We start from the raw sequence: 57,671 nt of genomic DNA, 5'->3' as shown, positions 1-57,671 counted from the left end.
CAATCATGTTGGTCGGAGCAATTTGTTTTGCTTACAGACTTTATGGAATCGTCCAAACCGATGCAAGATCAAGAGGATTCAAGCATCCGAAGACATGGGGACTATGTTCGATTTCATCGAATAATGGCAGTGTTCTGCTGTTGTATCTGATTAAACGGAGAAAATATCTGATTAGCGAACTTTCAAAAAGAATTGAAAAGAGCAAAAAAGCCATCAGCGCTGCGATTATATTTGTTGAAACGGGAGCAATTTTGATTGTTGTGTCAATTATTTTAAAATATGAAAGCTATTTTTTGAAACGCTATCATACTTTTTTGATTATAATGATTTCAAAAATAAATATTTATTTTTGTTTAAAGACTTAATATTCCTGTTTTTTTAGCCGAACTATAACAACAGTTGATAGATTATAATCGGAAAGGATTTAAGAATAATGGTGAGAAAACGTCAAAAATCAATCGGCAATTATATAATTTGCATACTTCTTTCAGTGGGGGTTCTTCCCTTGATTGTGATGGTTTTATCAATATACAATACGACGTCCAATCTTTTGATGGCAAGAAACGACTCTGCTAAGGTAAGCGCGACCAATGTTGTTCAGAAGGAAATTTCGGATTTTCGCAAGCAAGGCGAATGTGTTTTAAAGAACGTTGCGGGGTATCCTGAAATTTCCGGGGGAAAATATGATGAAAAAATTATCAAGACGCAGCTTGATCGTGCAAAGGATTCTTGTCAGTACATCCAAGGCATGGTCGTCGGCTACTCTGACAACAAGTATGTCAGCACGTGGTCTGAGCCGGCAGACTACAAGGTGACGTCACGTCCCTGGTATATCAAGGCTGTTGCAAATGAGGGCCAGATCTGCTGGACCAATCCGTATAAGAGTGCGTCAACGGGCAAGTATTTGGTGAGCGCATCGTATGCTATGAGATCACGTCAGGGAAAGCTGATCGTTGTCAGCGTTAATCTTAGTTATTCAAGCATTGAAAAGGTTATCAAGCAGCTTAAAATAGGTAATACCGGTCAGGTCACTCTTGTCTCAAATACGGGAATCGTTCTTGCATCAGAAGGCACTGGAAACAGCGGCTATAAAGATTCTGAAGATCTTACTTCAAGCACCGTCTTTAATAAAATCAAAAATGCAAACGCGCGCAAGGGAACGATTCATCTCAAGGGAACGTCTAAGGTAACTGACGTTTACTATGACAAAGGCGCGGTCGGAAGCGACTTATGGGTATTTTCGTCGGTTGGTAAGAACGATCTTTACAGGGAACGGATGACAATGATCAAGAATGCCATGATTGTGTCAGTCGTCGTTGTAATTTTGATTCTTTTCTTTACCGTTTTGACGGTAAAAGGATTGAAGGAAATCGCAAATATTTTAATGGAACATCTTGAACAAGCCGGAAAAGGTCATTTTAAGAAGATCCCTGAAAAATTTGAAAAAGCTTCATCTCTAGGGGCTCGTTATGGTCAAAGAATTGTTGCACCTAAGAAGGATGGCAACGAATTCAGTCGTATCGCCAACGGATTCAATGAAATGGTTGAACAAATCGGCGGATTGCTTGAAAGCGTCAAGTCTCAATCGGACAACGTTGCTGAAAAATCGGATTCTCTGTTGGAACTTTCCAAGCAGACGGGCAAGGCAACGGAAGAAGTTGCCCAAACGATTACGGGCATTGCTGAAGTTACGAGCTCGCAGGCTCAGGAAACGCAGGAAAGCGTAACTAAGCTTGAAGAACTTTCCAAGGTTATCGATGAGTTGAACGAAAGCGTTCAGGCCATGAATGCTGAATCCGACGAATCTGCCAAAATCAATCAGGACAACATGAACACGATGGACAGCGTCAACAGCAACTGGGTGGCTGAACTTGATGATATGAAAGCTTTATCTCAAAGCGTCCAGAATATGAATGCGGATATTCAGGACATTACCAAGATCATCAACGTCATCAACGAAATTTCGCGTCAGACGAACCTGCTGGCATTGAATGCCTCGATTGAAGCCGCCAGCGCAGGCGAAGCCGGTAAAGGCTTCTCAGTCGTTGCGGCAGAAATTCGCAAGCTTGCCGAACAAAGCGCGGCCTCGACGAAGGAAATCGAAGACATCATCGACAACATCAAGAATCAGTCAACTGAAATGGTCGACAAGACGAACAGTTCCGTTGAAGGCGGTCAAAAGCAGTCCAAGCTGATTCAAGAAGCCATCAAATCGACGATGGAAGTCTTCAAGCGCAATCAGGAAATGGCACAAAAAGTCGCGGGTGTTTCCAAAGCTTCAGAAAAGATTGAAGAAGTTCAAAGCAAAGTGCTCGAAGGACTTGAAAGCATCTCTGCTTCAACGCAGGAAAACGCAGCTGGAACGGAAGAGGTTTCCGCAAATTCCGAAGAAGTTTTGGCAACGATGGACGAATTCACGCAGCACGTTTCAGATTTGCGTGATATTTCCGGCCAATTGAAGAAAGAAACTGATAATCTCACTGTTGAAGGATAAATAAAATAATTGCTGTTTAAAAACGCCCGTCCGTTTTGGAACGGGCGTTTTTTGTTTCATTCAGGTGAAAAAATTTCTTGATTTAAGCCTATTTAACAAATTGATAGGGCATAATTTAGTTATCGGCTAAGGAAAAAGGACAGGCTAAGAAGTTCAAAAAATTTTTGAGCAGGCGTTCTCTGAAAGAAGAGGGCGCTTTTTGAATAAAAGCGGGTAATCAAGGCTGAGCCTAAGTTACAATAGATAGTTACTTTAACCATAAGGAAACAACTGAAAATGATGCGTGAGTCAATTTTAGAAATAATACATTCTTACTTTAACTAATAAACAAATCCAATTCATATCAACAGGAGGGATTAGCTTCTAAAAAAAAGCCAGACCCCTCGATCTGACTTTAAGAATATTTATTTAGAAAACTTCGTCGGCTTCTTCTCATAAGTAAATCCTTCTCCGAGAACTTCATTAACGTCAATGATTGAGATAAAAGCACTGCTGTCGATGGTTTCGATAATTCTTTTGGCAATCGTCAACTCGGTTGAGCTGATGACGCTGTAAATTGCCTTTTTGTCCTGTCCCGAATATCCGCCTTCAGCCTTGATGAAGCTGACTCCGCGATCAAGCTGACGCATGAGTTCGTTTGCGATTGCATCGCTTTTCGGAGAGATGATGATCAAACCGCGGGCAGAGTAGGAACCTTCCTGAATGAAATCAACAATCTTTGAAAAGACGTATGAAGCAAGCAGCGTATACATCATTTGTCTGAGATTGAGATAGGAAAGAGACAGAGTTAAAACCAAAACGTCAAGCGAAAGCAAAGTTTTTCCCATCGAAATTCCTTTTTGTTTTTCGAGAATTCTTGCAACGACGTCGGTTCCACCGGTGGTTCCGCCAAATCGGTAGATCAAACCGGACCCAAGTCCCCCGAAGAAACCAGCTAAAATTCCCGCAAGAAACATGTCATGCTGGACGCTGAGATTGAACGGCAAGGAAACACGTTGCCACAGCCAGATGAAAAAGGACAGGCTGAGCGTTCCGTAAACAGTATACAGTAAAGATTTTTTGCCAAGATAACGATAGCCGATCAAAATCAAAGGCACGTTGATCAAAACCGTTGTATATGCCGGGTCAATATGCAGCCAGTAGCGAATGATCAGCGTCACACCGGTAACTCCGCCTTCTGCCAAATTATTGGCAATATTGACGTTTACCAGTCCGTATCCGTAAAATGCGCACCCCAATGCAATCATCAGGAAATCCAGGACATGAATTTTGTCTTTATTCACGACCACACCTCCATATTATGATGAACTTAACATCTTTCATCATATCACGTTAGAGAAAAATTTGTTAAATATGAGCAAAAACTTATTATTTTAACCCGAAATTTTGTTTCAAGCTCAGCTTAATTGCGTTTTTTCGCTTTTTTCGACGACGAGCTTCAGGGCATATGCCAGAATCGCAGAAATTATTCTGGCAAAAACGCTGCTCCACCAAACCATGATCTGTCCACCGAACAGAGGGGGCAAAATCAGCATCAGTATCAGCATCAAAACAGGTTCGATGAACGTCAGAACATATGAAAAGGCGGTTTTTTCGGTCGCATAAAAACTTGCAGTGGCAATGCGGCTGATTGAAACAAACGGAACAGAAACTAAGAAGATCGGAATTATCTTTTCAATCTCTGCATTTACCGAAGCGGACGTTCCGAACAATGCACCGATGGCTCCCTTGGCATAAAACGTCGCAAAACATCCGAGCAAAGCGAGAATCAGTGAGAAGACATAGGCCATATCGCGCGTGATCTTCAGCTTATGCAGATTTTTAGCGCCATAATATCGACTCATCAGCGGCTGACTGCCATCTCCGACACCTTGTAAAATCAGATAGATGACGCAGATGACGTAAGAAATGCAGGCATACGTTGCAACGGCTCTGTCTCCTCCGTATTTGATCGAAAACCAATTAATGATGACAAGAGAAATATTGGGAGCAAGCGACATTCCGAATGGAGCAATCCCGACTCTAATCACGGGTCCGCTGATTTTCTTGATGATACTTAGTGGGATTTTCAGGCTGATGCTGCTTTTCTTAAGCAAATAGATCATTGCAAGCAAGAACGTCAATCCCTCTCCGAGAATCGTGGCCAAACCTGCTCCCGTCATCCCCAGATTTAAAACCCAAACCAACAGATAGTCGAGAATGATGTTCGTGACGAATCCGCTGATCATGGCCACCATGGAGAAAAAAGCTCCGCCATAGTTTCTGATCATCGGGACCAGACCAGTACTGCCAATTTGCAAAAAGGCTCCAAGCGCAATCACGCGAATATAAATTGTTCCCATTTCAAGCAAGGTTCCCTTCGCGCCGAGCAGGCTGACGAAGAATTCAGGGAAAAGTCCCGCTGAAAGGGTGATGATGATGCTTGAAACAATCAAAAGCCAAAGTGTTCCGTTGACAAAATTCATTGCCTTTTTCGGCTTGTTTTGGGCCGAACTGATCGAATATTGAACGGCTCCTCCCATTCCGATGCCGGTTCCGACGGCTAAAATAACGGCCGTGATCGGGTAGGCAACGTTGATGGCGGAAAGTCCGATGTCGCCCATCGTGTTTCCGACGAAAAAGCCATCAACGATCGCATAGACTCCTGAAAGAGCAAATGAGAGCACGGACGGGATGACGTAATTCATAAAAGTTCTCAAGTCAGACATGTTTTATACCTCGTTTAAGTTTCGTTCGAATAAGACATTGAACAGATCAAGCGTTTCAACGGCTGAAGAAATGCGGTCAGATCCGATCTGATGACAAATTTGCTTTTCCGTATCAAGAAGAGGTCCGATTTTTTCCATCGCATAGGCTTGGCCTGCGTCCGTCAAGGAAATGATGCGGGAGCGCTTGTCCGTTTTCGATGGCGTCATTTCAATCAGACCGTGTTTTTCCAAATCATGGACGACAGTGTTGACGGTTTGTTTGACGATGCCGCAATGTTCGGCGATTTCTTTTTGGGAACTGCATTTAAAAGCATAAAGGCCATAAAGCACCATCATTTCGGGATACCCCATTCCGTTTTTAGCGGCCCATCTGGAATAAAGCATGTTGCATTTGAACCAGGTCAGATCGATGCTCATGTTAAGAGAATAATCCAGCATAAAAATTCCTCCATAATTTGAATTGATATATCAGTATACTATATTAGTATGTTGTCGGACTAAAATCAAGTTCTTTTGAAACGAGATAAAGTTTGATTGCGAATAAGCAAAAAAATGTGTAAAATTGTAGTGATATAGGCGATTCCTTGAAAGGAATTCAAAGAATACTGTTTAAGAAGGAATGATATAAATGGTTAAAGTATTAGTAGCCGGTTTTAAGGGACGCATGGGGAACACGACCGTTCAAATGGTCCTCGAACATGAAGATTTTGAGTTGGTCGGCGTGTTTGATCCTTGCGCCAAGGAAAAGAACCTTAATGAAAATGCAGAGTATAAGGATACGGACGTTCCCGTCTATGTTTCGCGCGAAGAAATCAAGACGGACGCCGAAGTCTGGATCGACTTTACTGCACCAAGCGCTGTTTTTGAAAATGCGAAGTTTGCTTTGGAAAATCACATCAGTCCGGTAATCGGGACAACGGGAATGAGCGATGATCAGGTTGCCGAACTTCAGGCTCTTGCCAAAAAAGAACATGTCGGCGGACTCATTGCGCCAAACTTTGGTATTTCGGCCGTTTTGCTGATGCAGTTCGCCAAAAAGGCAGCTGAATATTTGCCGGACGTCGAAATCATCGAAATGCATCACGACAACAAGCTGGACGCTCCATCCGGCACGGCCATCAATACCGCCAAAATGATTGCTGAAGTTCGCAAGGCACATAAACAGGGCAATCCGGATGAAAAAGAAACCCTGGCAGGAGCACGCGGCGCGGATTACGAAGGCATGCGCATTCATGCCGTTCGTTTGCCGGGATACGTTGCTCACGAGCAGGTTTTATTCGGAGGAAAGGGCGAGGCTTTGACGATTCGTCAGGATTCGTTTGATCGAATTTCATTCATGTCGGGCGTTGCCGTAGCAACTGAAAAGATTCGCAACTATGATGAATTGATGATTGGATTGGAAAATCTCTTATGATCGTAAAAGAACTTCCGCAAGAATTTCTTGATGCCAAACCGATTATTGAAACAATCAAGCAGGCCGGCTTTGAAGCTTATTTTGTCGGCGGAAGCGTCCGTGACACGCTGCTTGGGCTTCCGATTCATGACGTTGATATCGCCACGAGCGCATACCCGCGGGAAATCAAAAAAATTTTCAAAAAGACCGTTGATACCGGCATTCAACACGGAACGGTGATGGTTTTGGATCATGGCGAGGGCTATGAGATTACGACCTTCAGAACCGAATCGACCTATCAGGATTTTAGACGTCCTGATCACGTGACGTTCGTTCGTTCGCTTGAAGAAGATTTAAAGAGGCGTGATTTGACGATCAATGCGTTCGCAATGGATGAAACGGGCAGAGTCGTTGACATGTTTGACGGCTTGAGCGATTTGCAAAACAAGCGTTTGAAAGCTGTCGGTGATGCGCATGAGCGATTCCACGAAGATGCTTTGAGAATGATGCGTACGATTCGTTTTGCGAGTCAGCTCGATTTCAAAATTGAAGAAAAGACATTTCAGGCTCTTGGAGAAAATTCGGCTTTGCTGGAAAAAATCGCCGTTGAGCGAATTCACGTCGAATGGATCAAGCTGATGATGGGAAAAAATCCTGGCTGCGGATTGAGCGCATTCTATGAAACGAAATTGTATCAGCATTGTCCGATGTTTTCAAAATACGGCGAAACGTTCAATGAACTTTCAAAAAGAAAGCTGGAAATTCAAGATGAAATCGAAGCCTGGACGCTTCTTTCATATTGTTTGAAGATGGATGGAAAAGATTTGGCAAAGCTTTTGCGAGCATGGAAGTCGTCAAACGAAACAATTGCCCAAACTGAAAAAGCGGTTGCCGCGTTGGAAAGCATTGCGGATCGTCGCGTTACGCGTTTTACGTTGTATAACGCTGGAGAAACGGGTTTAAAGACCGCTTTGGCAGTTGCAAAGCAAATGGAAATCACCGTTGATGAAGACAAATTGATTCATGATTACCGTACTCTTCCGATCAAGTCAAAAAAAGATCTTAAAGCAAACGGCGGGGATCTGATTAAAGAAGCAGGCATCAAGCCGGGACCGAAGATGGGAGAAATACTTGATTACCTTGAGGAAGAGGTTTTGTTTGGACGAGTGGAAAATGAAAAAACTTCCTTGCTTGAGCTGGCAAAACAAAGAATGAAATAAGCACAGCACGTCTTTGGACGTGCCTTTTTTTTACGGAACGGATATTTTTTGGCAAATGATCTGTAAGCAAATTTACATATAAAATAGATATGATATAATTTTAATTAATTACGTTCTCAAAAAAGACGAAGAAAGTGAAATTATGCAAACATTAAGGATTGAACATTTAACCAAGACCTACGGTGAAAAAACGTTGTTTGAGGATGCTGATTTCATCATCAACGAACATGATCGCATCGGTCTGATCGGAACGAACGGTTCAGGCAAAACAACTTTGCTCAATGCGATCAGCGGAATCGATCCGGCTGATTCGGGGGAATTAATCGCTCCAAACGATTATCGCATCGGGTATTTGAAGCAGATGCCTGAACTTGACGATTCAAAAACGATTATCGAGGCCGTTTTTGAAGGGGCGGGACCGATTTTTCAAACCGTCAGAAATTACGAAGAGGCGTTGGAAGCATACGGGTCTGATCCTGAAAACGAAAAGCTCGCCAAGCGATATTCGGATGCTGAAGACAAGATGAATCAAGAAGATGCATGGACTGCAGAAAGCGACGTCAAGACGATTTTGACGCAGCTTCACATCAGCGACTGGAACCAACAGGTCGGGACGCTCTCAGGCGGACAGCTGAAACGTGTCGGACTGGCTCAGGTTTTGATTCAGGCACCAGACCTCTTGATTTTGGATGAACCGACGAATCATCTTGACTTTGACTCGATCGAGTGGCTTCAAAGCTACCTTGCGTCATATAAGGGGGCGCTGTTGGTCATTACGCATGATCGATACTTCTTGGATCAGATTGCTTCGCGAATCATTGAGCTTTCGTTTGGAAAACTGTATTTTTACACCGGAAACTATCAAGATTTCGTTGCACAAAAAGCAGAACGCGTCGAACGCGAACTGGTTGCCGAACACAAGCAGCAGCAGCTTTACAAAAAAGAGCTTGCCTGGATGCGTACCGGAGCCAAGGCCAGAACTACCAAGCAACAGGCTCGCATCAATCATTTCAACGAGTTAAAGGATGGCCTGAACAAAGTGCAGGTTGACGGAAAAGTCGACATCAATCTTGGGCAGGCTCGACTCGGAAAAAAAGTGCTCGAGGTCAAAAAAGGCTCGCTGACGCTTCAAAATCACAAGATTATCAATGATTTTGATCTGTTGGTCAAAGCTGGCGACAGAATCGGAATCACCGGCGTCAACGGTGCCGGCAAATCCAGTTTTTTGAACGTGCTTGCAGGCGATTTGCCGCTTGATTCAGGCGAGCTGATCGTCGGTGAGACCGTTAAGTTGGCCTACTATCGGCAACAAACGGAAAAAATTCCGGAAGACAAGCGGATCATCAATTATTTGGACGAAGTCGGACAAAGCGTCGTCAACAAAAACGGAGAACGCGTCAGCACGACGCAGCTGCTCGAACAGTTTCTTTTTCCGCGTTTCATGCACGGAACCTTGATCAGAAAATTGTCGGGCGGTGAAAAGAGAAGACTTTATCTGTTGAAATTGCTGATGTCTTCACCAAACGTGCTGCTGCTTGACGAGCCGACCAATGATCTTGACATCGGAACTTTGACGATTCTTGAGGATTATCTCGAATCGTTCGCAGGGACGGTCATCACTGTTTCTCATGATCGTTATTTCTTGGACAAGGTTGCGTCAGATCTTTTGATTTTCAAAGGTCAAGCACGGATAGAGCGTTATACGGGAATGTTCACCGATTATCTGAGTCAAGAAACTCATGCTAAAAAAGAAAGTGTCACACCGAAAAAAAGCAGCGCAAATTCTTCAACGGAAGACAAGAAAGTCTCAAAAGAAAAAACCAAGCTGACTTATGCGGAACAAATGGAATTTGACAAATTGGAAAAAGAAATTGACGACCTTGATGAACGCAAAGCAGAGCTTCAGGAAGAAATGAACAACGTTCCGGGATCAGATTACGGCAAACTTGGCGATTTGCAGCGTCAGATTGACGAGATTGATCAGCGAAGCGAAGAAGCAATGGAACGTTGGGAGTATTTAGGACAGTACGTATAGGGAGGATTATGATGGCAGAACTAGAAGAACCGTATTTGCAACTGATCCGCGATATTTTGGATCATGGACATAAAAAAGATGATAGGACGAAGACAGGAACTATAAGCCTGTTCGGATACCAGATGCGCTTTGATCTCGGCAAAGGATTCCCGCTTTTGACGACCAAAAAGGTTCCGTTGGGACTGATTAAAAGCGAGCTTTTATGGTTTTTAAACGGCGATACGAACATTCAGTATCTTCTTAAGCACAAAAACCACATTTGGGACGAATGGGCATTCAAAAAATGGGTTGAATCAGACGAGTACGAAGGACCGGATATGACGGATTTTGGCTTGCGCTGCCAAAAAGACCCTGAATTTGACAAAGTCTATCGGGAACAGATGAAACTTTTTTGCGACAGAATGGTCAATGATGACGAATTTGCCAAAAAATACGGTGATTTGGGCAACGTTTACGGTGCACAATGGCGTCACTGGAAGACGAGCAATGGCGAGACGATCGATCAGATCAAGAACGTGATTGAAGAAATCAAGACCAATCCTGATTCAAGGCGTCTGATCGTCACCGCATGGAATCCGGAAGACGTGCCGACAAGCGCTCTGCCTCCTTGCCATTCATTGTTCCAATTTTACGTAAACGACGGAAAACTCAGCTGTCAGCTTTACCAACGAAGCGGGGACGTTTTTTTGGGCGTGCCGTTCAATATTGCAAGCTACTCGCTGCTGACGCATCTGATTGCGCGCGAATGCGGCCTTGAAGTCGGAGAATTCGTGCATACTTTGGGTGATGCTCATATTTATTCGAATCATATCGAACAGGTTAAAGAACAACTCAAAAGGACTCCGAAGAAAGCACCGACGTTATGGCTCAACCCTGAAAAGAAGCATTTGGAAGACTTTGACGTTGATGACATCAAAGTCATCGACTATGATCCGGCACCGGCAATCAAGGCACCGGTTGCTGTTTGACAGGGGGAACTGAAATGCTAGCATATATATGGGCTGAAGATTCAGCGCATCATATCGGCATCAACGGTAGACTGCCGTGGCACTTGCCGAATGATTTGGCCTATTTTAAGCGACAGACATCGGGACATCCGATGATTATGGGCAAAAAAACGTTTGACAGTTTTCCGAAGCTTCTTCCTGGTCGTTTGCACGTCATTTTGACCCACAGCATTGAATTTGAAAAAGAATATGCAGACAATGATCAGGTCGTCGTAGTTCATAACGAAAATGATTTAAGAAAGTGGCTCTTGCGGAACACGATTCTGAAATAACGTTCGTTATCGGTGGCGCATCTTTATTTAAAATGTTCAAGGATGACGTCGATCTGCTTTATGTCACGAAGATTAAAGAAAAGTTTGACGCGGACACGACAATGCCGGACCTTGACATGGACCGTTTTGCTTTAAAATACGAAGAAAAAGGAACGACGGACGAAAAGAATCAATATCAGCACACGTTTTTCGTTTATGAAAGAAAATAACCCCCAAAAAAGCGCAACCCGCATGAGTCTGGTTGCGCTTTTTTAATTATGATTTTGCATGACGATTACACCAATTGAACGGTCTTGCCTGATAACGAAAGGCATAACGTTGCCAGCGCGCTGAGCGTGATTCCCGTCGGAACCAAAATATTTGAAATCAAGAACAGTTTCTCGCGGCTGAGCATGAACATCCCCATTAAAGTCAAGACGGATGCGATTACGGAAATAAAATTCATTTTCGAAAAAACCAGGATGAAACTGGCGATGTAGATAACCGCAAAGACAGGATAGACAAAATTCCAATATTTAAAATATCTGATACTGGTGTAGATGATCATCAAAATTGCGACTCCGCACAGCAATCCGAACGAAACCCAGCCGCTTGCCGAAAATTTCAAGCCGAAACAATACGGGAAAAGCGAGCTGATTACAGCAATGATGGCGAAATCAAGCGAAATTTTGCCCATCGTCGTGCTGGCACGGGTATTGACCATGCTGACTGAAATAATTTGCAAAATTATATAAATCATGCATGATCCGAACATGATTGAAGCAGCTGTCGTCATGCTGATGTCCTTAGCCAAAATAGCTTTGACGATATTGACGATGCCGATGCCACCGTAAACGGCAAAGCAAAGCCCCGTCCAAACCCCGACGAAAATAATGTGTTCTGTTGGTACTTTACGTTTCAAAGAAATGCCCCCTCAAAAAGACTTTAACATATAATTGAAGAATTTAACAACAAAAACTGGCATCGTTTTTGATTTTCAGCGGCAAGATGTTATACAATATTCTTATATGTAATTTAGACGGGGTGACTTATTAAGTGAAGAAAGCAAAGAGTTTATTAATCTTTTTGGGCGTGGTTTTGTTGGTTTCCGTCGGTGCTTTTTCGTTATTGAAATGCACGGTTTCAACTCAAAACGAAGTGGATTTGGAAAAATCGGATACCGCCAAGGCAGCAAGTTCCAGAAAAGTTCCGAAACAAGACATTTCGTTGGTGGGATTGGGCGATTCCTTGACTCATGGGGTTGGCGATCCTGAAAATAAGGGCGGGTACGTCCACATGATCAAGCAAAAGCTGAACAAGGAGCACAACGTTTCGGTCACGACCAATAACTTTGGCAAAACGGGCGACAGAAGCGATCAGATTGAAAAGCGTGTCGAAACCAGCAAAAAGATTCAAGACGCCTTGGAAGATGCAGACGTGATTACGATGACGGTCGGCGGAAACGATCTGATGCAGGTCATGCAAAACAACTTTATGGCACTTGCTGCAAACAAGCTTGACAAGGTGATGCCAAAAGAAGAAGAGAAGTATGATGCAAAACTTTCATCCTTGTTTACGGCAGTCAGAAAATACAACAGCAAGGCACCGATTTTTTTAATCAGCGTGTACAATCCGTTTTACGTATATTTTCCAAACTTGACCCCAATGCAGGAATATACTAAAGAATGGAATAAAATTGCTGAATCTCATGCTGAAAAGGATGATAAAATGGAGTTCGTCGATGTTTGCGATCAGTTGTCCGAAGGCCAATATTATGGTCATTCAAAGAAGAAACTGAAACAGGAGGCAAATTCTGATCTGGCTGAACTTTCAAATCAAAAACTTGAAACCGCATTGAACGACAAATCAGAAAAGAATGACTATCTGTCTGATGCTGACCATTTTCATCCCAATAAAAAAGGCTACAGATATATGACATCGAGGCTTTACGAAGTGATGGAAAAACATGAAGATCTGTGGCTTAAGAAAGGAAATGAATGATTTTGACGGAACACAAAAGAAAAACCGTTAAGCTGACGAAGCCTGCCAATCCGTGGAAATGGGCGTTTGCCATTTTGCTGGGATTGGTAATTGCATTTTTTATGTTTATCTTTGTCAAAGTTACGACTCCAAGCGTTGATCAGAACAGAATCGTTGAAAAAACGGAAGCCTCGGCCGACAAGTATGCTGATTTGTCGGTCAGCATGAACAAGGACCAGCTTGAAGCGGCAATCAATTATTATTTGAAACAAAATCAAACCAAAGATTCGATCAGGTATCGTTTTTTACTCGACAAGTCCGCGATTTTAATGGGAACGACCAAAATTTTGGGAGCCAATGTTTCTTTTACGCTTTATACGAAACCTGTGCTTGACTCTGACGGAAACATCGTTTTGAATGCTAAATCGGTTGCAATCGGTTCTTTGAACGCACCGCCAAGCTTTGTTTTGGGATACGTCAAAAACAACTACGATCTTGGACGTTGGGCCAAAATTGATTCAAAAAGATCAAAAATCATGCTTGACTTGAATCAATTGACGAAAAAGCAAGGCATCAAAGTTCGCGGACAAAGTTTGAATCTTCAAACCGACGATATCAGATTCAACGTGTCGATTCCGCTTGACAAGTAGGTGGCATGATGGTTAAAGGTACGATGACTTTTTATGCATTTTTAATGACGCTGCGCAATCCGGATGAAAACACTGAGATGGCAACTTTTGCGAATGCGGCATTTTATGATTTGGCTTTCCCGAAGCAATCCATCGACCATGATGAAATCTCTGACTACTTGGAACTTGAAGCAGGCTACGTGTCTTCAATGACGGTTTTTGATGATGCGTGGCAGCTGTATTTGGACAAAAACGCATAAGCAGATGGAAGGAAAAAATAGTGACAAAAAAAGCAAGCAGTTCTTTTAAAGAAAAGCTTTTCAAAAAACGGTTAGGCTTTATTGGAATTTTTGTATCAATCGTTGTCTCTCTTCTCGTGGGAGGCGGTTCCGTTTATTATTTTATGAACAAACAGGTCAAAGAACTTGAAACCGCCAACCAGTCGTTAGGCAAAATCAGTTCGGTCTACAGTACGCTTTATTATAATTATTATAAGCAGATTTCGCAAAAGAAGCTGACGGACGGAGCAATTAACGGCATGATCAGCGCATTGGACGATCCTTTTTCAGAATACATGTCCGAAACAGAAAGCTCTAATTTAAACGATACGATGTCAGGAAGTTTCGGAGGCATCGGGACTCAGGTCGAAAAAAGCAGCAATGCGATCAAAGTCATTGCACCGATTGCAGGTACTCCGGCTTCAAAGGCCGGAATCAAGGCCAATGATCTGATCGTTAAAATCAACGGACACCAAACATCCGACATGACGCTAAACAAGGCCGTCCAAATCATGCGCGGCAAGATTGGAACCAAGGTCACGATTACGATCAAACGAAACGGGCAGACTTTCGATAAGACTCTGGTCAGGGCAAAAATCCCAGTCAAAACCGTCACGGAAACGTTGGATTCTAAAAACAAGTCAATCGGCGTGATTGCAGTGACGACTTTCTCGCAAAACACGGCAAGGGAAATGAAACAATCAATCGTCTCGCTTCGAAAGCAAGGGGCAAAGTCTTTTGTCATCGACATGCGCAACAATCCAGGCGGCTTAATGGATCAGGCATTGAAAATGTCGTCAATGTTCGTTAAAGACGGCAAAGTTATTTTGCAGGTAGCATCACGGTCAGGCAAGCCGACGATTTATCGTGCCGGCAAGCAGTTTGACAACGGCTTTAAGGTTCACGAAAAGACGGTCGTTTTAATCAACGGCGGTTCGGCAAGCGCTGCTGAAATCTTCTCTTCAGCCTTGCGTCAGTCAGCGGGCGTCAAACTCATCGGGACGAAATCGTACGGGAAAGGCACGGTTCAAAATACGTTGCCATTTAAGGACAAAACGGAACTTAAGCTGACGATTGCAAAATGGCTGACTCCGAACGGAACTTGGATTCATCACAAGGGACTGCAACCGGATATTAAGGCAGACTATCCAAGCATAGCTTATGTTCTAGTGCCTAACGTCAATAAAGAGCTGAAATTGGACGACAGCGGCAGTTCGGTTGAGTCGTTGCAAAAGATGCTGAATTTCCTAGGATATGATGCCGGTAAAGAAAACGGCTATTTCTCAGAGAAAACTCAAAAAGCAGTCGAGGCCTATCAAAAAGAAAATAAGTTGACCGTTAACGGCAAGGCTGATACGAAGACTTTGACGACTCTTGAAACGCAGATTTCTCAAAAAATAAATCAAAACGATCCTGTGCTTGAAAAAGCAGAAGACGAATTGAAATAATTAAAGGCGAACCTGCCGATATCGGCAGGTTCGCTCTTTTTTTTTAAGCAAATCCTTGTTATGATTAAATAGTGTGAACAAATTTATGAGGAGGCGAATTCCATGAAAAAGATGCTGAACAGGTTCAACTGGAAATACTGGGTTCCGTTGGTCGGAATGGCGAGCTTGTCGGCATTGTTTTTTAGGACTTTCGTTCTCACTCCGGTTGAAGTTGTCGGCAACTCGATGGAACCTGCTTTGCATGACGGAAATGAGGTGCTGGTTAGAAAATACGGCAAGGTCAAGCGTTTTGAAATCGTGATTTTTACGCTTCCCAACGGAAAAACATGCGTCAAACGCGTCATTGGACTTCCTGGAGACATGATTTCCTATAAAAACGACACCTTATACGTGAACGGAAAAGCAGTTGACGAATCGTTTCTTGATGACGTCAAGAGACAATACAATACCTATACATCCGATTTTTCTTTGAACGAGCTTATCGGCAAGAAAAGGGTTCCTAAAAATCAATATTTCGTGTTGGGAGACAACCGCAGAATCAGCAAGGATTCTCGAACAATCGGAACCATTAAAAGCGAATGGATATCAGGCCGCGTTCTGTTGAATTATTGGCCGATTACTTCATTCAAATTATTCAATTAAAGCGGAGGAAAAAATGACTGTTATTCAGTGGTATCCTGGGCATATGGCAAAAGCTTTGCGCCAGGTCAAGGAAAATTTAAATGCAGTAGATATCGTTTTGGAACTGGTTGACGCCAGATTGCCGGAATCTTCAAGAAATCCTCAATTGGAAGAATTGCTGCAAAACAAAAAAAGCATTATCGTTTTGACAAAGATGGATCTTGCAGATCCCAAACTGACGAGAGAATGGATCGCGTATTACGAGCAAAACGGACATCCGGCAATTGCCGTCAACAGCAACCAGGGCACGCTTCCCGCAATCGAAAAGAAAATCAAGGAAGTCTTAAAAGAAAAAATTGCGGCAAAAGAAGCACGCGGGATCAAGAATTCGCGCATCAAGGCGATGTGCATCGGAATTCCGAACGTCGGAAAATCAACCCTTCTCAATCGATTGGTAAAGAAAAACGTCGCAATCGTCGGCAACAAGCCCGGGGTCACCAAGGCGCAGCAATGGCTGAAAGCCGGTTCAAGCCTGTTGCTGCTTGATACTCCGGGAATTTTGTGGCCAAAATTTGAAGATCCGATCGTTGGCAAAAAGCTTGCCTTGACTGGTGCTGTCAAAGATACGCTTTATGCCAAAGACGACGTTGCATTATACGAATTGGAATATTTCGTCGACAACCATCCTCAAGCATTGACGGAGCGCTATAAACTGGATGAATCGGATCTGGATCAGCCGACCGTCGAACTATTGCTTTCAATTACCAGGAAAATGGGCTTCAAAGAAGATTATGATCGTGCAAGCGAGCGTTTGATCTTTGAATGCCGCAAGGGAAAACTCGGACGTTTCACGTTGGATGCCGTTCCCAAAGATCCTGCCAAAGTTTAGGGGTTGAGGCATGGAAAAAAAGATGACGATCGCACAGGCGAAAAGGCTTCTTGAAGAAGACCCGACACCGGAATTATTGGAGACGTTCAGAAAAGACGGGCGCAAAGGAATTCAAAAGCTTCTTTTGTCGTATGACAAAAGAATTCAAAAGAAATTACAAAAGCAGGCCGAGTTTGAAAACAGACTCAAACTTGAGCGTGCTTATTGGAATTTTGGCATTGAAAACGTCGGAGGAATCGATGAAGTCGGTCGCGGACCATTGGCAGGGCCCGTTATCGCTTGTTGCGTAATTTTGCCGCACGATTTTGATTTGATTGACGTCAACGATTCCAAACAGCTGACTGCGGAAAAAAGGGAAAAGCTTTACGGATTGATTTTGGAACGCGCAATTGATGTCGGAATCGGCTGTGTTGACAATCGGATGATCGACAGAATCAACATTTATGAAGCAGCACGAGTTGCGATGAAACAAGCCGTCGAGTCATTGCGCATCAAACCCGAGCAGCTTCTAATCGATGCAATGCAGATTGAAACCGACATCCCTCAAAAAAAACTTATCAAAGGAGATGCCAAATCTGCCTCTATTTCAGCCGCAAGCATTGTTGCCAAGGTAAATCGAGATCATTTGATGCAGTTTTATGACAGAATTTATCCAGGATATGGTTTTTCCAAAAATGACGGATACGGAACCAAGGAACATTTGGCAGGATTAGAAAAGCTGGGACCGTGTCCGATTCACAGAATGACTTTTGAACCGATCAAATCAAAATATTTTAAATAGCTCGGCTGCTTTTTTGCGCCTTTATTAGTATATAAAGAGTAAAAAAGGCAGGTTTGCGTTATGAATAAAAGAGAATTTTTAATCAAGCTGAGCGTCATGGGAGTTCCTTATTCAATCCAGCTTTCAATCGCTGAATTTATCGAACGAAACGACAGAATTCCAAACTTTTCCGAAACGGACAGATTCATTGAAGGAAAATCGTTTGAACTTGAAAGAATTTTTCAAAAAGCATTCAGTCCCGAGGTTGAACGAGCATATCGAAAAAACGTTGAATATGCGGGAGTCGCAACGATCATCGATCGTAATTATCCTAAAGCCTTAAAGGAAATCTATCATCCCCCGGTCGTGCTTTACTTTCAGGGAGATTTCGAATTGACGAACGAGCCGGCTTTAGGAGTAGTAGGGTCAAGGGTTCATTCACCGTATGCAGAAGACAGTTTGAAGCTGCTTTTGCCGGACGTCATCAATCAGGGAATCGTCATCGTCAGCGGGCTTGCAAAGGGCACTGACAGCATCGTGCACCAAATGACGATGAACTATTGTGGCAAAACGATTGCCGTCATCGGAACGGGACTCGACGTTGTTTATCCAAGGGGCAACGTGATGCTTCAAAACGAAGTGGCTGCCAAGGGGCTTTTGCTGACGGAATATCCGCTTGGATCGCAGCCCCTGAAATTTCATTTTCCGCAACGGAATCGCATCATTGCCGGGCTTGTTCAAACTATTTTGGTCGTTGAGGCAAGACACAGGAGCGGAACGCTCATTACCGCAAACGTTGCTTTGCAAGAAAATCGCAACGTTTTGGCAATTCCCGGAAAAATTACCGAATCTTTGTCACAAGGAACGAACGAATTGATTGCGGCCGGTGCAAAACCTGCATTGTGTTCGGAAGATATTATTGAAGAATTTTCAAATTTCTTGACAAATCACATTAAATTACCTTAACATTGGTATCGAAATTTTATTTAAGATGTTAAATAAAATGCTTGAACGGATATCAGCGTAATAGAAAAGCAAAAGGAGTTGGGTTCATGCCAACTAAGGATGGTAGCACTAAAGCAAAACCAAAAAAGAAAACAACCAGAAGGACTCCCAAAAAGAGCCTTGTAATCGTGGAATCGCCTTCAAAGGCTAAAACGATCGAGAAGTATCTCGGCAATCGTTATAAAGTAATGGCGAGTTTAGGGCACATTCGCGATCTTCCCAAAAGCAAGATGGGAATTGACGTTGAAAACAATTACGAGCCTCACTATATTTCAATTCGGGGCAAAGGCGACGTGATCAAAGAATTGCGCAAAGAGGCCAAGAAAGCCGATCACGTCTATCTTGCAGCCGATCCGGACCGCGAAGGAGAAGCAATTGCATGGCATCTTTCCTATTTGTTGGGACTGGATCCAAAGGACAAGAATCGCGTCGTATTTAATGAAATTACGAAAGATGCGGTTAAAAATGCCTTCAAGACTCCGCGTGCAATCGATATGAATCTGGTTGATGCTCAACAGGCTCGGCGGGCGCTCGATCGTTTGGTGGGTTATTCGATTTCTCCGCTTCTATGGTCAAAAATCAAAAAGGGTCTTTCTGCGGGACGCGTGCAGTCAATCGCTTTGAACTTGATTATTAAGCGCGAAAAAGAAATCAGAAATTTCAAGCCTGAAGAATATTGGACGATTGATGCCGAATTCAAAAAAGGCCGCTCAAAATTTGAGGGTTCTTTTTACGGCATTGACGGCAAAAAGACTGCTTTGCAGAATAACGATGCCGTCAAATCCGTCATGGAACGCATCGATACGAAAAAGCCGTTCACGGTGGACAACGTTGAAAAGAAAGAACGCAAGCGACAACCTCCGCTTCCGTTTACGACATCAACGATGCAGCAGGTCGCAAACAACAATTTGAAATTCAGAACTCAAAAGACGATGATGGTTGCTCAGCAGCTTTATGAAGGCATCAACATCGGTCGTAGCGGCACCGTTGGCTTGATTACCTACATGCGTACTGATTCGACGCGTATTTCTGAAGTTGCCAAGCATGAAGCATCAGAGTTTATTCATTCTGAGTACGGTGAAAATTATGCCGCAATCAAACCTCGTCAAGGCAAGCTTGCTGAAGGAGCTCAGGATGCGCACGAAGCAATCAGACCGTCTTCAGTTTTGAGAACGCCAAAATCGCTTGAAAAATACCTTGACAAGGATCAAATGAAACTTTATTCGCTGATCTGGTCACGCTTTGTTGCCAGTCAGATGACGCCTGCCGTTATTGATACGATGCGCGTTGATCTTGAGCAAAATGGTGTTTCATATCGTTCAACCGGTTCAAAGCTTAAATTTGACGGATTTACGAAGGTTTATGCTGATTCAAAGCATAAGGACAATATGTTGCCGGATTTGGAAAACGGTGATGAGGTCATCATGAGCAGGAATCAGCCAAATCAGCATTTCACTTTACCACCGGCACGCTTTACGGAAGCAGCTTTGATCAAAACGCTCGAAGAAAACGGCGTTGGTCGTCCTTCAACGTATGCACCGACTTTGAATACGATTCAGAAGCGCTACTACGTCAAATTGGCTGCGAGAAAATTTGAACCAACTGAGCTGGGGGAAATTGTCGACAATATGATCGGCAAATGTTTCCCTGATATCCTCAACGTCAAATTTACTGCTAAGTTGGAAGATCAGCTGGATGAAATTGAAGAAGGAAAACAGGAATGGGTTAAAGTTGTTGATGAATTCTACAAGCCTTTTTCAACTGAAGTCAAGACTGCTGAAGAAAAAATGGCGAAAGTCAAAATAAAAGATGAGCCTGCAGGCTTTGACTGCGAAATTTGCGGGGCTCCGATGGTCGTCAAAATGGGAAGATTCGGCAAGTTTTACGCCTGCAGTCGCTTTCCTGACTGTCGCAACACCAAGGCCATCGTTAAACAAATCGGCGTTAAATGTCCGCAATGCAAGCGCGGTGAAATTATTGAGCGCAAATCAAAGAAGAACAGGCTTTTCTATGGCTGCAACAGGTATCCTGAATGTGACTTCATTTCATGGGATAAGCCGATTGCAAGAGATTGTCCTAAATGCGGGCATTTCTTGATTGAAAAGAAAACAAAACAAGGGATGCAGGTCAAGTGTCCAAATAACGATTATGAAGAAGCTATTCAAAAATAGCCAAATGGAGGATTTTAATGGAAAAATGCGTTAACGTGGTCGGAGCAGGACTTGCCGGAAGCGAGGCAGCTTGGCAGCTGGCTAAAAGGGGCATCAAAGTAAGACTTTACGAGATGCGACCGAAAAAGAACACACCGGCTCATCATACGGGAAATTTTGCAGAACTTGTCTGTACAAATTCTTTGCGGGCCAACCAATTGACTAACGGAGCAGGACTTTTGAAAGAAGAAATGCGACAGCTTGATTCTTTGATAATGAAAGCCGCTGATGAAAACAGCGTTCCTGCCGGTGGGGCTTTGGCAGTTGATCGTGATGCTTTTTCCGGCGAAATCACAAAAACGCTGCATGAAAATGAAAATATTACGGTCATCGAAGAAGAACTCAAGGAATTGCCGCAGGGGTTGACGGTCATTGCGACAGGTCCGTTGACTTCAGACTCGCTTGCAGATTCAATCAAAGAGTTCATGGGTGATGAAGGACTTTATTTCTATGATGCGGCCGCACCGATCGTTGAAAAGGCTTCGCTTGACATGGACAAGGTTTATCTCAAATCACGTTATGATCGCGGGGATGCTGCTTACCTCAACTGTCCGATGACGGAAGAAGAATTCGAAAATTTCTACAATGAACTGATTAATGCTGAAACTGCCGAACTGCATGCCTTTGAAAACGAAAGATTCTTTGAAGGATGCATGCCGATTGAACAGATGGCGTCACGCGGCAAGAAAACGATGCTGTTTGGCCCGCTGAAACCTGTCGGATTAGAAGATCCCAGAACCGGCAAAGAGCCTTATGCGGTAGTTCAATTGCGCCAAGATAATGCCGTTGGTGATTTGTATAACATTGTCGGTTTTCAGACTCATCTCAAATGGGGAGAACAAAAGCGCGTCTTTTCAATGATTCCCGGTTTGGAAAATGCACAGTTCGTTCGCTACGGCGTCATGCACAGAAACACTTATCTTCGTTCGCCTGAATTCTTAAAAGACACCTACCAGACGAAGAAACGCTCAGATTTGCTTTTTGCAGGTCAGATGACTGGCGTCGAAGGTTATGTCGAAAGCGCTGCAAGCGGGCTTTATGCCGGGATCAATGCCGCTCGGTTGATTGAAGACAAAGATCCGTTGGTTTTCCCAGTTGAGACGATGATGGGGGCAATGGCTCATTATATTACGCATGCAAGTGCCAAAAACTTCCAACCGATCAATGCCAACTTTGGAATCGTGCCGCGTCTTTCGCAAAAAATTCGCGACAAGCGCGAAAGAAATCTGGCGTTATCCAAACGAGCTTTGGATATTCTTGACAAGTACAAATTGGAAAACGAATTATAAAACAAAAAGGGGACTTGCCAAATAGGCAACTCTCCTTTTTGTTTTTTAAAATTCAGCTTTAACTGCATTTTTGACCAGGAAACTGATGTCTAACGGTTCGACTTCATTGGTCAGCTCTCCCATTGACAGGAAATCAGCACCGCATCCTTTGAAACTTGCAATAGTCGAAAAGCTGATTCCGCCGGAAGCTTCGATTTTAACGTGGGCAGGAACTATTTCTTTCCATTTTCGTATTGTTTGCGGCAACTGGTTGTCAAACATGATCACGTCAACATTGGCATCGATTGCTTCTTTTAATTCGTCAATCGTTTCAATTTCGACTTCGATCGGAGTCAACGGACCAATATGTTTTCTGATGTTTTTTCAACGCAATTTTTGATACTGCCGGCAAGCGCAATATGATTGTCCTTTAACATGAGCGCACCGGTCAGATCAAAGCGATGGTTGTGACCCCCGCCAATCATTACGGCGTACTTGTCAAACATTCTCAGGCCGAGAGTCGTTTTTCTGGTATCACAAAGCTTGATTGAATCATCGTCTAAAAGATCGATAGCCTTTTGGGTTTTCGTGGCGATTCCGCTCATATGCTGCATCATATTCAATGAAACGCGTTCACCGGCTAAAAGAGTTTTGGCGTTTCCGACAGCTTTTCCCATCACCGTGCCTTTTTTTATGAAATCACCATCCTTGACGCAAGGGCTGTAAACGGCATCACCGCCAAGAAGTTCGTAGACCATTCCCGGAATTTCTTGGCCGCACGCGATTCCGTCTTCTTTGGCAATGAACGATCCGGCCGTTTCACCGTCTGGAAGGTAAGCGGTGCTTAGATCGCCAAAACCTAAGTCTTCTTTCAGAAATTCAGCTAATTTTTCTTTTGCAAGCAGTTTATTCAGCATGATTTTGTCCGTCCTTTGAAAGGTTTTCGTCAGGCAATGCCAAAACGGCAATCGCACCGACGATCAATGAAACCATGAAGAGAATAAAAATCGAATTGATTGAAATTCCCTTGTCCATCAAGAATCCGACCAAAAGCGGTCCGACAACGGCACCGAAACGTCCCATGCCTTCCGCAAGTCCGGTCATCGTGCCGCGCGTTTTCACGTGGTAAAGGCTTGGAGTCAAAGCGATGATTGCACCGTAAGCACCAAGGTTGAAGAATGACAGAACGCAGCCGGCGATGATCGTTGCGGAAACGGACACTGCATTTCCAAACATCACGGCCCCCAAAGCGGTCCCAAGCATATAAACTGAAAAGATATAACGCAATCGGACGTGTTTTGTCAGCCATGCCGCGCCAAAATAGCCGGGAAGCTGCGCAACAACCATCAATGTCGTGTATCCGAAGCTTGAAACAAAGCTGTTTCCTTTTGAAACAAGAATGCTTGGCAGCCACATGAACATGCCATAGTAGGAAAACATGACCATGAACCATGCCGTCCAAAGCAATGGCGTACGCCACGTAAAGGCCTGTTTCAAGGAATTGAAATCAAATTTTTCCTTCGTATTTTGCTTAACGTCATCGCTGTCCGAGACGTGTTTTCTGATTGCGACTACGAAAAATCCAGAGCAGGCAGTCACGATCAAAAGCCCGCGCCAGCCTAAAAGTCCGCTCAAAGCATATGACAAAAAGGCTGCGACAAGCCAGCCGACGGCCCAGAAACTGTCTGCCAAAATCAGCATCATTGAGCGTTTTTTGCCGCTGTACAGTTCCGCTATATAGGTTGCGGCTACCGGAAGTTCGCCACCAAGTCCGGCACCGACGATAAAGCGAACGATCAAAAAGGGCAAGAACCCTTGGGTGAAGGCCAAAACGACGTTTCCGAGCGAAAAAAGCAGCAAAGAAGCAATCAGCGTTTTTTGCCGACCAACCTTATCAGCCAAGTGACCGAATAAAAAGCCGCCAGCAATCATTCCGATTGAACTGACAGAACTCACCAGTCCCGTTTGGGATTGCGTAAGCAGCCATTCCTTTCTGATCAGCGGCATGACGAACGAAAGCAGGCCGACGTCCAAGGCATCAAAGGCCCAGGCCGTTCCGATGATCAGGAAAGTTGAAAAGGGATTGAGATTGCTTTTGTTTTGTGTATAATCCATGATAATTAATTCACCTCATAAGCTTTTGTACTCCGTTTAAGTATCAAATACTTTAATATGTCTGAAAATAAATGTATTTTAGACTTTTATCTGCGCAAATAAAAAAGTCGTTAATACTTAAAAACAATGATAGAACAAAATATTTGAATTTTCAAGCGAAAATTCAAATTTGCTTAAGACTTGGCACAAAGCATCGCTTGACCTTGACTTAATATGCTTTGTGAAGGAAAATGAAATGAGGGGGTGTCAGCCTTGGAAAAAGAATGGCTTGAACAATTTAAGCAATATCTCAAAGTTGAGCGACAGTACTCCGAGGCAACGATTACCTCGTATTTTGAGGATTTAAACGAGTTTTGCCGTTTCCTTGATGAAAGCGGCGGTTTGAAATCGTTCAAGGACATCAATAATATCGATGTCCATGCGTATATGAGCTGGCTTTATGACAGAGAACTCAAGACGACGACCGTTTCGCGCAAGATTTCAAGTTTGCGGGCCTTTTACCGTTTTCTTGTCAGAAACGATAAAGCCGATCAGGATCCTTTTGCATACGTTTCTTTGAGACGACATCCGAGACGACTGCCGCATTTTTTTTACGAAAAAGAAATGAATGCGCTGTTTCAAGCCGTTTGCGGGGACGATCCTTTGACCGTTCGCGACAATGCATTGCTTGAGAACTTGTATTCAACGGGAATGCGCGTCAGCGAATGCGTCGGTTTGAAGATGCAGGATATTGATTTTCCGATGCGTTCGATTCTGGTTCACGGGAAAGGCAAAAAGGATCGCTACGTTAAGTTTGGAAGCTATCTCGATAATGCGTTGAAGGCTTACTTTGAAAAAATGCGCACGCCGGTCATGGAAAAATATCAAAAGGAACATGACTTTGTTTTCGTAAACCATTACGGCGATCAGCTGACGCCTGCCGGGGTCAGCTACATTTTGAACAAAATTGTTGAAAAAAGCAGTTTGACAACGACGATTCATCCGCATGAGCTCAGGCATACGTTTGCGACGCACATGCTTGCGAACGGGGCTGATCTTCGTTCGGTTCAGGAGCTTTTGGGACACAGCAGCATTTCAACGACTCAAATATACACGCACGTTACGCCTGAACATCTTAAGCGGGACTACCGAAAATTTTTTCCGCGTGCATAAAATTACATTTTTGTTGGAGGAATTAGAATGGCAATTTCATTTCATGCTACAACGATTTGTGCGGTTCGCCACAATGGCAAGACGGCCATGGCAGGCGACGGACAAGTTACGATGGGCGAAAAAGTTATCATGAAAGGGACGGCCCACAAGGTTCGCAAGATTTATGACGGCAAAGTCGTCGTCGGCTTTGCCGGATCCGTGGCTGATGCTTTCAATTTGGAAGACCGTTTTGAGAAAAAACTCAATCAATACAGCGGCAATCTGCAAAGGGCAGCGGTTGAACTGGCGCAAGAATGGCGCAGCGATCAAGCATTGCAGAAACTGGAGGCATTGCTGATCGTGATGGATGCCAAGAATCTGCTGCTTGTTTCCGGATCGGGCGAAGTAATCGAACCCGACGACGACGTTTTGGCAATCGGGTCGGGCGGAAACTACGCTTTGGCCGCTGCAAAAGCCATGACGAAATATGCTGATGGCATGTCTGCAGCCGAAATTGCCAAGGCCGCAATCGGAATTGCCGGCGACATTGATATTTTCACGAATCACAATATTATTTGCGAAGAACTTTAAGGAGGGACTGGATTTGACAGGACATGAAAAAACTCCAAAAGAAATCGTAGCCGAACTCGACAAGTACGTCGTTGGACAAGCAAAAGCCAAAAAGGCCGTTGCAATCGCTTTACGCAACCGCTACCGCAGGATGCAGCTTTCTGAGGACATGCAGGAAGAAATCACGCCAAAAAATATGATGATGATCGGACCCACAGGCGTCGGAAAGACTGAAATAGCCAGACGTCTGGCCAAAATCGTCGATGCACCGTTTATCAAGGTCGAAGCTACAAAATTCACGGAAGTCGGCTACGTTGGTCGCGACGTCGAATCGATGGTTCGTGATCTGGTTGAAGTTTCTTACAAGATGGAAGAAGACGAAATGTTCAAAAACGTTCGTGCAGAAGCCGTCGCAAAAGCTGACAAACGGTTGGTGAAACTGCTCGTTCCTGCTCAGAAGAAACAGGAAAAAATGTCGCAGCAGCAAGCATTTTCAAAGATGATGAGCGATCTTCAAAGCGGAAATTACGCAAACCTTTTCAATCAGCAGGAAGAACCTGAAGACGTAACCGATGAGATTGCAGACAAGCGCATGTCGGTTGCCGAAAAACTTCGTCAAGGATATCTTGAAAATGAAGAAATCACGCTCCAGATGGATGAGCCAAGCTCTCCGTCCGGAGCATCCGACGGAATGCTCGGCCAAATGGGCGTCGACCTTTCAGACGCGCTTGCCCAGATTACGCCGAAAAAAAAGATCACCAGAACGGTAACCGTTAAAGAAGCACGCGAAATTTTGGTTCGCGAAGAATCATCCAAGCTCGTCAACTCATGGGACATTGCCGATGCCGCCATCAAGCGCGCCGAAAATACCGGCATTATCTTTATCGATGAAATCGACAAGATTACTTCCAAATCAAAGCAAAACTCCGGCGAGGTTTCGCGCGAAGGAGTTCAGCGAGACATCTTGCCGATTGTCGAAGGGTCTTCAATCAAAACAAAATACGGCATGATCAAAACAGATCATATTTTATTCATTGCTTCCGGTGCGTTTGCAGAATCAAAGCCAAGCGATCTGATTGCGGAACTTCAAGGAAGATTCCCGATCAGAGTCGAGCTTGACGATTTGCAAAAAGAAGATTTCGTCAGAATCTTGACGGAACCGAGAAACGCGCTCGTCAAGCAGTATATTGCTTTGATCGGCACGGACAACGTTTCCGTAACGTTTACGAAAGAGGCAATCGAGAAAATTGCTGAGATTGCATTCAAAGTAAATCACGAAACCGAAAATATCGGTGCCAGACGTCTTCACACGATTCTTGAAAAACTGCTTGAAGATTTGCTGTTTGAAGGACCAGACATGCATATGGGCGAAATCACGATTACTGAAGCCTATGTTGAAGACAAGGTCGGCTCGATCGTTGCCGACAAGGATCTCAGCCAATATATTCTGTAGAAGGGGGATTTTGACATGACCGTCATGCTTGAAAACGAACATATCAGAGTCTGCATCAATGAACATGGTGCAGAGCTTTCAGAAATTATTTTGAAAAAAACAGGCGCAAATTATCTTTGGAGCGGGGATGCAAAATATTGGGGCAGACATGCGCCCGTGTTGTTCCCAACGGTCGGAAAATTAAAAAACGACGAATACTTCATCGACGGCAAGCGCTATTCCATGCATCAGCACGGATTTGCTCGCGACATGGACTTTGAGGTTGAAGAAAAGCAGCGGACAAGGGCTGTTTTCGTTTTAAAATCAGATTCAGAGACCAAAAAAGCCTATCCGTTCGAATTTGTTTTAAAGATCGCCTATACGTTGTTTGAAAACACCATTGAAACCGCATATACGGTCGAAAATCCCAACAGTCAGGAAATGCCTTTCGGGATCGGTGCCCATCCGGCATTTTCAACGCAGCTTCAAGTCGGTGATGAATACGATGATTACGTCGTTGAAATTACGGGGCAAAAATCACGCCGCTTTTTGCCGTTAAATGCAGAGGGGTTATTCGATTTGGATAAAGCCACAGAAAAAGACCTCTTTGAAATCAACGTCTCAAGAGAAACTTTCAGCAATGACGCAATCGTTTTTTGCAATGATGGAGCACCCGTTGAAGTGGTCTTAAAGAGCAAAAAGCATAATCATCAAGTGAAAATGACGTCGGACGATACGCTTGCTTTGGGCATTTGGTCGTGCTACCCGAAAGACGGACAGTATGTCTGCCTTGAGCCTTGGTGGAGCATTGCCGATACTGCCGATACGACGCAGGATTTCAGAAAAAAATACGGAATCAAAACGCTTGCTCCGAATGAAACGTTCAATGCTTCATTCAAGATAGCAATCAAATGAGGTTGGGAAAAACTATGCCTCAAATTGAAAAACCGGATGATTTGCAATTAACTGCAAATCATCCGTTTTTTGCGTATGCATGACGATTGCATGCTATAGCGGAGTAATAAGTCCCAAAGTTAACTGAGCTTGATTCATCAGTCGCTTCCTTTGGCAAAATAGCTGTCAGTTACGGACACACCGATGAAAATGGGCACGCTGTCCATAAACGGACTGTTTCAAAAAGGCTGATTACGGACAAAATGGTCCAAAACGGCCGTTTGTCCGGAAATCTGAGCGAGATCCCGGATAGATTGGTTGAGCAGTCCTGCTGATTGAAAAAGTAGTTTTTATGCATTGGAAATTAAAAAAGCGGACGAAGTCAGTCGCAAATTGACCGCCTTCGTTCGGCTTTTCGTTTAATTCAAAAGTAAAACTGGACTTTTCTCCCATCCTCATTTGTTTTCTTTTTGTTTTTTTCTGTAAAGCAATCCGAAATGAACCATGTTTTCCGTTCCGTTTTTGATGCGTTCGATGTTGCCCCAATGACGGAGAAAAATGAAAATCGTCAAAGCAAGAGCAACGATCGTCAAAATCGGATCGTTATAAAACAGCGAAACGACCGTAATCAGCGTAAAGCCGACCATGCTTGCAACGCTTACCATGCTTGAAACATAAAGCGTGATCAGGAAAATGACCCAGGCAATCAAAAAGAACTCCGGATTATAGACCAAAAGCACGCCGACGCTCGTCGCAACGGCTTTTCCGCCTTTGAATCCGGCAAAGATCGGAAAGACGTGGCCGATGATTGCCGAAAGACCGATCAGCAAAGCGTTGACATGCATGCCAAACATCATCGGAAGCAGAGCCGTTAAAGTTCCCTTGAACATGTCCATCACCAAAACGATGATTCCTGCCTTTTTTCCAAGCACGCGAAACGTGTTGGTCGTACCCATATTTCCGCTGCCGTAATCGCGAACGTCCTTGCCGTACATTAATTTGCCGATCCAAACGCCGGAAGGAATCGAACCGAGCAAATAGCCGATGACGCACATCGCAATGATTTTCAGAGTATTTGAATCCAACAGAAACTCCTCCTTCTAATACAGACATTATTTTAACCCCAAAGACAGTCTTTGCGCAAATTTACTTTCAATTTGGCGAATTTAAGTTCGCTGCTCCTACTTGCCAAAGCTTTTATTTTTGAGTTAGAATAAAATAGTTACAAATTTTTAGAAAGGGTCGAATTTATGGGTACTGAAAATTATAGCGATGATTCCATTCAGGTTCTGAAAGGACTTGAAGCTGTCAGAAAAAGACCGGGGATGTACATTGGTTCGACTGATGCCAAAGGGTTGCATCATTTAGTCTACGAAATCGTTGATAATGCGGTTGATGAGGCACTCTCTGGATTTGGAAAAGAAATTGACGTGACGATTCACAAAGATGATTCGATTACGGTTGTCGACAACGGTCGAGGTCTTCCCGTCGGAATTCATGCGATGGGGATTCCGACCGTTGAAGTCATTTATACGGTGCTTCATGCCGGTGGAAAATTCGGACAAGGCGGATATAAAACCTCAGGCGGACTTCACGGGGTCGGTGCTTCCGTCGTCAATGCCTTATCTGAAAAATTGACCGTAAATACCGTTCGTGACGGGATTGAATACGAAGAAGACTTTGTTGATGGCGGACATCCCGTTGGAACTTTGCGGAAAATCGGTAAAGCCAAAAAGCAAAGCGGAACGACCGTCACGTTTAAACCTGACAAAAAGATTTTCTCGACAACGCATTTTAATTATGACACGTTGGCTGAACGCTTGCGCGAATCGGCATTCCTCTTGAAAGGCGTTAAAATTATTTTGACCGATGAAAGAAACGATGACCAGGACGTCTTTTTATTTGAAAACGGGATTCAGGAATTTGTTTCCTACCTTAATGAAGAAAAAGACACGCTTGGAAACGTCATGTACTTTGAAGGCAAAAAGGACGGCATCGAAGTCGAAGTTGCCGCACAGTATAATGACGGCTATTCTGAAACGATCATGTCATTTGTCAACAACGTGCGCACAAAAGACGGCGGCACGCACGAAGTAGGAATGAAGTCCGCTTGGACCAAAGCCTTCAACGAATACGCAAGAAAGGTCGATCTGATTAAGTCAAAGGACAAAAACCTCGAAGGAAGCGACGTCAGAGAAGGTTTGTCCTGCGTGGTTTCCGTCAGAATTCCGGAAGAACTTCTTCAATTCGAAGGACAGACAAAGGGCAAGCTCGGAACGCCGGAAGCAAGAACCGCCGTTGACGGAATTGTCAATGAACAGCTTGGATACTACCTGATGGAAAACGGCGATTTTGCCAAAGAGCTCGTGCGCAAATCGCTAAAGGCAAGAGAAGCAAGAGAAGCGGCCAGAAAAGCGCGCGATGAAAGCCGAAACGGCAAGAAACGCCACAAAAAGGAGCGACTCCTTTCAGGCAAGCTGACACCGGCTCAATCAAAGAATGCCAAGAAAAACGAGCTTTTCTTAGTCGAAGGGGATTCTGCCGGCGGGTCTGCCAAACAGGGACGTGATCGCAAGTTTCAGGCAATTTTGCCGTTGCGCGGCAAGGTTTTGAACACGGAAAAGGCGAAACTTCAAGATATCGTCAAAAACGAAGAAATCAATACCATGATTTATACGATCGGTGCCGGAGTCGGGACCGAGTTCAACATCGAGGACGCAAATTATGACAAGGTCATTATCATGACCGATGCGGATACCGATGGCGCGCATATTCAAACGTTGCTTTTGACGTTTTTTTATAAATACATGCGACCGATGATCAATGCCGGAAGAGTCTACATTGCGCTTCCGCCGTTGTACAAGCTTCAAAAAACAGTTAAAAAGAAGACCATCGTCAAGTATGCCTGGACCGATGCAGAACTTAAAACGGCCGAAAAAGAAATCGGAAAAGGCTTTACGCTTCAACGATTCAAAGGGTTGGGCGAGATGAACGCCGATCAGCTTTGGGAAACAACTATGAATCCTGAAACGAGAACTTTGGTCAGAATCAAAATTGAGGACGATGCATTGGCCGAAAAACGCGTTTCAACTCTGATGGGAGACCGTGTTGAGCCAAGACGAAAATGGATTGAAAAAAACGTTAAATTTACGCTTGAAGAAGACGGGAGCCTGCTTGATACTGCCGTTGCCGCATCTGCTCATGGGGATGCCTCAAGCAAAGAAGATCAAGAAATTGCACAAAAGAGTCTGTCACTGTTCGATGACGACTTGGATGAAAACATTTAGGAACGGGAGGGCTATTTTTGACGGAAGCAACACATTCAAATATTCAGGAATTATCGCTTGAAGCCGTAATGGGCGAACGTTTCGGACGCTATTCCAAATATATTATTCAGGAACGCGCCCTTCCTGACATTCGCGACGGTTTAAAGCCGGTTCAGCGCCGTATCCTGTTTGCCATGAACGAAGACGGCAACACATTTGACAAGCCGTTCAGAAAATCGGCCAAATCAGTCGGAAATGTCATGGGTAATTATCATCCGCACGGCGACAGTTCAATTTATGAAGCGATGGTTCGTTTGAGCCAATATTGGAAACTGCGTGAGCCTTTGATTGAAATGCACGGCAACAACGGTTCCATGGATGGCGATCCTCCAGCTGCCATGCGCTATACAGAAGCACGCCTGTCAGAAATTGCGGCTGAGATGCTGAAAGATATCGACAAAAAAACGGTTGAAATGGTTCCAAACTTCGATGATACCGAATTTGAACCGACCGTTTTGCCGGCACGATTTCCAAATCTGTTGGTTAACGGAGCAACGGGAATTTCTGCGGGATATGCGACGGAGATTCCGACTCACAACCTTTCCGAAACAATTCAGGCAACGATTTATCTGATGGATCATCCTGAAGCCGAGTTGGATGATCTCATGAAATTCATCAAGGGACCCGACTTCCCGACGGGCGGAATCATGCTTGGCTTGGACGGTATCAAGAAAGCTTATGAAACGGGACGCGGCAAAGCAATGCTGAGGGCCAGGACGCAAATTGAAGACGTTCGCGGCGCAAAGCAGCAGATCGTAATCGAAGAAATTCCTTACGAAGTCAACAAGGCTTTGCTGGTCAAAAAAATTGACGAAATCAGGCTGCAAAAGAAAGCAGAAGGAATCGCCGAGGTCAGAGACGAAAGCGATCGCGAAGGACTTCGCATCGTCATCGAACTTAAAAAGGACGCAAACGCACAGGGCATTTTGAATTATTTGTTTAAAAATACCGATTTGCAGATTTCATACAATTTCAATATGGTTGCAATCGATCACAAATGTCCGAAACATGTCGGCTTGAAGAAAATTCTCGAATCATACCTTGAACATCAGCGCATCGTGGTGACAAAACGCACTGAATTTGACCTTAACAAGGCCAAAGAGCGCAAACATATCGTTGACGGTCTGATCAAGGCGCTGTCGATTTTGGATGACGTCATCAAGACTATCCGCGCATCAAAAAATAAAAAGGATGCAAAAGCCAACTTGGTCTCATCGTTTGATTTTACCGAAAAGCAGGCTGAGGCCATCGTTTCCCTGCAGCTTTATCGTTTGACGAATACCGACGTTACCGCATTGCAAAACGAAGCCGAGGACCTTGAACGTAAAATTGTCGAATATACCAAGATTCTAAATAACGGCAAAGAACTTGACAAAGTAATCAAAAAAGAGCTCAGGAACATTGACAAAAAATACGGAACGCCGCGCTTGACTGAAATCAGGGCTGAAATTGAGGAACTCAAAATCGACACCGAAGTCATGGTCGCTCAAGAAGACGTCATGCTGCTCGTGTCGCGCGACGGATACGTAAAACGCTCTTCGTTGCGCTCGTTCAAAGCTTCGGATGAAAGCGACAACGGCTTGAAAGAAGAAGACGTCGTCATTTTGATGAAAGTCGCCAATACTTTGGATCATTTGCTGATGTTTACCAATAAGGGAAACGTCATTTATCGACCGATTCATGACATCGTTGATTCGCGCTGGAAGGATACCGGCGAGCATTTGAGCCAAACGGTCGGTTTAAGCGATGATGAACGAGTTATCGAAGCCTTTACGTTTGACAGTCTTGAAAAAGAAGGAGCATTTGTTTTTGCCACAAAAGAAGGCATGATCAAGCAGACGCTGCTTAAAGATCTCAAACCGGGACGAACGTACAGATCGCGTGCACAGACGTTCATCAAACTTAAAACTGATACTGACGAAGTCATCATGGCCGAATTTGTTGAGAAAGAAAACGAAGATCTGCAAGTCTTTTGTACAACGCATGCCGGGTACGGACTGCGCTATTTGTTGAATGAAGTGCCAACCACGGGCGCAAGGACAAGCGGTGTCAAGTGCATGGATTTGAGAGATGACTTCCTGATCAGCGTTTCCTTGGTAAGTGAACATGATGAGGTCGCCATCGTGACCCAACGCGGAGCTTTCAAGAAGATGAAGGTCGACAAAATTCCGAAAAATTCAAGGGCCAGACGCGGTGTTCAGATTTTGCGCGAATTGAAGCGCAACCCACATCGAATCTTCTTTGCCAAGCCGGTTATCGAAACGGACAAACTGATTATCGAAACGACTGCAGGCGAAAAAATCGAACTCAGCGTTTCGGATCATCCGTCATGCGATCGCTATTCAAACGGATCGTTCGTGCTTGACACGGATTCTCAAGGTAATCCTTGTCTGGTCACGGTCGTCCGTCAGGAAACTGATTCAGAAGATGAATAAATCAAAAAAGCTTGAGGCCACGTTCGTAGCTTCAAGCTTTTTTACTTTGCATGCTTCAATTTTTCGATAAGTTCTTTGTCAGGCGTGACATAAAGCGTTTTTTGACCTTCATAGATAACGAACCCGGGCTTTGCGCCGTTTGGTTTTCTGATTTTTTTAACTTGTACAAAGTCAACCGCCACATTGGCCGATGCTCTGGATTTTGAATAATAAGCAGCGATGATTGCCGCTTCGGTCAACGTTTCGTCGCTTGGAGAATCCGAATTGACGATGACGTGAGAGCCGGGAACGTTTTTGACGTGCAGCCAATAATAATCCTTTTTGGCAGTTTTCAGGGTCAAACGATCATTTTGGTAATTGTTTTTTCCGACCGATATTTCCGTTCCGTCCGATGCAATAAAAGTTTCAGGCTTGCTTTTTGCCTGACGAGGCTTCTTTTTTGCTTTGTTTTTTGTTTCAAGGTAGCCGCCTTTTTCAAGCTCAAGTTCGATGTCTTGCAAATCTTCAGGTTCAGCGAGTTCAATCTGAGCCTGAATCGTTTCGAGATAATCAATTTCTTTTTTCGTCAAATCGATTTGCCTCGTAACGAAAGAAACGGCATTTTTAAGTTTTTGATAACGCTTGAAATATTTTTGCGCATTGGCGGACGGTGAAAGCTGATTCGACAAAGAAATCTTTACCGGTTTTTCATGATCGTAATAATTATTGAGCATGACCTCGGTCATTCCGCGGTTGATCTGATAAAGATAGGTCGTTAACAGTTCGCCCTTGATTCGATATTCGTCAGCGTTTTCCGTTGCCTTAAGTTCTTTTTCAAGCTTGACGAGTTTTTTTCTGTTTCGCGACAGATTGTTTTTGATGACGTGAATCAGCTTTGAACCTTGCGACATGACGCGATCTCTCGTAGCTTTTTCGCGATAATATGCATCAATCATCAAACTCAGCGTTTCAAAGGTCGCGACATGCTCGGACGATGCTTTGAAACACGTAAAATCAAGGCCCTTGTCGGTTTCCAAAATCGTCGGATGCGGATTATTGGTTTCTCTTAAAAATGCAGCGAAGGCATCATCAAGCTCCCTTGTTTCATGAAGGCGGTCCGCCAAAATCAACGCGCTTTCTCTTGAAAAGCCCTGATACGTTTTGACGATGTTTTTGGCCAAAACTTCTCGATTAGGGAACTTTCTCAGAAGTTCCAAATATGCTTTCGATTCGTCTTTGAAGGGATTGATTTTTCCTTGGGAAGGCGGCAAACGATACGTTGCTTGCGGCAAAAGCGTTCGATACCTGTTTTGATCCATTGATACGTGCTTGACTGTATCGATGATTTTTCCCGTTTCCTGATCGACCAAGATCAAATTGCTATAGCGTCCCATAATCTCAAGACTTAAAAGAAGCGGCAGTTTGTCTCCGAGTTCGTTTCTCGTAACGAACCCGAAGTTGATTACTCGGTCATTTTCAAATTGTTCGACAAATGAAAGTTTGGCGCTTTCCAGATATTTTCTGAGAACCATCGTGAAATTCGTCGGTGTCTGCGGATTGGAATACGGAATTTCGGTAATTTGAGTTCGTGCATACGTGGGATGAGCTGAAAGCAGTAAAGGATAGTTTTTTCTTTGATTGCGAATCGTCAAAATAACTTCGTTTTTATACGGAGCAGAAATTTTTGCAACTCGACCGCCAACCAGGCAATCAGCAAGTTCTTTGACCATTGCTCGAGTAAAAAGACCGTCAAAAGCCATTTCACATTCCTCCTTAAAAGCATTCCTTAATATTCTAACTTTTTTTGCGAGATATGGCAAAAAAAACGTCAAAGTCAAAACGAAAAGAAATTCGTCTTCTTTTCGTCATAATTCATTCATTTTTATGTCGAACATCTAATTGATTATGTTATAATGCATTTTATTAAATATAATTAACAAATTGTATTTGGAAATACTGTATTTTAAAAAAGGGTATGTTGAAAAGGGTATGTTGAAAGGAGACATCAGATGAAAAAAGTTGTCGCGGCTTAGCATTGACAGAGGCAAGCACAAGCGTTAAAGCAGATGAGGTTGTTGCAACCGATCAAAATATAGAAGGCTGCTCTTTTTTATGTAGTTGCGAAACATATTCCGGCTTTCTAGTCATCGGCTCGTTTATGTGGTATCATTAAGTTTGCAATAATAAATTAAAGTAGGTGTAGTTAAATGAAAATCGCTGTTGTAACCGACAGTACAGCCTATCTTAACAAAGAACAGGTGGAAAAATATAATATTCGCGTTGTTCCGATTCCTTTTATTATCGATGACAAAGTTTATAACGAGGGCATCGACATCACAACTGAAGAATTTTATGAAAAATTGCGTACTTGCGAGAAGTTCCCGACAACTTCGCAGCCTCCAGTCGGAGAATTGGTTGAATTGTATGAGTCATTAGCGGACGAAGGATACGATACCGTTATCAGCATCCATCTTGCCGGAACTATTTCCGGATTCATCAGAACGCTTGAAACAACGGTCAAGGATGCCGTTTCCGATCGAATCAATCTTGTTCCCTATGATTCAAAAATTACGGTTCTTTTGATGGGGTATTTAGTCATCGAAGCGTCTCGCATGGCTCAAAGCGGAGCAGATTTGGACGATATCCTCAAACGTCTCGATCATGTGCGCGATACGATTGACGAAATCTTTGTCGTTGATGATCTGCAAAATCTCGTTCGAGGAGGACGTCTTTCAAATGCCTCTGCATTTATCGGAAGCGTTTTGAAAATTAAACCGCTTTTAACGTTTGATGATAAATCGGATAAAATTGTGGCCTTTGAAAAAGTTCGTTCCTCTAAGAGGGCTTTAAAACGTGCAGAAGATTTGTTTGCCGAACGTATCAAAGGGATAGATTATCCTTTGCGTTTAATCATCTTCCATGGAAATGATGAAGCTGCTGCTCTTGCATGGAGAGAAAAATTATCCAAGAATCATCCCGGTTATCCAATCGATATCAGCTACTTCGGTCCTGTTATCGGAACGCATCTCGGAGAAAAAGCTCTCGCACTCGGATGGATGGAAGATATTTACAAATAACGCAATACGAAAAGGAGCTGGGATCAATCTCAGCTCTTTAATTTTGTGAAAGCTGGTGACATTTTGAAAATTCAACTAGGTTTAAAGGCAAGCACTGACTCAGAACAAATTGAAGACAGACTTCGTTACAACCCGGATGTTTTCGAATTTTATACTTCTGAAAATGATTTTACGGAGGAAGGACTTAAACGTTTCAGATATGATTTTGAATGGATCAAAAGCAAGGGCGTACAAAAGATCGTGATGCATCACCCGATGCGATTTCATGGCCAGTTTACGGAATTGATCGCGCCTTTCGATAAATGTCGCGACCTTTATAATTTTATCGATAAAAGCACGAACGATTTGCTGCAGCTTGCATTTGATTATGATGCTCAGCTGCTCGTTCACGGATCTTATTCACGCCAGACCCAAAGTTATATCAATATGTGGGGAGGAGTCGATCAAGCAAGAGAACAAGCTTATCGACGTATTGACTCGTTTGCAAATCTTGGCAAAAATCACATTATGTTTGAGAACTCGATTTCGCCGATTTTTTATTACGGTGATGAAAAAGAAGACCTTTATATTTTTGAAAAGGGATATCGCTTGGCCTTCGACACCTCGCATTGCTTTATCAAAAATAAAGGCAGCAACGAAAAGCTGCTTGACTCAATGAAACGTTTAAAAGAACATGTCGTTCATTACCACTTGGTTGATTCAATGGGAGAAACGCATGACAGTCTGCCTCTTGGAAAAGGAAAGATTGATTGGGAAAAGGCTTTGCCGTTGATGAACGACGATGCAACGAGCATCTATGAGATTATTTTGAAAGATCAAAGGGATGCGTCAGAACAAATAGCAAGTCATGAATATCTCTTAGGCCTCGCAGATAAGTTAAGAAACGCTTAAAAATAGCAAATTATTGCTGCTAGATGATTTAATAAAGCCGATTATATACTATAATCAATTTGTGGAATTAACTAATTTTAGGGGGCCGGAACATGAAGCGCGAGGCTTTTAACATATGGACGAATATCATCATCGGCATATTAGGTGTTGTCTATATTCTCAGCACATGGTATTTCAGATTGATAGTAGCAATTCTCAGGCGTCCCGGAAGGTCTTTTGAAGCTGCCGAACGATATGCGGATGATGCTAAAATTCTGTTCACGTTTTTAATTTTAATTGCGTTGCTGATAGCTTTCGTTGGGATCATCAGCTTGTTCAGCAATATGATTCACTTTGATTATCCGCGATTCTTCGTTCGAATCGGACTGGATTTGATCGTAATATTCATGCCGTTCGTATATGGCGAAAGTTCTGTATTCCTTTTATATGAACTCTTATTTGCCGCAATTTTTGCACTGTATCTGAATCACTTGTACGTGAATCAGAAATTTAAAGATTTGTGAGGAAATATTACTTGAAAGCTGTTAAAAATATTTTAAGTTGGGTTATTCCGATTCTTGTCGGTTTTTTGATTGCGGCCGTCATTAAAACATTCTTTGTTTCAGTCGTAAAAGTTGACGGCACATCAATGTATCCGAACCTTCAGAATAATGAACGCGTTTTGATGCTGCATAAGGCAAAGATAAAGCGTGATTCGGTAGTCGTCTTTGATGCGTACGGAGTCGATCAAAACAACACTGGCTTGACAAAAGACACCAAATACGTCAAAAGGGTGATTGCTTTGCCCGGAGACACCGTTGAATATCGTGATGACGGTCAACTTTTTGTTAACGGAAAATTCAGATCGCAAGGCTACATCACGTCACAGCAGCAAGTTGACGGAACTTTAAAGGTTGCTGCTAATTTACCCAAAGCAAAGGGCGTTGTTTTAGGAACCGGAAGCACATTCAAAGTTCCCAAGGGAAAATATTTCGTTTTGGGAGATAATCGAAGCGTTTCAAACGATAGTCGCTATTACGGATTCGTTCCAAGAAAGAAAATTCTCGGCGTCGTCAAAGTTCCTTTTTGGAACGGCAAACACGATTTGATCAATTCGTATCAAAGAGCTGACTAAGAAATAACCGCATGCAAAAGAGCATGCGGTTTTTATTTAAAAAAATTCAGCGCAAAATCAAAAATGGCTCTAGGGCGCGCTTTCGGGTACTACTTTATATAATGTATATTATGTAAAGTAGAAGACAAAAATGAATCCTTAGAGGTCTCCCCTCAGGCAAAACGTATTTTTGGAAGCTTAATTCAAGTTTTTTGAATAATATGTGCAATTAAGCAATTGAATAACGCAATACGTCATGGCAACAAGCTGAACCGATTCAAAAACACGCTGATGTTCATCATGGTTTCATGGTTTTAGTGAACTTCCTTGAATATTGGCTTAAAACACTGTAATATTAGTATTGTGGTCATATTGGAGGTTTTTAGATGAATCAACGAATCATATTTGCTTTAACGGTTATCGGCAGCGTTTTGGCTGCTTCAATCGGATCATCGTTTCATATTGCTATAATTACAAAGGTCGGATACTGCCTTTTGGCAATCGCTTTGCTGATTGCCGGATTTTTGATGCTTGTTCTCAAGCATACTGAAATTCTATCCGGAAAAGACCAGCGTGATTCTTGGGAAGATACTCCTGGTGAAGTCAAAGCCGTTACTATCGTTGGCGGCTTGGCATGTCTTGTAGCGGGAGCCTATACTTTGTTTCAATGCTTTTTTTAAATATCAAAAAAAGATGATCATTGCGACCATCTTTTTTATTTTTGCGAACTGATGTTTTTAACGGTTAATAGATTTCAGTAATCCATTCGCCTGAATAAACGGAACCAACGGGATGATAATCGATTTCGGATAACTGATTATTCTCAAAAATCTGCAGCATCTCAGCAAAGTTTTCCGGCAATGAATAATTTCTTAAATCTGTTCGTTCGATCCAAAAGATCTCCCCTTCTTTTGAGCTTTTGATTTGTCCTTCAAAGTCATTTGCCTTGTACAGCAAAACAATATATCTCTTATTGTCTTTTCTTGGAAATTGTTTGATTCCGCACAACAATGGATGCTTGATTTTGAGTCCCGTTTCTTCAAAAATTTCTCGAACCATCGCATGATTAAACGATTCGCCAGGTTCGATATGCCCTCCGGGAAACGTCACGCCCGCCCACGTCTTATTCTTGCGATCTTCAACCAAAATTTTTGTGCCGTTCTGAATCATGCACATATTTGTCAATTCAACGCTTTCGCTTCTGTCTTCCATTGCAGCCACCCTTTTCTCTTGTTATTGAACAAATATTATTCTAGCACAAAAGGACCGCTGACGATCGATAACGTCAACGGTCCCGTATGAGCAGAGAAATGTTTAAGAATTTGCCGTATTAATACCAATTATGCGTTTGCCAGTGCTTTTGAGCATTCACCCAAGAACCATACCGCTGATGGACGTATCTTTCAGCGGTTTTCTCTTGATTTGCCGGCGAATAGTCACCGTTAAGGTAACTTTTGTCCAATTGATACTTGCCTATGTATTTACCGTTGCGTGCATTATAATCACCGCCAGACTCTCTTTGAACGATCCATGCACGTGCGGAAGCTTCAGCAGAACTCTCACCAGTTCCGACTGCAGAAACCTCAGACTCAGATGACGATGAACTACCCGTTGATTCGACGGTCTGAGCCTGGGAAACAGCCTGAACCGACTGGCCCTTGGCAGGAATAACGAGATTCTGCCCGGCCAAAATGAAGTTCGGATCGCGAAGATTATTGGCCCGAACAATCGCGTCAGTCGTCGTCCCATACTGTTCAGCAAGTTCCGAAACGGTGTCGCCATATTTAACCTGAATCTTCTTCAGAGTATTTGAAAACTGCTGCGCCTGCGTTGCTTGAGAGCCTGCGTTTGCCTGATTCAAAACTTGCAGATATGCAGATTGATCAACGGCTTGAGTGTTTTCAACAGTCATTTTTAATCTCCCTTCCTTCTTCATGTCTAAATCATAACACTAAAAAAAGGCCTTTTTGAAAAATTCACCAAAAGGCCTAATTTTTTTTGAAAATATCAAAACTTCACTTCAATTTTTCAATATATTTAAGAACATCCTTCAAATAGCCTCGTTCTTCGTTGATTTTTTCCAACAGATCATGATCGTGAGTATGAACGATGCCTGAATAAAGCTGATCAGAGTACAAATCAAGGTATGGAAGTCCTGCTTTTTCAGCGCGCTTGATCTCTTGCTGACGATCGTAAGAAACCTTTCTGAATGAAACTTGCGGCATCCCCTGCTCGTCGCACTCTAAAATGCAGTATTCAGCTCTCAAGTCATCATGAAGTCCAGGCCAGTCACAAAAAGGTTCTCCGACCGATCCCGGGTTGATGACAAGTTGTTCTGAAGTCGTATAACGCATGAGTGGATGATGAACGTGTGCATAAAGAGCAACGTCTGCCTTGGTATCTTTAAGCACTTCATCAAACGTTGTCTGGGAAGACGTCGGATAAAGCTTTTGACCAAAATTATGGAACGGCAGATTATGGGCGCAGCTGAACCTGAGATTATTGACGTCAATGAGCTGATGCAAAGGCCAATGTTCGATTTCATCAATGATTGCCGAACCAAGCTGCATCCCGATAAATTCGGCCAACCGAGAAAAGAAAACGCGACTCGGTTTTTCAAGCGAAAGCCTCCCTTTATAGCCGTTGACCAACAGATCGTCCCAGTTTCCGCGAACGCAGATGGAAGGCTCCAACGATTTGAAGAGTTTCCATTGCTCAAGCGCCCCTGGTCCTGGTGAGAACATATCGCCTAAAAACCAGACTTCATTTATTTTTTGCTTTTTGAGATCATCACAAACTGCCTGAAACGCGGTCATGTTTCCATGAATATCAGAGATTAATGCTATTTTTCGATACATGCTTGATTTGCCATAAAAAATGGCCCTCCTTGATCAATGTGTTTAATTACAGTATAGACGATTTTGACCAAAGCCAAAAGCACTTCTGACGAAAAACTCATAAAACAATCAAAATCCGCAACACCTTGATGCTTCTTCCGACCATAATCTTGGATAACAAGCAGGCAGCTCTTCATGTTTCCACCGATATTTTATGATATCCGGATTTTTGAAATGTTTTTTGTATCGTTCAAGATATTTTTCGCTCATTTTGTTCGTAATCGCCTTTTTTCGAGCAGATTGCTTACGGACAGAAGACCCATTTTCATCAATGTGTCCGTAACCGGAAGTAATTTTGCCAAATGCAGTGCCCTGATAAATCAGCGCGCCAAGCTCTCAGTCAAGTTTACCGCCAAACTATTTTGGATTGAAGGTAATCGTCCCGCATGCGAAAAAAAAACGGATTATATTTACAATCAATTGCAAATAACAATCCGTTTTTTCAATATGACGGCTTTTGTTCCTGAGTTCTCTTTTCGTCATGACGCACAAGGTGCATGAACCGATGTCTGTATTTCAAAACTGCTTCGTCCATCTCATAATCGCTCCACTCAGGAACGGGGGAGAATTCGTATGTGACGTACATCGTCTCTCCTTCAAATCTTATCCCGGCAATTCGTTCAATCGAAACATAGATGCCGGTTTCCGTATCATAGATGATATTACCGACGTCAGCAATTTCATCCCATTCCCCTCTCCCATATGGAAGCTCGGTTTGCGTCGTCACAAATTCCTCTGACAGATTCTCCGAACGATACCGTTGACATAAGCAATCATAAATTGCTGAAATTTCACCGTTGGCATCCACAAAAACATGAGCTTTTATGATGTTGATTACGACGTATGTCTTTTCGCCATCTCTGACGACGTCCCCGAGCTCTGCTCTTTTATCAAGTTTGTGCCTTATCCTCATTCTTTTTAGCAAATCAGACTACACCCCCGTTATGCTTGAATACCCTTTAATCATAGCATGTTTTATCAACCGTGACTATTAAAAGCACCGGGGTTTACAAATTATTTAATTTTTTAGAGCTTGCAGTGCCGAATGCGCCAGCTGTTCAGGCAAAAAGCCATACGTTGCATGCATCTTTTCAGTCGAAACCATGTCAGGAAAGCTTTTTATCCCCACGGACTGTGACTTTGCTGTTTTTCGCCTCGAGACAAGCTGAATCTGCCGTCGAGACTTACATTTTTCGAATTAATTGACAAACCTGTATTTTCGTATCAAACAATTTGGTCAAATCCAGTTCCTGAAAGCAGGTTGATAGTTGCAAGGCAAAACTTAAGTCTTGCCTGAAGTTATCCTTAGCTTAGATGCTTATAAATTCAATTCTTTTTCCAAAGCATGCAAAACACCGTCTTCGTCATTTGTTGCGGCTTGATATTTGGCAACTCTTTTGACTTCGTCCGAACCGTTTGCCATCGCATAGCTGTGACCTGCAAGCGCAAGCATTTCAATATCGTTTCCGCCGTCACCGCAAGCCATCAGATCTTTTGCATCGATCTTATAGTAATTGAGCAGTTTCTTTAAGCCGTATGCTTTATGGCATCCAGGGATGATCAAATCGATCGAACCGTGTCCGCTGGAGGTTGCTTCAAGTTTTCCCGCAAGACTGTTCCGCATGATTTCAAGATATTCAGCCGTTTTTTCGGCCGGACATTCAAGCGTCATTTTAAAGACGTCGTCTTCTGGCATCTCTTCAAAAGTATCGAGTCTTTGGTTGACTGGACAATAAAAATCCATAATCTTTTCAAAATGATCATCAGCCCGATTCAGATAATAAGTCGATTTGAATCCGCAGGCGGCATAATTGACATCGTCATATTCATCTAAAACGGAAGCAGTGAACAACACGTCGTCACGAGAAATAGTCTTCTTAAAGAGAATTTTTTCGCCTTCCATGACGCAGCTCCCGTTTTCGGCAACGTATGAAATCTCATTGCAGATTTCAGGAAATGAGCGTTTAAGCTGCACGTATTGATTGCCGCTTGCAACAATGAACTTGATGCCGTAATCTTTCATTTTATCGTAGAGCTTCTTAAAAAGCGGTCGATTATAGTCTTTTTTTGAATTCAAAAACGTTCCGTCCATATCTACGGCAAGTGCTTTAATCATGATTAGTACTCTCCTTTTATATTGATACCAACAAAATTTTAGCACAAAATAAAGCGCTTGCCAAGATAATTGAACATCAGCTTTTTTTAGAATAAACGCAAAAAACGCACTGCGTTTTATCGCTATAATGACTTTCCTTGACTTCTTAAACAAGCTTGTTGATTTCGTTCAAATTTTTGACTTCGTACGTTGGTTTATTTTCCGTTTCGTTCCTGATCCCGTTCGGGTTGAACCAAACGCTGTCAAGTCCGGCATTGTTTGCCCCTTTGATGTCTGATGTTAAAGAATCACCAATGACGACTGCTTTTTCCGGAACGAATCCTTCAATGCTTCGTTCAACGACGTCAAAAAATTCCTTATCCGGTTTTTTGACGCCCATCTTCTCTGAGATGAATATCCGTTCGAAGTAGTCCCCGAATCCAGAATCTCTCAAGCGCTGATTCTGAACGTCGAGGTTGCCGTTTGACACAACATACATCTTGTGTCCTGAATCTTTCAATGACGTCAACAGCTGTCTTGCACCGCAAACCTCTTCATGTCCCATGGAAAGGTAGTTCATATACTTCGGAGTCAGTACGTCCGCATCAACGTCAAGTGAGAAGTACTTCTTGAAAAAAGTCGGGAAACGCGTAGCAAGCAGCTGTTTGCGCGTAATCGATCCAACTTCGAGTTTTTTCCAAAGACTCTGGTTGTACGATTTATAGCTTGCCTCGATTTCAGCATCGAGCTCAATGCCAAGATCATTGAACAATTTTCCCAATGCCTGCGTTTCAGCCGCACCGAAATCAAGCAGAGTGTCGTCAACGTCAAAAAGCAGCGTATCGTATTTTTTCTTCATTTTGTCCCTCTTTTATCAATTAACCAAGTTCCAATTCGTATGCCTTTCTTTCAGAATCAACTGTCTCATCTTCAATATGAATTATGCCGCGATATTCGAACCCGAATTTATCAGCGATATGCTGCAAACGCTGATTTTTAGGATGAGTATCGATTCTGACGTGCTTGAAGCCTTTGGTTTCGATGACCGTCAGCAAACAAGCAAAAAACGTATCGTTCAGATGCAGTCCTTGATACTTGCTGGAGATGGCCACACGATGAATCGCAATATAATCATCAGACCTGTTTTTCCATTCTCCGGAATCGATTCGCTGATAATTTTTGTCAGGTCCTTCAATCAATGATGCCATTCCTGCGACTTCTTCATCGACGATCAAAACATAGCAGCATCCGTCTTCAATATCTTTTTTAAAATTTTCAATCGACGGCGAACCGTTTTGCCATTGCGAAGAACCGTCGTTTGACAAAACTTTTTTTGCATCTTCAAAAATTGCGCTGATTTCAGATAAATCACCAAGAGTTGCCTGTCTGACGTATTTCATAACTTTCAACCTCTAATCCAATTCAAAAAGTTTCTTTGAAAGTTCAATTTCTTGCGGATCGGGATTGCTGTTTAAAAATTCGATTTTTCCGATTCGATTCTCTTTCCGACACTCGTTTTTGTCCTCAAGCAGACGTCTCAATTCCCTTGCTGCACCGGCACCGCCGTCAACGACATAAACGTCGTTTCCGACGATTTGCTGGATCGCTCTTTTGGCAAACGGGAAATGCGTGCACCCCAAAACGACCGCATCGATGTTTCCGAGATACGGATTCAAAATCGAGCGAAGATATTTTTTGAGTTCTGGCGTGTCGATTTCGCCGCGTTCGACAAACTCGACCAAATCAGGCGCAGGGAGCTTGATGATTTTGGCCTGGTCTTCAAACCGATTCATCAGATTTTCAAATTTCTTTTCTTTTAACGTCAGCGGGGTTGCCATGACGAGAACCGTCGAGTTCTTTTTATGCAAAACAGCTGGTTTTAATGCCGGTTCAAGTCCGATGATCGGCAGTTCCGGATACTCTTTTCTGAGTCTTGAGGCTGAAGCGCTCGTTGCCGTATTGCAAGCAATTACGATCGCTTTGACGTTTTTTTTCAAGAAAAGCTGAACTATTTTTTTGCTCAGCCGATACACCTGCTCCGTGCTTTTGATACCGTACGGAGCATTGAATGAGTCACCATAAAAAATGTAGTCTTCGTTTCCCATGATTTTTACGCATTCGCGCAAAACCGTCAGGCCTCCCATTCCGGAATCAAAAATTCCAATCGGGCGTTTTGTTTCTTCTGAATCCATGTCAAACTTCCTTTTGCAAATTATTTTTCAAGCAGATCCTTATCGATGATTTGAAAATTGGCACGATGAATGTAAAGCGCTTTGCCGTCAATCATCAACTTGGTCATTTTGGGCAAATTTTTCGGTATTTTCCAGTAAACCTCATCTCCGGAATAAGCGGCAATCGGCTGTCCGAGCTGAGACTTGATGACGACGATTCTGGATTTGCCAAACATGTTCTTATATTTGTTCAAAAAACGCGCAACGGATGCATAGCTTGAAAGCGCACCGCTTTCTTTGCCTTTAATCGACTTTTTCGTAAAATTGACATCAGGCTTCAGACCTTTTTGAACGAAAACGCACGTGTCGCCGCATGATTCGATTTCCTTGCCGTCAACCGTAATCGTAATTACCGAAGAAAGCTCATAGCGTTCTTTGACGTCTCCGTCGCTGTCATAGTCAGACGTCTTGACGGGATTGCCGGTAATGCTGATTTTGCGTCCGCTGGTTTCCAACACTTTTGAACCATAGTTGTCATAAGTGAAGATGGTATAGTCGTTGCCAACGAGCGAACCTTTGATGTCGTTAATGGCTGACTGAAGCATGCTGCATCCTCCAAGCACAAAAATAATCGCAATTGCAGCAATAACTTCGATAAAATGCTTCTTTTTCATTCGTTTCACCCCTAATTGTCAAAATGTTTATTTTTTTGCCTCTTTGTTGCACTTTTTTTAAATGCTGCAAAAATTGCCGAAGCGATCAGCAAAATGCCTAAAACGATTGAATACGAGCCGGCTTTTTCAAACGGAGCCCGTTCAATCAAGACGGACGTTTTCAAATAGCTGTTTGACAGTTCCATCACGATTGAAGACAGGGCATTTGAAATTACAAAGCTGACGACTGATCCGGCAACGATCTGTTCTGCTCCGATCAAATACAGTGCGTTGACGTTCTTTTTAGTCAGCTTGACTGTCAGAAGCATCAAAAACAAGATCAAAAGCATCATCACGATTCTGAAGCCAATCGAGACAAAGATTCGATAATAAGAAAGAATCTTGGCAACCGGCGTATTTTCAGCCGTCAGTCCTTCATAGATGTTTTTGGCATAACGATTCAATTCTTCAGAAATCATATCAGTTTGGGATTTTAAACCTTGCTCAGCCATAGACGCTTCCTGATTGCTCAAGGTCCCGTTTTTCTTCAGCTGATTGATGACATCGCCGACCGCTTGATCAAGCTCTCCGGAAATGTCGCAGGAGGCATAAGATTTTCCTTCTTCAAGATTTGTCAAAGTCTGAGCAACAATCATCGAAACAGCATTGCTTGCGTGTTCATCGGCTTGGAAGGATGCCTTCAAGTCATTGTTTCCTGCTGAGTTTTTAAGCACTGTATTCTCAAACATCAATGAATACATCCTGTCAGACATTTCCGAAACGATTTCAGTTTCCTTGACCGATTCTGAAATCACTTGCTTAACGGTCAGACTGAGCAAAAGCATCATTGTCGAAAGAACCAGCAGCAGTCCCGTTATCAAAAGAGCGACAGGATGTTTTTTTTCGTTTTTCATTTACTCACCTCTTAAACCACTTTATTAATTATATTCTATTGTCACAAGGAGCACAAACAAAAAAGCCAACCGGCACCGCCGGCTGACAATATTGCTGTGATCTTACAAACTGTTGACGTATTCTTTGATGCGTTTGACTGCTTCTTGAAGGCTTTCCATCGAAGCAGCATAGCTCAAACGAACGTAGCCTTCGCCGCCAGGTCCAAAAGATGCTCCAGGAATCAAGGCAACGCGAGCTCCCTTGGCGAGATCTCTGACAAATTTCCATGAATCAGTGCCGCACTTTGCAGGAATTTTGGCAAACAAGTAGAATGCGCCGTCAGGACTTGCCATCTCAAAACCTGCTTCTTCCAGTTCTTTTTTGACAAAATCGCGACGTTTAAGGTATTCGGCTTTCATCACATCACTGTCATGCTTTCCGTTCTTCATGGCTTCCAAAGCAGCATATTGAGCATTCGTCACCGGTGCGGTAACCATGTACTGATGAGATTTGACTGCTTGATCGACAAAATCCTGCGGTCCGAAGAGATAACCGATTCTCCAACCGGTCATTGCATGTGACTTGGAAAGTCCGCTTAAAAGAAGCGTTCTTTCAGGGATGATTTCTGCCATTGAAGTATGCGTGCCGGAATAGGTCAGTTCTGCATAAATCTCATCGCAAAGAACCCAGATGTCCTTTTCGACACAGACATCAGCAATAGCCTGCAGCTGCTCCCTTGAATACGTGACGCCTGTAGGATTGCTTGGGAAGACAAGCACCAATACCTTGAAATGCTTGTCTTTGTTTTCGTCAAATACTCGACGCAGACGTTCCGGCGTCAAAACGAATCCGTCGGCACTCGTATCGACCGTTACGACGTTGCCATCGTTAATTTCGCTGATTGGAGCATAAATCGGAAAGACGGGCGTCGGCATAATGATCGTATCGCCCGGATTCATAATTGTCTGCAAGGCCGTGGCGATCCCTTCCGTTGCGCCGATCGTCGTAATCACTTGACTTGGCTTGTAGTGAAGATTGTATTTTTCATTAAAATATGCTGCCGTTGCTTCGCGCAGTTCAGGAATCCCTGCATTTGGCGTATAATGCGAAAGATTGTCATCGATCGCCTTTTTAGCAGCTTCTTTGATATGCTCCGGCGTATTGAAGTCGGGTTCCCCCAGCGTCAATTTGATAATTCCAGGAATTGCGCTTGCTTCAGCGTCAAATTGACGAATTGAAGAAACGGCAATTTTTTCGATTTTGTGGTTGAATTTGTTTTCCATAGCGACTCTCCTCATAGCACTATAATTATAATACGATATGAAATCAATTATATCATTTTAATCTAAAAAAAGAAATATCCACTGAATGTGAATTATATTCATCATGAATGACTTATTTTGCAACTTTAATCTCCGTATAAGGCGAAAACATCGCAAGCTGCTCTTTTGTCGGCTGCTTGTCCGTGATAAACATCGAAATTTTATCCAACGGACAAATTCGATAATAAGACTTGTTGATGAATTTTTGGTGCTCAGCAACCAAAATTACCTTTCTGGCACGCTTGACTGCCGTTCCGACAATCTGAGCATCGCCTTGATCGAGCAGATATGCACCGGTTTCATCAATCCCGGATGCTGCAATGAAGGCCGTATCAAACACGACATCGGCTAGCTCTTCCACGGCCAAGTTCGAATAAAAGTAACGATTTTCATGATTCAGAGTTCCGCTTAAAACTTTAACCGTTACTTTGTTGTGCTCAGACAACGCGATGCAATTGTCAAGCGAATGAGTAATGACCGTTAAAGGCATATTAATCGTCTGACAAGTTTTTAAAAGAATTGTTGACGCATCGACAAAGTAGACGTTGTGCGGCTTGAAATATTTGGCTGCTTCATTTGCAATTTGCGTTTTTTGTTTAGTAAATTGTGACAATCGACTTTGAAAATTGGGTACGCTCTTGCCAAAATCCAGAGGCAAAATGCCACCATGAGTTCGCTTGACCTCACCTCGCTTCGTTAAAAGCACTATGTCCCGACGCGCAGTATCCTGCGAAACGCCGAATTCCTCCATAATGTCTTTGGTAGAAAGTTCCTGACGTTCTTCGAGAAGTTGTTTAATGAGTTCGATTCTTTTTTCCTGACTCATGATTCACACCTCGACTTAAAAATATTCTCTACTTGATTATACAGGCTTGAATCAGTAATTTAAAGCAACTTTAATTACTTTTTAGAAAATAATGCGTATTTAACGATATTTTAACCGAAAAAAATCCGAAAAATAGTTGTTTAGTAAAATCGTTTAAGCAATTGTAAGTGAAATACAAAGCAAAAAGTCCCCGCTTTTCTTCAAAAGCGGGGACTTCACCGTTATCAGTTTTCGAATGCTTTCTGCATTTGCGGAACGATTTGCTTCTTGCGAGAAACAACGCCCGGAAGATCGACTTTGTTATCGACAAGCTTTTTGCCAAAGGCCTTTTCGACAACGTCTTGAGGTTCACCGACAACGAGCAGGCGAGTATCGGAATCAAGAATGTTCGTAACCATCAGCAAAAAGAGATCATAGCCTTCTTCTTGGTTTTGCTTCTCGATTGCAGCTCTTAAAGCACTTTCGCGTGCAAACACTTCATCAAGATCGACCGTATTCACCTGATCGACGCGAACAGTCTTTCCACCCATTTCAAAGGACTTTGCGTCAGCCGTGATGAGTTCTTCTTCAGTCTTTGAAGCAAGGTTCGTGCCTGCTTTGAGCATTTCCAGACCATACTTTTCGTAATCAACGCCGGCGATTTGAGCAAGTTCTTCAACAGCTTGCTTATCTTCATCCGTTGTCGTCGGAGACTTGAACAAAAGCGTATCGGAAATGATTGCCGAAAGCATCAATCCGGCGATCTTTTCAGGAACTTCAACACCTGAAGCCTTATATTCCTTATAAACGATTGTGCTGCAGCATCCGAGCGGTTCTGCATGATAATACAAAGGTGCCGCCGTATCAAAGTTTGCAATCCTGTGATGATCAACAACGTGAGTCACCGTAAGATCTTTAATGTCATCGACGCTTTGCTGCGGTTCGTTGTGATCGACGAGCATGACTGCTTCGACTTCATCGGAAGCTTTTTCAATTACGCGAGGTGCTGGTTCTTTGAAATAATCCAAAACAAACTTTGTCTCTTCGTTAGGTTCGCCCAAGGCAACGGCGTCAGTTTCAAAGCCGCGTTGATTTTGAAGATATGAATATGCTTTTGCGGCGCAAATTGCGTCCGTATCAGGGTTTTTGTGGCCAAAAACGAGTTCTTTCATTAGGCTGATTCTCCTTTTGAATAATATACGTTAATTATAACCCCCATAATATAAAAATACAATTATGAGTTAGTTCTCAGTATTGATTTTCTTAAGGTGTTCAATATAGTCGGCTTCGCTCAGATATTCGTCAAATGCATTTAAAAAATTAGCAATTCTCGGAATTTGATTTTTGCCTTTTCTGAAAACAAAAGATAAATCAAACTTGATTTCCGGCTCAAACAAGGCCGTCATCAGTCGTCCGTTGTTATGAGCCTCAACAAATGACATCGGCAAAGCCGTATAGACGTCAGTCTTATTTGCAAAAGAAAACAGCTGTGCAGGCGTCGCAAAGTGAGCAACGCTTGTCGGTTTGTCGATCAGAGCATTTTTATAGGCTTCGCGAATCACGTCGTTGACATAATACTGCGGAGGATAAGTCACCCAATCGTTCGTCAGCGTATCCTTCAATCGGATTCGCTTACGCTTGCTTAATTCCTCGTTATTGTGAATAAACAACAAATCCTCCGTAATGATTTTCTTTGATTCGTACGGTTTCCAATTCTTAATGCTTTCATCTGGAAGATATGTAACAGCAAGATCAATGGTATTGTTTTCGAGTCGCTCCCAAATCTCTTTGCGCGTCAATGAATGCAGCGTCAACTTAATCCCATGATTATGCTCATAATACTCCGTAATGAAACTTGCAAAAACGCTGCTTTCGATGGAAGCCAAAATTCCGATGCTGATTGAACCCTGAGTCGCGCTTGTCGTTTGCTGAATCTCATCGGCAGCCTTGTTTAAGGTTTCGTATATCTGATGCGTGGCATCAAGCATCGTGTAACCCGCATCAGATAAGTGCAATTTTTTCCCGACTGAATAAAACAACGGCGCACCGACCGTCCGTTCAAGCTTTTTGATCTGTTGGGTCAAAGCCGGTTGCGTAATCCCCAAAATCTGCGCTGCTTGCGTATAGCTCATCGTTTCGGCAAGCTGCAAAAAATAACTGAGCGTCTTGGAGGAAAAAATCGTATCTTGTTTTGTTTTCATAACATTTTCCTTTCAGGTTTGTTAATAATTAATTTATTTGACATCCCTAAAAACTTATCAATATATAAATTATAATACATCAAATTTACTCAATTGTTAATTAACAATTCCATGAACATGAATAATCTTCCAATTTTTAAATAACAAAAAGCCCGGATAAAATCCAGGCTTCTTCTTATTTAAAGTTTAATGCATCTTTCAGCGTCTTTTGAACGCTTTGCAATTCCGATTGACTGACGACTTCATATGAAACGCCGTCAATCATATCGCCCTTGCCTTGCAGCTGAACTTGCTTGATATTCTTCGCTCCCGAATACCCCGTTGCAATTTCTTTAACGTCATCAAACGTCAAGTCGGTCTTCATGTTTGATGAAATTACGTTGAGAATCTTTTGATACTTGAACAAGCTGCCAAGAGAAGCAATTTTTTCTACCATGGCCTGAACTACCAAACGCTGACGCATCTGCCGTCCGTAATCTCCGCGAGTATCTTCATAACGCATTCGCGTATATGCCAAAATATTGCTTGAATCAATCGTTACGGTTCCCTTGCTGAAATGCTTGCCGAGATTCGTAAACTCAAGGTCATTGTCGACCTGAACGGGTCCGATCGCATTTGAAAGCTGCTCCAACCCTTTCATGTTCAATTCGACATAATGATCAATCGGAATGTCAAGATAGGATTGGATCGTGTTCAACGCCCCCGTCATGCCGTCATATGAATATGCGGCATTGATCTTGTTGTTGCCGGGATGTCCTTCAATATGAACCAAAGTATCACGCGGAATCGATACGAGCGTCGTTTGACTCGATGTTACGGCCGCTACCATGATGGTATCGGTTCGTCCGCGATATGTACGTCCGTATTCGCCGGTATCGCTGCCCAGAAGAAGGACGGAAAACGGTTGTTTCTTAGACATGTCGACTGATTTTTCACGCTTCTTTTTATAGTTTACTTTCTTGAAAGAACGATCGACTGCATCTTTGGCAGAAAAATAAAACTTCGCCAAAACAACTCCGTCAACAAGCAAGAAGACACAAACGATTCCCAACAGCCACTTCCACCAAACGTGTTTCCTGTGATGGTGATGATGATTACTCATGTAAAACACCTGCTTCCTTTGCAACCTTAGATTGCAAATTATTTATACGACAATGTAATTATAGCAATAAAATCATCAATTGCATTAAAAAGCTTTATTTTTTCATAAAACTGTAACATATAGTCCAAAACATAAACTAAAACCTCGCTCATTAAAAAGCAGAGCGAGGTCTTGATTTAATCAGTCTAGCCAGTTTTCAGGATCTTCACGCCATCTGTGAAGCAATTCCTGTTCTTCTTTCGTGATGTATGATTCTTCAACTGCTGCTTCAAGCAGTTCCGTATAGTTCGTCAACGTTGCAAACGGAACGCCGGCTTTTTCAAAATTGCCGTTGACGCTAGGAAGCTGGTAGGAAAAGATTGCACATACGCCGATAACGTCTGCGCCTTCGTTTTCCGCAGCTTTGACAGCTTTTAAAACGCTGCCTCCGGTTGAGAGCAGATCATCAATGACGATTGTCTTTTGTCCTTTTTCAAGCACGCCTTCAATCTGTTTGCCGCGCCCATGATCCTTTGGCTTGGAACGAACGTACACCATTGGAAGATTCAATTCCTGAGCAATCCATGCGGCATGAGGAATTCCCGCCGTGGCCGTTCCGGCAATCATTTCCGTTTCCGGAAACTTCTCCTTGATTATCTCGGCAATGCCTTTTGCAATCCTGGTTCTGATTTCAGGATAGCTGATTGTTAAACGATTGTCGCAATAAATCGGACTTTTGATGCCGCTGGCCCACGTAAAAGGTTCTTTTGGCGAGAGTTTCACTGCATTTATCTTAAGCAGGTCCTTTGCTGTTTGTTTCATTGTTGATTCCTCCATAAGTTTGAGACTAAGCGATACGCTTCAACAGGATTTTGAGCCTGGGTAATTGCTCGTCCGACAACGATTGCTGAAGAGCCGTTCATTTCAGCTTCGTCAGGCGTCATCACGCGTTTTTGGTCGCCGATAGCTCCGCCTTTTAAACGAATTCCAGGCGTGACGCGCAAAAAATCGTCATTGGTTGCATCGGCAATCATCTGAGCTTCCCAAGCTGAACAGACAACGCCGTCCATCCCGCTTTGCTGTGCCAGTTCTGCGTAGCTTTTGACGCTTTCGGCCAAATTGCAGGCAATGTGCTGTTCTTTTTTTGCCATTTCAGGACTCGTCGATGTCAATTGCGTAATCGCCAAAAGTTTCGGGGCTTTTTTGCCATTGCTTTGAGCACCTTCCAACAAACCGTTTTTTGCGGCTTTCATCATTTCGCTGCCGCCACTTGCGTGCAAGGTCGTCAATGAGACGCCGAGTTTTCCAAGCACGCGCATTGCTGATTCGACCGTATGCGGAATGTCGTGGCATTTCAGATCCAAGAAGACATCGTGTCCCAGATCCATAATTTCTTTGACCATGTCCTGCCCTTCGGAATAGTAAAGTTCCATTCCGATTTTGACGAACAGCTTTTCTTCTTCAGGAAATTTTTTTAAGAAATTTCGACATGCCTCTCTGTTAGGAAAATCCAGAGCTATGATTGGACGCTCAATTTTCATTTGCAAATGCCTCCTTGACTTCTTTTCGCAGTTCTTCCAATGATGAAATTTGAAGCTCGTCCATCAAATCGGGAAGCTTTTCAATCAAATGCGGGCAAATCAGCGGATCATCGAAATGTGCCGATCCTACCTGCACGGCGGAAGCACCCGCAAGAAACATTTCAATGATATCTTCAGGTCGTTCGATTCCGCCAACGCCAATAATCGGCAAATCGCAAACATGGGCAACTTGATAAATCATGCGAATCGCAACGGGAAGAACTCCGTGACCGGAAAATCCGCCTGTCAGATTGCCCAAAACGGACTTTCTCGTCTTGAGGTCGATGTGCATCCCGAGCAAAGTATTGATCATCGTCAATCCGTCAGCCCCGCCTTCTTCAACTGCCTTGGCAATTGCGCAAATATCCGTGACGTTCGGAGAAAGCTTGACGTATACCGGCACGCTGGAAGCTTTTTTGACTTCTTCTGTCAGCTTCTTGGCAACTTCCGGAACAGTTCCGAAAGCCATGCCGCCTTTTTTGACGTTCGGGCAAGAAATGTTGAGTTCCAAAGCATCAACGTAGCCGCTTTGAGACAAGCGGGATGCGACTTCGACGTAATCTTCCTCAGAAGAGCCGCCGACGCTTCCGACAATTGGCAAAGAAGGATACGATTGCTTCAATGAAGGCAGCTTTTCAGCAATAACCGCTTCAAGCCCTGGATTTTGCAAACCGACGGCATTCAAAACCCCATTATCCATCAAAGCTATCTTAGGATTGGGATTCCCTGTCCTGGCTTCAACCGTCGTTGTCTTGACAACGATTGCGCCCAATTCATTCAAATCATATTTCGGATTTTCGCCAAAGCCAAAAGTACCGCTGGCCGGCATAACCGGGTTCTTCAAGTCAAGTCCTGGGAGCTTGACTGCTAGACGTTCATCAGACATGAAACTACCTCCAAAGATTTTATAATGACTCCGTTGCAAACGAACGGTTTTCAAGCGCGCGCAATAAAGCATCCGCGGTATTCAAAGACGTCAGCAATGCAATGTTGTGTTCAATTGCGGTCTGACGGATGACGAAACCGTCAGAAGACATCTCCTGATCGTGACTCATTGTATTGATTACGAGATCAACTTCATTGTTCATCAAAAGTTTGATAATTGCCGGATTATTTGAATCTTCTTCACCGATCTTGGAAACTTTCGTCGCATGCAGCCCGTTTTGACGCAAGAATTCGGCCGTGCCCTTGGTTGCAAAAATACGATACCCGATTTTTGCAAATCTTTCCGCAAGCGGAAGAACAACATTTTTGTCCTTATCTTCAATCGTGAACAAGACGCGTCCGCATTCTGGAAGCAGCATATTGGCGCCGGCAAATGCCTTATACAAAGCTTTTTCAAAAGTAAAGTCGCTGCCCATGACTTCACCCGTAGACTTCATTTCCGGCCCAAGGAAGCTGTCAACGTCAGCCAGCTTGCTGAATGAAAAGACAGGTGCTTTGACGTGAACCTGTTTTGATTCTTGATAAAGTCCGGACTCGAATCCGAGCTCTTTAAGCGACTTGCCCAAAATGACCTGGGTTCCCACCTGCGTCATTTCGATTCCGGTAATCTTGCTTAAAAACGGCACCGTGCGACTTGCTCGCGGATTGACTTCAAGGACGTATGCTTCACCCTTGTGAATAATGAACTGAATATTCATGATGCCGATGCACTTCAAAGCAACGGCAAGCTTCTTCGTTGCTTCAACGATCTGATCCTTGACGTCTTTCGAGAAGCTTTGCGGCGGATAAACAGCCATTGAGTCGCCAGAGTGTACTCCGGCATGTTCAATGTGTTCCATGATTCCCGGCAACAAAACGTCTTTTCCGTCACAGATTGCATCAACTTCACATTCATACCCTTCAAGATATGCATCGACCAAAATCGGATGGTCAATTTCTGCTTTGGCATTATGTGAAAGATATTCCTCAAGTTCTGCATCATTGTTGACGATTTCCATTGCGCGCCCGCCAAGAACGTAGCTTGGGCGAACGAGAACCGGATATCCGATTTCATGAGCACATTCCATAACCTGTTCTTGAGTCGTTGCCGTTTTGCCGATTGGTTGTTTCAAGCCAAGATTATTGATGACCTGATCAAATAATTCGCGATCTTCTGCCCGATCAAGGTCTTCGACCGTTGTTCCGAGAACCTTGACACCATGTGCTTCAAGTCCAGCAGCAAGGTTGATCGCGGTTTGTCCGCCGAATTGGACGATAACCCCGAACGGCTGTTCCAGTTCGATGACGTTTAAAACGTCTTCCAAAGTCAAAGGTTCGAAATAAAGCTTGTCTGAAATCGAAAAATCGGTCGAAACCGTCTCAGGGTTAGAATTCATGACAATTGCTTCATAACCGGCCTTTTGAATGGCCTTGACGCTGTGAACCGTCGCATAGTCGAATTCAACGCCCTGTCCGATTCTAATCGGACCAGAACCGATGACGAGGACTGAAGGCTTGTCTGATTTAATGCTTTCGTTTTCTTCATCATATGAGCTGTAGAAGTACGGAGTGTGTGATTCGAATTCGGCAGCGCAAGTGTCGACCATTTTATAAACCGGCAAAATCTTATTTTCATGGCGCAATGAACGAACCTCGTCTTCATCCATGTCCCACAGCTTGCCAATCGTATGATCGCTGTATCCGTAGTATTTGGCCGTTTTCAAGATTTCGATGTCTCCAACGTTGTGCGCAAGTTCCGCTTCAAGTTCAACGATGTGTTTGATGATGTCAAGAAAATAAACGTTAATCTTTGTCAGTTCGTTGACTTCTTCCAACGTAAATCCTCTTCTGAACGCTTCTGCAATGTAGAAAATGCGATCATCCTGCACGTGGAAAAGCTTGTCTTCAA

Annotated in this window: 53 protein-coding genes and 2 pseudogenes (2 of these 55 cut by a window edge); 28 read left to right on the top strand and 27 right to left on the bottom strand. The window is 43.3% G+C overall.

Annotated features, from left to right (window positions below; all coding sequences use genetic code 11):
- A protein-coding gene (locus tag LRC_RS05230) for a hypothetical protein (protein ID WP_014073465.1) crosses the window boundary here: on the top strand, positions 1–365 show its 3' portion. It extends 37 nt beyond the left edge of the window; the window shows 365 of its 402 coding nt (coding positions 38–402); the start codon falls outside the window, past its left edge; it ends in the stop codon at positions 363–365.
- Positions 366–514: 149 nt separating this feature from the next.
- Positions 515–2,494 (top strand): methyl-accepting chemotaxis protein, encoded by a 1,980-nt coding sequence (locus LRC_RS05225; protein WP_258414844.1) that lies wholly within the window; start codon positions 515–517, stop codon positions 2,492–2,494.
- A 404-nt stretch (positions 2,495–2,898) separates the two neighbouring features.
- On the opposite strand, the gene LRC_RS05220 is transcribed toward LRC_RS05225, so the two are convergent.
- From LRC_RS05220 to LRC_RS05210, 3 genes are all read right to left on the bottom strand, one after another.
- Positions 2,899–3,741 (bottom strand): YitT family protein, encoded by an 843-nt coding sequence (locus tag LRC_RS05220; RefSeq protein ID WP_268825592.1) that lies wholly within the window; start codon positions 3,739–3,741, stop codon positions 2,899–2,901.
- A gap of 150 nt (positions 3,742–3,891) precedes the next feature.
- The gene (locus LRC_RS05215) at positions 3,892–5,202 is read right to left on the bottom strand and encodes an MATE family efflux transporter (protein ID WP_014073462.1); all 1,311 of its coding nucleotides are present in this window, start codon (positions 5,200–5,202) and stop codon (positions 3,892–3,894) included.
- A gap of 3 nt (positions 5,203–5,205) precedes the next feature.
- A complete protein-coding gene (locus LRC_RS05210) occupies positions 5,206–5,640 on the bottom strand; it encodes a MarR family winged helix-turn-helix transcriptional regulator (RefSeq protein WP_014073461.1) in 435 nt (144 codons plus the stop codon).
- 190 nt (positions 5,641–5,830) lie between these two features.
- Between LRC_RS05210 and dapB the strand changes: the two genes are divergently transcribed.
- The 5 genes and pseudogenes from dapB (at position 5,831) to LRC_RS05185 (ending at position 11,338) form a co-directional block, all read left to right on the top strand.
- The gene (gene dapB, locus LRC_RS05205; protein ID WP_003693891.1) at positions 5,831–6,616 is read left to right on the top strand and encodes a 4-hydroxy-tetrahydrodipicolinate reductase; all 786 of its coding nucleotides are present in this window, start codon (positions 5,831–5,833) and stop codon (positions 6,614–6,616) included.
- Complete coding sequence (locus LRC_RS05200; protein ID WP_014073460.1) at positions 6,613–7,815, top strand: CCA tRNA nucleotidyltransferase; 1,203 nt, start codon at positions 6,613–6,615, stop codon at positions 7,813–7,815. The genes dapB and LRC_RS05200 overlap by 4 nt, the downstream gene beginning before the upstream one ends.
- Positions 7,816–7,957: 142 nt before the next feature.
- On the top strand, positions 7,958–9,850 hold the full coding sequence (locus tag LRC_RS05195; protein ID WP_014073459.1) for an ABC-F family ATP-binding cassette domain-containing protein: 1,893 nt from the start codon (positions 7,958–7,960) through the stop codon (positions 9,848–9,850).
- An 11-nt stretch (positions 9,851–9,861) separates the two neighbouring features.
- The gene (locus LRC_RS05190; RefSeq protein ID WP_014073458.1) at positions 9,862–10,818 is read left to right on the top strand and encodes a thymidylate synthase; all 957 of its coding nucleotides are present in this window, start codon (positions 9,862–9,864) and stop codon (positions 10,816–10,818) included.
- 14 nt (positions 10,819–10,832) lie between these two features.
- A pseudogene (locus LRC_RS05185) lies at positions 10,833–11,338 on the top strand (dihydrofolate reductase).
- Between the two features lie 65 nt (positions 11,339–11,403).
- On the opposite strand, the gene LRC_RS05180 reads toward LRC_RS05185, so the two are convergent.
- A complete protein-coding gene (locus tag LRC_RS05180; protein ID WP_014073457.1) occupies positions 11,404–12,030 on the bottom strand; it encodes a hypothetical protein in 627 nt (208 codons plus the stop codon).
- Between the two features lie 134 nt (positions 12,031–12,164).
- On the opposite strand from LRC_RS05180, the gene LRC_RS05175 reads away from it, so the two are divergent.
- The 10 genes from LRC_RS05175 to trmFO all read left to right on the top strand — a co-directional run bounded on the left by LRC_RS05175 (position 12,165) and on the right by trmFO (position 22,217).
- Entirely contained in the window at positions 12,165–13,109 is a 945-nt protein-coding gene (locus LRC_RS05175) for an SGNH/GDSL hydrolase family protein (RefSeq protein WP_014073456.1), read from the top strand.
- Positions 13,106–13,738, top strand: coding sequence for a YpmS family protein (locus LRC_RS05170; RefSeq protein ID WP_014073455.1), 633 nt, complete (start codon positions 13,106–13,108; stop codon positions 13,736–13,738). The genes LRC_RS05175 and LRC_RS05170 overlap by 4 nt, the downstream gene beginning before the upstream one ends.
- Before the next feature lie 5 nt (positions 13,739–13,743).
- Positions 13,744–13,977 (top strand): YozE family protein, encoded by a 234-nt coding sequence (locus LRC_RS05165; RefSeq protein WP_014073454.1) that lies wholly within the window; start codon positions 13,744–13,746, stop codon positions 13,975–13,977.
- A 20-nt stretch (positions 13,978–13,997) separates the two neighbouring features.
- A complete protein-coding gene (locus tag LRC_RS05160; RefSeq protein ID WP_014073453.1) occupies positions 13,998–15,443 on the top strand; it encodes a S41 family peptidase in 1,446 nt (481 codons plus the stop codon).
- 102 nt (positions 15,444–15,545) lie between these two features.
- Positions 15,546–16,085 (top strand): signal peptidase I, encoded by a 540-nt coding sequence (lepB, locus tag LRC_RS05155; protein ID WP_014073452.1) that lies wholly within the window; start codon positions 15,546–15,548, stop codon positions 16,083–16,085.
- 13 nt (positions 16,086–16,098) lie between these two features.
- On the top strand, positions 16,099–16,953 hold the full coding sequence (ylqF, locus tag LRC_RS05150) for a ribosome biogenesis GTPase YlqF (protein WP_014073451.1): 855 nt from the start codon (positions 16,099–16,101) through the stop codon (positions 16,951–16,953).
- 10 nt (positions 16,954–16,963) lie between these two features.
- A complete protein-coding gene (locus tag LRC_RS05145; RefSeq protein ID WP_003693906.1) occupies positions 16,964–17,734 on the top strand; it encodes a ribonuclease HII in 771 nt (256 codons plus the stop codon).
- Between the two features lie 60 nt (positions 17,735–17,794).
- On the top strand, positions 17,795–18,679 hold the full coding sequence (dprA, locus tag LRC_RS05140; RefSeq protein WP_014073450.1) for a DNA-processing protein DprA: 885 nt from the start codon (positions 17,795–17,797) through the stop codon (positions 18,677–18,679).
- A gap of 86 nt (positions 18,680–18,765) precedes the next feature.
- Positions 18,766–20,889: a type I DNA topoisomerase gene (topA, locus tag LRC_RS05135; RefSeq protein ID WP_049780074.1), complete on the top strand. Its 2,124-nt coding sequence runs from the start codon at positions 18,766–18,768 to the stop codon at positions 20,887–20,889.
- 17 nt (positions 20,890–20,906) lie between these two features.
- On the top strand, positions 20,907–22,217 hold the full coding sequence (trmFO, locus tag LRC_RS05130) for an FADH(2)-oxidizing methylenetetrahydrofolate--tRNA-(uracil(54)-C(5))-methyltransferase TrmFO (RefSeq protein WP_014073448.1): 1,311 nt from the start codon (positions 20,907–20,909) through the stop codon (positions 22,215–22,217).
- Between the two features lie 45 nt (positions 22,218–22,262).
- Here trmFO and nadC read toward each other — a convergent pair.
- Both nadC and LRC_RS05120 read right to left on the bottom strand, forming a co-directional pair.
- Positions 22,263–23,113 (bottom strand): annotated as a pseudogene (gene nadC / locus LRC_RS05125) (carboxylating nicotinate-nucleotide diphosphorylase).
- The gene (locus LRC_RS05120) at positions 23,103–24,311 is read right to left on the bottom strand and encodes an MFS transporter (protein WP_014073447.1); all 1,209 of its coding nucleotides are present in this window, start codon (positions 24,309–24,311) and stop codon (positions 23,103–23,105) included. The pseudogene nadC and the gene LRC_RS05120 overlap by 11 nt, the downstream one beginning before the upstream one ends.
- A 252-nt stretch (positions 24,312–24,563) precedes the next feature.
- Between LRC_RS05120 and xerC the strand changes: the two genes are divergently transcribed.
- Genes xerC through LRC_RS05100 form a run of 4 tightly spaced genes read left to right on the top strand, consistent with a single transcriptional unit; the run spans position 24,564 to position 28,359 of the window.
- Positions 24,564–25,463 (top strand): tyrosine recombinase XerC, encoded by a 900-nt coding sequence (xerC, locus tag LRC_RS05115; protein WP_014073446.1) that lies wholly within the window; start codon positions 24,564–24,566, stop codon positions 25,461–25,463.
- Positions 25,464–25,490: 27 nt separating this feature from the next.
- Entirely contained in the window at positions 25,491–26,033 is a 543-nt protein-coding gene (hslV, locus tag LRC_RS05110; RefSeq protein ID WP_003693914.1) for an ATP-dependent protease subunit HslV, read from the top strand.
- Positions 25,930–27,465, top strand: a complete 1,536-nt coding sequence (gene hslU / locus LRC_RS05105; RefSeq protein WP_476737623.1) for an ATP-dependent protease ATPase subunit HslU — start codon at positions 25,930–25,932, stop codon at positions 27,463–27,465. The genes hslV and hslU overlap by 104 nt, the downstream gene beginning before the upstream one ends.
- A 15-nt stretch (positions 27,466–27,480) precedes the next feature.
- A complete protein-coding gene (locus LRC_RS05100; RefSeq protein ID WP_014073444.1) occupies positions 27,481–28,359 on the top strand; it encodes an aldose 1-epimerase family protein in 879 nt (292 codons plus the stop codon).
- Between the two features lie 434 nt (positions 28,360–28,793).
- Here LRC_RS05100 and plsY read toward each other — a convergent pair whose 3' ends face one another.
- Complete coding sequence (gene plsY / locus LRC_RS05090; RefSeq protein WP_050781488.1) at positions 28,794–29,393, bottom strand: glycerol-3-phosphate 1-O-acyltransferase PlsY; 600 nt, start codon at positions 29,391–29,393, stop codon at positions 28,794–28,796.
- Positions 29,394–29,588: 195 nt separating this feature from the next.
- Between plsY and parE the strand changes: the two genes are divergently transcribed.
- Positions 29,589–31,625, top strand: a complete 2,037-nt coding sequence (gene parE / locus LRC_RS05085; protein WP_014073442.1) for a DNA topoisomerase IV subunit B — start codon at positions 29,589–29,591, stop codon at positions 31,623–31,625.
- Between the two features lie 68 nt (positions 31,626–31,693).
- Positions 31,694–34,099 carry a DNA topoisomerase IV subunit A gene (gene parC, locus LRC_RS05080; protein ID WP_049780089.1) on the top strand — a complete coding sequence of 802 codons (2,406 nt, stop codon included), beginning with the start codon at positions 31,694–31,696 and terminating at the stop codon, positions 34,097–34,099.
- A gap of 41 nt (positions 34,100–34,140) precedes the next feature.
- On the opposite strand, the gene LRC_RS05075 is transcribed toward parC, so the two are convergent.
- Positions 34,141–35,838: an Rqc2 family fibronectin-binding protein gene (locus LRC_RS05075; RefSeq protein WP_014073440.1), complete on the bottom strand. Its 1,698-nt coding sequence runs from the start codon at positions 35,836–35,838 to the stop codon at positions 34,141–34,143.
- Positions 35,839–36,285: 447 nt separating this feature from the next.
- On the opposite strand from LRC_RS05075, the gene LRC_RS05070 reads away from it, so the two are divergent.
- The 5 genes from LRC_RS05070 (at position 36,286) to LRC_RS05050 (ending at position 39,819) form a co-directional block, all read left to right on the top strand.
- Complete coding sequence (locus tag LRC_RS05070; protein ID WP_014073439.1) at positions 36,286–37,155, top strand: DegV family protein; 870 nt, start codon at positions 36,286–36,288, stop codon at positions 37,153–37,155.
- A 45-nt stretch (positions 37,156–37,200) separates the two neighbouring features.
- Positions 37,201–38,046 (top strand): TIM barrel protein, encoded by an 846-nt coding sequence (locus tag LRC_RS05065; protein ID WP_014073438.1) that lies wholly within the window; start codon positions 37,201–37,203, stop codon positions 38,044–38,046.
- 92 nt (positions 38,047–38,138) lie between these two features.
- Positions 38,139–38,549 carry a hypothetical protein gene (locus LRC_RS05060; protein ID WP_014073437.1) on the top strand — a complete coding sequence of 137 codons (411 nt, stop codon included), beginning with the start codon at positions 38,139–38,141 and terminating at the stop codon, positions 38,547–38,549.
- 11 nt (positions 38,550–38,560) lie between these two features.
- Positions 38,561–39,160: a signal peptidase I gene (gene lepB / locus LRC_RS05055; protein ID WP_014073436.1), complete on the top strand. Its 600-nt coding sequence runs from the start codon at positions 38,561–38,563 to the stop codon at positions 39,158–39,160.
- Positions 39,161–39,525: 365 nt separating this feature from the next.
- Positions 39,526–39,819 (top strand): hypothetical protein, encoded by a 294-nt coding sequence (locus tag LRC_RS05050; protein WP_014073435.1) that lies wholly within the window; start codon positions 39,526–39,528, stop codon positions 39,817–39,819.
- A 64-nt stretch (positions 39,820–39,883) separates the two neighbouring features.
- Here LRC_RS05050 and LRC_RS05045 read toward each other — a convergent pair whose 3' ends face one another.
- The 19 genes from LRC_RS05045 to carB form a co-directional block, all read right to left on the bottom strand.
- A complete protein-coding gene (locus LRC_RS05045; RefSeq protein ID WP_041819977.1) occupies positions 39,884–40,351 on the bottom strand; it encodes an 8-oxo-dGTP diphosphatase in 468 nt (155 codons plus the stop codon).
- 118 nt (positions 40,352–40,469) lie between these two features.
- Positions 40,470–41,075 carry an aggregation-promoting factor gene (gene apf / locus LRC_RS05040; protein WP_014073433.1) on the bottom strand — a complete coding sequence of 202 codons (606 nt, stop codon included), beginning with the start codon at positions 41,073–41,075 and terminating at the stop codon, positions 40,470–40,472.
- Positions 41,076–41,154: 79 nt separating this feature from the next.
- Complete coding sequence (locus tag LRC_RS05035) at positions 41,155–41,997, bottom strand: metallophosphoesterase family protein (protein WP_014073432.1); 843 nt, start codon at positions 41,995–41,997, stop codon at positions 41,155–41,157.
- A 481-nt stretch (positions 41,998–42,478) separates the two neighbouring features.
- Positions 42,479–42,961 (bottom strand): hypothetical protein, encoded by a 483-nt coding sequence (locus LRC_RS05025; protein WP_225354873.1) that lies wholly within the window; start codon positions 42,959–42,961, stop codon positions 42,479–42,481.
- 393 nt (positions 42,962–43,354) lie between these two features.
- Complete coding sequence (locus tag LRC_RS05020; RefSeq protein ID WP_014073429.1) at positions 43,355–44,152, bottom strand: Cof-type HAD-IIB family hydrolase; 798 nt, start codon at positions 44,150–44,152, stop codon at positions 43,355–43,357.
- A 145-nt stretch (positions 44,153–44,297) separates the two neighbouring features.
- Positions 44,298–44,990, bottom strand: coding sequence for a YjjG family noncanonical pyrimidine nucleotidase (locus LRC_RS05015; RefSeq protein ID WP_014073428.1), 693 nt, complete (start codon positions 44,988–44,990; stop codon positions 44,298–44,300).
- A gap of 19 nt (positions 44,991–45,009) precedes the next feature.
- Positions 45,010–45,531, bottom strand: a complete 522-nt coding sequence (locus tag LRC_RS05010; protein WP_014073427.1) for a GNAT family N-acetyltransferase — start codon at positions 45,529–45,531, stop codon at positions 45,010–45,012.
- A 12-nt stretch (positions 45,532–45,543) separates the two neighbouring features.
- Positions 45,544–46,323, bottom strand: a complete 780-nt coding sequence (gene murI, locus LRC_RS05005) for a glutamate racemase (protein ID WP_014073426.1) — start codon at positions 46,321–46,323, stop codon at positions 45,544–45,546.
- A 20-nt stretch (positions 46,324–46,343) separates the two neighbouring features.
- Positions 46,344–46,976: a DUF5052 family protein gene (locus tag LRC_RS05000; RefSeq protein WP_041819972.1), complete on the bottom strand. Its 633-nt coding sequence runs from the start codon at positions 46,974–46,976 to the stop codon at positions 46,344–46,346.
- 11 nt (positions 46,977–46,987) lie between these two features.
- On the bottom strand, positions 46,988–47,869 hold the full coding sequence (locus tag LRC_RS04995) for a hypothetical protein (protein ID WP_014073424.1): 882 nt from the start codon (positions 47,867–47,869) through the stop codon (positions 46,988–46,990).
- 102 nt (positions 47,870–47,971) lie between these two features.
- Positions 47,972–49,132, bottom strand: a complete 1,161-nt coding sequence (locus LRC_RS04990; protein ID WP_014073423.1) for a pyridoxal phosphate-dependent aminotransferase — start codon at positions 49,130–49,132, stop codon at positions 47,972–47,974.
- Positions 49,133–49,244: 112 nt separating this feature from the next.
- Positions 49,245–49,997 (bottom strand): DeoR/GlpR family DNA-binding transcription regulator, encoded by a 753-nt coding sequence (locus tag LRC_RS04985; protein ID WP_003693950.1) that lies wholly within the window; start codon positions 49,995–49,997, stop codon positions 49,245–49,247.
- 224 nt (positions 49,998–50,221) lie between these two features.
- Positions 50,222–51,148 carry a manganese-dependent inorganic pyrophosphatase gene (locus LRC_RS04980; protein WP_014073422.1) on the bottom strand — a complete coding sequence of 309 codons (927 nt, stop codon included), beginning with the start codon at positions 51,146–51,148 and terminating at the stop codon, positions 50,222–50,224.
- A 69-nt stretch (positions 51,149–51,217) separates the two neighbouring features.
- On the bottom strand, positions 51,218–52,177 hold the full coding sequence (locus tag LRC_RS04975) for a LysR family transcriptional regulator (protein WP_014073421.1): 960 nt from the start codon (positions 52,175–52,177) through the stop codon (positions 51,218–51,220).
- Between the two features lie 175 nt (positions 52,178–52,352).
- Complete coding sequence (locus tag LRC_RS04970; RefSeq protein WP_014073420.1) at positions 52,353–53,279, bottom strand: LCP family glycopolymer transferase; 927 nt, start codon at positions 53,277–53,279, stop codon at positions 52,353–52,355.
- A 180-nt stretch (positions 53,280–53,459) separates the two neighbouring features.
- The gene (pyrE, locus tag LRC_RS04965; protein WP_003698353.1) at positions 53,460–54,080 is read right to left on the bottom strand and encodes an orotate phosphoribosyltransferase; all 621 of its coding nucleotides are present in this window, start codon (positions 54,078–54,080) and stop codon (positions 53,460–53,462) included.
- The gene (gene pyrF, locus LRC_RS04960; protein ID WP_014073419.1) at positions 54,077–54,799 is read right to left on the bottom strand and encodes an orotidine-5'-phosphate decarboxylase; all 723 of its coding nucleotides are present in this window, start codon (positions 54,797–54,799) and stop codon (positions 54,077–54,079) included. Before pyrF ends, pyrE begins: the two co-directional genes overlap by 4 nt.
- Complete coding sequence (locus LRC_RS04955; protein WP_014073418.1) at positions 54,789–55,724, bottom strand: dihydroorotate dehydrogenase; 936 nt, start codon at positions 55,722–55,724, stop codon at positions 54,789–54,791. The genes pyrF and LRC_RS04955 overlap by 11 nt, the downstream gene beginning before the upstream one ends.
- Positions 55,725–55,743: 19 nt before the next feature.
- Positions 55,744–57,671: the 3' portion of a carbamoyl-phosphate synthase large subunit gene (gene carB, locus LRC_RS04950; protein WP_041819970.1), read on the bottom strand. 1,258 nt of this gene lie beyond the right edge of the window; the window shows 1,928 of its 3,186 coding nt (coding positions 1,259–3,186); the start codon falls outside the window, past its right edge; it ends in the stop codon at positions 55,744–55,746.

Source organism: Ligilactobacillus ruminis ATCC 27782 (assembly GCF_000224985.1).
In the GTDB taxonomy this organism is placed as follows: Bacteria; Bacillota; Bacilli; order Lactobacillales; family Lactobacillaceae; genus Ligilactobacillus; species Ligilactobacillus ruminis.
Note: the sequence above shows the minus strand (reverse complement) of the source record. Positions and strands in the feature narration are given on the sequence as shown.

Coding starts and splice junctions, on each gene's coding strand:
- LRC_RS05225 (WP_258414844.1), top strand. CDS start 515: ATGGTTTTATCAATATACAATACGACGTCCAATCTTTTGATGGCAAGA.
- LRC_RS05220 (WP_268825592.1), bottom strand. CDS start 3,741: ATGATTGCATTGGGGTGCGCATTTTACGGATACGGACTGGTAAACGTC.
- LRC_RS05215 (WP_014073462.1), bottom strand. CDS start 5,202: ATGTCTGACTTGAGAACTTTTATGAATTACGTCATCCCGTCCGTGCTC.
- LRC_RS05210 (WP_014073461.1), bottom strand. CDS start 5,640: ATGCTGGATTATTCTCTTAACATGAGCATCGATCTGACCTGGTTCAAA.
- dapB (WP_003693891.1), top strand. CDS start 5,831: ATGGTTAAAGTATTAGTAGCCGGTTTTAAGGGACGCATGGGGAACACG.
- LRC_RS05200 (WP_014073460.1), top strand. CDS start 6,613: ATGATCGTAAAAGAACTTCCGCAAGAATTTCTTGATGCCAAACCGATT.
- LRC_RS05195 (WP_014073459.1), top strand. CDS start 7,958: ATGCAAACATTAAGGATTGAACATTTAACCAAGACCTACGGTGAAAAA.
- LRC_RS05190 (WP_014073458.1), top strand. CDS start 9,862: ATGGCAGAACTAGAAGAACCGTATTTGCAACTGATCCGCGATATTTTG.
- LRC_RS05170 (WP_014073455.1), top strand. CDS start 13,106: ATGATTTTGACGGAACACAAAAGAAAAACCGTTAAGCTGACGAAGCCT.
- LRC_RS05165 (WP_014073454.1), top strand. CDS start 13,744: ATGATGGTTAAAGGTACGATGACTTTTTATGCATTTTTAATGACGCTG.
- lepB (WP_014073452.1), top strand. CDS start 15,546: ATGAAAAAGATGCTGAACAGGTTCAACTGGAAATACTGGGTTCCGTTG.
- ylqF (WP_014073451.1), top strand. CDS start 16,099: ATGACTGTTATTCAGTGGTATCCTGGGCATATGGCAAAAGCTTTGCGC.
- LRC_RS05145 (WP_003693906.1), top strand. CDS start 16,964: ATGGAAAAAAAGATGACGATCGCACAGGCGAAAAGGCTTCTTGAAGAA.
- dprA (WP_014073450.1), top strand. CDS start 17,795: ATGAATAAAAGAGAATTTTTAATCAAGCTGAGCGTCATGGGAGTTCCT.
- topA (WP_049780074.1), top strand. CDS start 18,766: ATGCCAACTAAGGATGGTAGCACTAAAGCAAAACCAAAAAAGAAAACA.
- trmFO (WP_014073448.1), top strand. CDS start 20,907: ATGGAAAAATGCGTTAACGTGGTCGGAGCAGGACTTGCCGGAAGCGAG.
- LRC_RS05120 (WP_014073447.1), bottom strand. CDS start 24,311: ATGGATTATACACAAAACAAAAGCAATCTCAATCCCTTTTCAACTTTC.
- hslV (WP_003693914.1), top strand. CDS start 25,491: ATGGCAATTTCATTTCATGCTACAACGATTTGTGCGGTTCGCCACAAT.
- hslU (WP_476737623.1), top strand. CDS start 25,930: ATGCTGATGGCATGTCTGCAGCCGAAATTGCCAAGGCCGCAATCGGAA.
- LRC_RS05100 (WP_014073444.1), top strand. CDS start 27,481: ATGACCGTCATGCTTGAAAACGAACATATCAGAGTCTGCATCAATGAA.
- plsY (WP_050781488.1), bottom strand. CDS start 29,393: ATGTGCGTCATCGGCTATTTGCTCGGTTCGATTCCTTCCGGCGTTTGG.
- parE (WP_014073442.1), top strand. CDS start 29,589: ATGGGTACTGAAAATTATAGCGATGATTCCATTCAGGTTCTGAAAGGA.
- parC (WP_049780089.1), top strand. CDS start 31,694: ATGGGCGAACGTTTCGGACGCTATTCCAAATATATTATTCAGGAACGC.
- LRC_RS05075 (WP_014073440.1), bottom strand. CDS start 35,838: ATGGCTTTTGACGGTCTTTTTACTCGAGCAATGGTCAAAGAACTTGCT.
- LRC_RS05070 (WP_014073439.1), top strand. CDS start 36,286: ATGAAAATCGCTGTTGTAACCGACAGTACAGCCTATCTTAACAAAGAA.
- LRC_RS05060 (WP_014073437.1), top strand. CDS start 38,139: ATGAAGCGCGAGGCTTTTAACATATGGACGAATATCATCATCGGCATA.
- LRC_RS05050 (WP_014073435.1), top strand. CDS start 39,526: ATGAATCAACGAATCATATTTGCTTTAACGGTTATCGGCAGCGTTTTG.
- LRC_RS05045 (WP_041819977.1), bottom strand. CDS start 40,351: ATGGAAGACAGAAGCGAAAGCGTTGAATTGACAAATATGTGCATGATT.
- apf (WP_014073433.1), bottom strand. CDS start 41,075: ATGAAGAAGGAAGGGAGATTAAAAATGACTGTTGAAAACACTCAAGCC.
- LRC_RS05035 (WP_014073432.1), bottom strand. CDS start 41,997: ATGTATCGAAAAATAGCATTAATCTCTGATATTCATGGAAACATGACC.
- LRC_RS05020 (WP_014073429.1), bottom strand. CDS start 44,152: ATGATTAAAGCACTTGCCGTAGATATGGACGGAACGTTTTTGAATTCA.
- LRC_RS05015 (WP_014073428.1), bottom strand. CDS start 44,990: ATGAAGAAAAAATACGATACGCTGCTTTTTGACGTTGACGACACTCTG.
- LRC_RS05010 (WP_014073427.1), bottom strand. CDS start 45,531: ATGAAATACGTCAGACAGGCAACTCTTGGTGATTTATCTGAAATCAGC.
- murI (WP_014073426.1), bottom strand. CDS start 46,323: ATGGATTCAGAAGAAACAAAACGCCCGATTGGAATTTTTGATTCCGGA.
- LRC_RS05000 (WP_041819972.1), bottom strand. CDS start 46,976: ATGAAAAAGAAGCATTTTATCGAAGTTATTGCTGCAATTGCGATTATT.
- LRC_RS04995 (WP_014073424.1), bottom strand. CDS start 47,869: ATGAAAAACGAAAAAAAACATCCTGTCGCTCTTTTGATAACGGGACTG.
- LRC_RS04990 (WP_014073423.1), bottom strand. CDS start 49,132: ATGGAAAACAAATTCAACCACAAAATCGAAAAAATTGCCGTTTCTTCA.
- LRC_RS04985 (WP_003693950.1), bottom strand. CDS start 49,997: ATGAGTCAGGAAAAAAGAATCGAACTCATTAAACAACTTCTCGAAGAA.
- LRC_RS04980 (WP_014073422.1), bottom strand. CDS start 51,148: ATGAAAGAACTCGTTTTTGGCCACAAAAACCCTGATACGGACGCAATT.
- LRC_RS04975 (WP_014073421.1), bottom strand. CDS start 52,177: ATGAAAACAAAACAAGATACGATTTTTTCCTCCAAGACGCTCAGTTAT.
- LRC_RS04970 (WP_014073420.1), bottom strand. CDS start 53,279: ATGAGTAATCATCATCACCATCACAGGAAACACGTTTGGTGGAAGTGG.
- pyrE (WP_003698353.1), bottom strand. CDS start 54,080: ATGAAACAAACAGCAAAGGACCTGCTTAAGATAAATGCAGTGAAACTC.
- pyrF (WP_014073419.1), bottom strand. CDS start 54,799: ATGAAAATTGAGCGTCCAATCATAGCTCTGGATTTTCCTAACAGAGAG.
- LRC_RS04955 (WP_014073418.1), bottom strand. CDS start 55,724: ATGTCTGATGAACGTCTAGCAGTCAAGCTCCCAGGACTTGACTTGAAG.